The organism is Amycolatopsis sp. CA-126428, from assembly GCF_002904335.1.
In the GTDB taxonomy this organism is placed as follows: Bacteria; Actinomycetota; Actinomycetes; order Mycobacteriales; family Pseudonocardiaceae; genus Amycolatopsis.
The window spans coordinates 1-54,869 of record NZ_PPHF01000118.1 but is presented as its reverse complement, the minus strand read 5'-3'; the positions used below and the strand labels follow the sequence as shown (position 1 = coordinate 54,869).

The 54,869-nt window shown below is 73.3% G+C and carries 57 protein-coding genes, 1 tRNA gene and 1 pseudogene (1 of these 59 running past the window's edge); 25 read left to right on the top strand and 34 right to left on the bottom strand.

All coding sequences use genetic code 11. The features are described from left to right. Positions 1-1,442: the final stretch of a family 78 glycoside hydrolase catalytic domain gene (locus C2L58_RS28350; RefSeq protein WP_103340724.1), read on the top strand. The gene continues 2,203 nt to the left of window position 1, outside the view; 1,442 of the gene's 3,645 nt are visible here — the last part of the coding sequence; its start codon lies beyond the left edge, outside the window; its stop codon occupies positions 1,440-1,442. Positions 1,443-1,484: 42 nt separating this feature from the next. On the opposite strand, the gene C2L58_RS28345 is transcribed toward C2L58_RS28350, so the two are convergent. Together C2L58_RS28345 and C2L58_RS28340 are read right to left on the bottom strand one after the other, a co-directional pair. Further along, positions 1,485-2,783, bottom strand: a complete 1,299-nt coding sequence (locus C2L58_RS28345) for a cytochrome P450 (RefSeq protein WP_103340723.1) — start codon at positions 2,781-2,783, stop codon at positions 1,485-1,487. 38 nt (positions 2,784-2,821) lie between these two features. Further along, entirely contained in the window at positions 2,822-3,157 is a 336-nt protein-coding gene (locus C2L58_RS28340; protein WP_233225993.1) for a hypothetical protein, read from the bottom strand. Positions 3,158-3,347: 190 nt separating this feature from the next. Between C2L58_RS28340 and C2L58_RS28335 the strand changes: the two genes are divergently transcribed. Both C2L58_RS28335 and C2L58_RS28330 read left to right on the top strand, forming a co-directional pair. After that, positions 3,348-4,613, top strand: coding sequence for a cation:proton antiporter domain-containing protein (locus C2L58_RS28335; RefSeq protein ID WP_103340721.1), 1,266 nt, complete (start codon positions 3,348-3,350; stop codon positions 4,611-4,613). 88 nt (positions 4,614-4,701) lie between these two features. After that, positions 4,702-4,884 carry a CsbD family protein gene (locus C2L58_RS28330; RefSeq protein ID WP_103340720.1) on the top strand — a complete coding sequence of 61 codons (183 nt, stop codon included), beginning with the start codon at positions 4,702-4,704 and terminating at the stop codon, positions 4,882-4,884. An 82-nt stretch (positions 4,885-4,966) separates the two neighbouring features. Here C2L58_RS28330 and C2L58_RS28325 read toward each other — a convergent pair whose 3' ends face one another. Beyond that, positions 4,967-5,740 (bottom strand): SDR family NAD(P)-dependent oxidoreductase, encoded by a 774-nt coding sequence (locus tag C2L58_RS28325; RefSeq protein WP_103340719.1) that lies wholly within the window; start codon positions 5,738-5,740, stop codon positions 4,967-4,969. A gap of 126 nt (positions 5,741-5,866) precedes the next feature. Here C2L58_RS28325 and C2L58_RS28320 point away from each other — a divergent pair, with 126 nt between their 5' ends. From C2L58_RS28320 to C2L58_RS28310, 3 genes are all read left to right on the top strand, one after another. After that, a complete protein-coding gene (locus C2L58_RS28320) occupies positions 5,867-6,703 on the top strand; it encodes a helix-turn-helix transcriptional regulator (protein ID WP_103340718.1) in 837 nt (278 codons plus the stop codon). Between the two features lie 111 nt (positions 6,704-6,814). Continuing rightward, positions 6,815-7,618, top strand: a complete 804-nt coding sequence (locus tag C2L58_RS28315; RefSeq protein WP_103340717.1) for an SDR family oxidoreductase — start codon at positions 6,815-6,817, stop codon at positions 7,616-7,618. An 81-nt stretch (positions 7,619-7,699) separates the two neighbouring features. Next, the gene (locus C2L58_RS28310; RefSeq protein WP_103340716.1) at positions 7,700-8,626 is read left to right on the top strand and encodes a helix-turn-helix transcriptional regulator; all 927 of its coding nucleotides are present in this window, start codon (positions 7,700-7,702) and stop codon (positions 8,624-8,626) included. A 25-nt stretch (positions 8,627-8,651) separates the two neighbouring features. Here the strand turns inward: C2L58_RS28310 and C2L58_RS28305 are convergent, their stop codons facing one another. From C2L58_RS28305 to C2L58_RS28295, 3 genes are all read right to left on the bottom strand, one after another. Then, positions 8,652-10,376 carry a SelB domain-containing protein gene (locus C2L58_RS28305; RefSeq protein WP_103340715.1) on the bottom strand — a complete coding sequence of 575 codons (1,725 nt, stop codon included), beginning with the start codon at positions 10,374-10,376 and terminating at the stop codon, positions 8,652-8,654. Continuing rightward, the gene (gene selA / locus C2L58_RS28300; protein WP_103340714.1) at positions 10,367-11,650 is read right to left on the bottom strand and encodes an L-seryl-tRNA(Sec) selenium transferase; all 1,284 of its coding nucleotides are present in this window, start codon (positions 11,648-11,650) and stop codon (positions 10,367-10,369) included. The genes C2L58_RS28305 and selA overlap by 10 nt, the downstream gene beginning before the upstream one ends. Beyond that, a tRNA-Sec gene (locus tag C2L58_RS28295) sits at positions 11,650-11,744 on the bottom strand. Before C2L58_RS28295 ends, selA begins: the two co-directional genes overlap by 1 nt. 54 nt (positions 11,745-11,798) lie before the next feature. On the opposite strand from C2L58_RS28295, the gene selD reads away from it, so the two are divergent. Together selD and C2L58_RS28285 are read left to right on the top strand one after the other, a co-directional pair. Next, entirely contained in the window at positions 11,799-12,791 is a 993-nt protein-coding gene (gene selD, locus C2L58_RS28290) for a selenide, water dikinase SelD (RefSeq protein WP_103340713.1), read from the top strand. Positions 12,792-12,849: 58 nt separating this feature from the next. Next, positions 12,850-13,065: a DUF2795 domain-containing protein gene (locus C2L58_RS28285; RefSeq protein WP_103340712.1), complete on the top strand. Its 216-nt coding sequence runs from the start codon at positions 12,850-12,852 to the stop codon at positions 13,063-13,065. Here the strand turns inward: C2L58_RS28285 and C2L58_RS28280 are convergent. Beyond that, positions 13,058-13,348 carry a hypothetical protein gene (locus C2L58_RS28280; RefSeq protein ID WP_103340711.1) on the bottom strand — a complete coding sequence of 97 codons (291 nt, stop codon included), beginning with the start codon at positions 13,346-13,348 and terminating at the stop codon, positions 13,058-13,060. The genes C2L58_RS28285 and C2L58_RS28280 overlap by 8 nt on opposite strands. Before the next feature lie 53 nt (positions 13,349-13,401). On the opposite strand from C2L58_RS28280, the gene C2L58_RS28275 reads away from it, so the two are divergent. Further along, a complete protein-coding gene (locus C2L58_RS28275) occupies positions 13,402-13,968 on the top strand; it encodes a cysteine hydrolase family protein (RefSeq protein ID WP_103340710.1) in 567 nt (188 codons plus the stop codon). A gap of 443 nt (positions 13,969-14,411) precedes the next feature. Here C2L58_RS28275 and C2L58_RS28270 read toward each other — a convergent pair whose 3' ends face one another. Next, positions 14,412-15,311: a serine hydrolase gene (locus tag C2L58_RS28270; protein ID WP_103340709.1), complete on the bottom strand. Its 900-nt coding sequence runs from the start codon at positions 15,309-15,311 to the stop codon at positions 14,412-14,414. Beyond that, on the bottom strand, positions 15,308-16,177 hold the full coding sequence (locus C2L58_RS28265; RefSeq protein WP_103340708.1) for a LysR family transcriptional regulator: 870 nt from the start codon (positions 16,175-16,177) through the stop codon (positions 15,308-15,310). The genes C2L58_RS28270 and C2L58_RS28265 overlap by 4 nt, the downstream gene beginning before the upstream one ends. A 111-nt stretch (positions 16,178-16,288) precedes the next feature. On the opposite strand from C2L58_RS28265, the gene bla reads away from it, so the two are divergent. Further along, a complete protein-coding gene (gene bla / locus C2L58_RS28260) occupies positions 16,289-17,206 on the top strand; it encodes a class A beta-lactamase (protein WP_103340707.1) in 918 nt (305 codons plus the stop codon). Here bla and C2L58_RS28255 read toward each other — a convergent pair. The 6 genes from C2L58_RS28255 to C2L58_RS28230 form a co-directional block, all read right to left on the bottom strand. Beyond that, on the bottom strand, positions 17,203-17,826 hold the full coding sequence (locus C2L58_RS28255) for an NAD(P)H-dependent oxidoreductase (protein ID WP_103340706.1): 624 nt from the start codon (positions 17,824-17,826) through the stop codon (positions 17,203-17,205). The two genes, bla and C2L58_RS28255, sit on opposite strands and share 4 nt — an antisense overlap. 48 nt (positions 17,827-17,874) lie before the next feature. Then, on the bottom strand, positions 17,875-18,105 hold the full coding sequence (locus C2L58_RS28250; RefSeq protein WP_199191481.1) for a hypothetical protein: 231 nt from the start codon (positions 18,103-18,105) through the stop codon (positions 17,875-17,877). 104 nt (positions 18,106-18,209) lie between these two features. Further along, positions 18,210-19,475, bottom strand: coding sequence for a PucR family transcriptional regulator (locus C2L58_RS28245; RefSeq protein WP_103340705.1), 1,266 nt, complete (start codon positions 19,473-19,475; stop codon positions 18,210-18,212). 29 nt (positions 19,476-19,504) lie between these two features. Next, positions 19,505-20,167 (bottom strand): alpha/beta fold hydrolase, encoded by a 663-nt coding sequence (locus C2L58_RS28240; protein WP_103340704.1) that lies wholly within the window; start codon positions 20,165-20,167, stop codon positions 19,505-19,507. Between the two features lie 26 nt (positions 20,168-20,193). Then, positions 20,194-21,297, bottom strand: a complete 1,104-nt coding sequence (locus tag C2L58_RS28235; RefSeq protein ID WP_103340703.1) for an FAD-dependent oxidoreductase — start codon at positions 21,295-21,297, stop codon at positions 20,194-20,196. Beyond that, entirely contained in the window at positions 21,294-21,983 is a 690-nt protein-coding gene (locus tag C2L58_RS28230; RefSeq protein WP_103340702.1) for a TetR/AcrR family transcriptional regulator, read from the bottom strand. The genes C2L58_RS28235 and C2L58_RS28230 overlap by 4 nt, the downstream gene beginning before the upstream one ends. A 429-nt stretch (positions 21,984-22,412) precedes the next feature. Here C2L58_RS28230 and C2L58_RS28225 point away from each other — a divergent pair, with 429 nt between their 5' ends. Then, complete coding sequence (locus tag C2L58_RS28225; RefSeq protein ID WP_103340701.1) at positions 22,413-22,856, top strand: DoxX family protein; 444 nt, start codon at positions 22,413-22,415, stop codon at positions 22,854-22,856. Here C2L58_RS28225 and C2L58_RS28220 read toward each other — a convergent pair. After that, positions 22,853-23,371 (bottom strand): VOC family protein, encoded by a 519-nt coding sequence (locus C2L58_RS28220; RefSeq protein ID WP_103340700.1) that lies wholly within the window; start codon positions 23,369-23,371, stop codon positions 22,853-22,855. The two genes, C2L58_RS28225 and C2L58_RS28220, sit on opposite strands and share 4 nt — an antisense overlap. A gap of 68 nt (positions 23,372-23,439) precedes the next feature. Next, on the bottom strand, positions 23,440-24,096 hold the full coding sequence (locus tag C2L58_RS28215) for a TetR/AcrR family transcriptional regulator (RefSeq protein WP_103340756.1): 657 nt from the start codon (positions 24,094-24,096) through the stop codon (positions 23,440-23,442). A gap of 52 nt (positions 24,097-24,148) precedes the next feature. Here C2L58_RS28215 and C2L58_RS28210 point away from each other — a divergent pair, with 52 nt between their 5' ends. From C2L58_RS28210 to C2L58_RS28200, 3 genes are all read left to right on the top strand, one after another. Further along, on the top strand, positions 24,149-24,475 hold the full coding sequence (locus C2L58_RS28210) for a YybH family protein (RefSeq protein WP_233225985.1): 327 nt from the start codon (positions 24,149-24,151) through the stop codon (positions 24,473-24,475). A 286-nt stretch (positions 24,476-24,761) separates the two neighbouring features. Further along, positions 24,762-25,631: an alpha/beta fold hydrolase gene (locus tag C2L58_RS28205; RefSeq protein WP_103340699.1), complete on the top strand. Its 870-nt coding sequence runs from the start codon at positions 24,762-24,764 to the stop codon at positions 25,629-25,631. A gap of 4 nt (positions 25,632-25,635) precedes the next feature. Continuing rightward, positions 25,636-26,226, top strand: coding sequence for a TetR/AcrR family transcriptional regulator (locus C2L58_RS28200; protein ID WP_103340698.1), 591 nt, complete (start codon positions 25,636-25,638; stop codon positions 26,224-26,226). Here the strand turns inward: C2L58_RS28200 and C2L58_RS28195 are convergent. From C2L58_RS28195 to C2L58_RS28185, 3 genes are all read right to left on the bottom strand, one after another. Then, positions 26,223-26,765, bottom strand: a complete 543-nt coding sequence (locus C2L58_RS28195; protein ID WP_103340697.1) for a dihydrofolate reductase family protein — start codon at positions 26,763-26,765, stop codon at positions 26,223-26,225. The two genes, C2L58_RS28200 and C2L58_RS28195, sit on opposite strands and share 4 nt — an antisense overlap. A 101-nt stretch (positions 26,766-26,866) precedes the next feature. Then, the gene (locus C2L58_RS28190; protein WP_103340696.1) at positions 26,867-27,994 is read right to left on the bottom strand and encodes a S1 family peptidase; all 1,128 of its coding nucleotides are present in this window, start codon (positions 27,992-27,994) and stop codon (positions 26,867-26,869) included. A 665-nt stretch (positions 27,995-28,659) separates the two neighbouring features. Then, positions 28,660-30,369: a sulfatase-like hydrolase/transferase gene (locus tag C2L58_RS28185; protein WP_103340754.1), complete on the bottom strand. Its 1,710-nt coding sequence runs from the start codon at positions 30,367-30,369 to the stop codon at positions 28,660-28,662. Positions 30,370-30,690: 321 nt separating this feature from the next. On the opposite strand from C2L58_RS28185, the gene C2L58_RS28180 reads away from it, so the two are divergent. The 6 genes from C2L58_RS28180 to C2L58_RS28155 all read left to right on the top strand — a co-directional run bounded on the left by C2L58_RS28180 (position 30,691) and on the right by C2L58_RS28155 (position 35,877). Continuing rightward, on the top strand, positions 30,691-30,885 hold the full coding sequence (locus tag C2L58_RS28180) for an antitoxin (protein ID WP_103340695.1): 195 nt from the start codon (positions 30,691-30,693) through the stop codon (positions 30,883-30,885). A 75-nt stretch (positions 30,886-30,960) separates the two neighbouring features. Next, the gene (locus tag C2L58_RS28175) at positions 30,961-32,124 is read left to right on the top strand and encodes a VanZ family protein (RefSeq protein ID WP_103340694.1); all 1,164 of its coding nucleotides are present in this window, start codon (positions 30,961-30,963) and stop codon (positions 32,122-32,124) included. 316 nt (positions 32,125-32,440) lie between these two features. After that, positions 32,441-32,839 carry an ATP-binding protein gene (locus C2L58_RS28170; protein WP_103340753.1) on the top strand — a complete coding sequence of 133 codons (399 nt, stop codon included), beginning with the start codon at positions 32,441-32,443 and terminating at the stop codon, positions 32,837-32,839. Beyond that, a complete protein-coding gene (locus C2L58_RS28165; RefSeq protein WP_103340693.1) occupies positions 32,826-34,460 on the top strand; it encodes a PP2C family protein-serine/threonine phosphatase in 1,635 nt (544 codons plus the stop codon). Before C2L58_RS28170 ends, C2L58_RS28165 begins: the two co-directional genes overlap by 14 nt. Next, on the top strand, positions 34,457-35,527 hold the full coding sequence (locus C2L58_RS28160; RefSeq protein WP_103340692.1) for a cobalamin B12-binding domain-containing protein: 1,071 nt from the start codon (positions 34,457-34,459) through the stop codon (positions 35,525-35,527). Before C2L58_RS28165 ends, C2L58_RS28160 begins: the two co-directional genes overlap by 4 nt. Further along, entirely contained in the window at positions 35,524-35,877 is a 354-nt protein-coding gene (locus C2L58_RS28155; protein WP_103340691.1) for an STAS domain-containing protein, read from the top strand. Before C2L58_RS28160 ends, C2L58_RS28155 begins: the two co-directional genes overlap by 4 nt. A gap of 14 nt (positions 35,878-35,891) precedes the next feature. On the opposite strand, the pseudogene C2L58_RS28150 reads toward C2L58_RS28155, so the two are convergent. Both C2L58_RS28150 and C2L58_RS28145 read right to left on the bottom strand, forming a co-directional pair. After that, positions 35,892-36,228: pseudogene (locus C2L58_RS28150) on the bottom strand (SDR family oxidoreductase); the annotation flags it as partial. A 13-nt stretch (positions 36,229-36,241) separates the two neighbouring features. Continuing rightward, entirely contained in the window at positions 36,242-38,305 is a 2,064-nt protein-coding gene (locus C2L58_RS28145; RefSeq protein ID WP_103340690.1) for an MMPL family transporter, read from the bottom strand. A 74-nt stretch (positions 38,306-38,379) separates the two neighbouring features. Here C2L58_RS28145 and C2L58_RS28140 point away from each other — a divergent pair, with 74 nt between their 5' ends. Together C2L58_RS28140 and C2L58_RS28135 are read left to right on the top strand one after the other, a co-directional pair. Beyond that, positions 38,380-38,814, top strand: coding sequence for a MarR family winged helix-turn-helix transcriptional regulator (locus tag C2L58_RS28140; RefSeq protein WP_199191480.1), 435 nt, complete (start codon positions 38,380-38,382; stop codon positions 38,812-38,814). A 272-nt stretch (positions 38,815-39,086) separates the two neighbouring features. Next, positions 39,087-39,392: a hypothetical protein gene (locus C2L58_RS28135; protein ID WP_199191479.1), complete on the top strand. Its 306-nt coding sequence runs from the start codon at positions 39,087-39,089 to the stop codon at positions 39,390-39,392. A gap of 88 nt (positions 39,393-39,480) precedes the next feature. On the opposite strand, the gene C2L58_RS28130 is transcribed toward C2L58_RS28135, so the two are convergent. From C2L58_RS28130 to C2L58_RS28090, 9 genes are all read right to left on the bottom strand, one after another. Next, positions 39,481-40,107, bottom strand: a complete 627-nt coding sequence (locus C2L58_RS28130; RefSeq protein ID WP_103340689.1) for a DUF4360 domain-containing protein — start codon at positions 40,105-40,107, stop codon at positions 39,481-39,483. 184 nt (positions 40,108-40,291) lie between these two features. Further along, entirely contained in the window at positions 40,292-41,164 is an 873-nt protein-coding gene (locus tag C2L58_RS28125; RefSeq protein WP_103340688.1) for a spermidine synthase, read from the bottom strand. Continuing rightward, on the bottom strand, positions 41,164-41,523 hold the full coding sequence (gene speD, locus C2L58_RS28120; RefSeq protein ID WP_103340687.1) for an adenosylmethionine decarboxylase: 360 nt from the start codon (positions 41,521-41,523) through the stop codon (positions 41,164-41,166). The genes C2L58_RS28125 and speD overlap by 1 nt, the downstream gene beginning before the upstream one ends. After that, positions 41,516-42,664: a type III PLP-dependent enzyme gene (locus C2L58_RS28115; RefSeq protein ID WP_103340686.1), complete on the bottom strand. Its 1,149-nt coding sequence runs from the start codon at positions 42,662-42,664 to the stop codon at positions 41,516-41,518. The genes speD and C2L58_RS28115 overlap by 8 nt, the downstream gene beginning before the upstream one ends. A gap of 22 nt (positions 42,665-42,686) precedes the next feature. Beyond that, the gene (locus C2L58_RS28110) at positions 42,687-45,221 is read right to left on the bottom strand and encodes a glutaminase domain-containing protein (protein WP_103340685.1); all 2,535 of its coding nucleotides are present in this window, start codon (positions 45,219-45,221) and stop codon (positions 42,687-42,689) included. 341 nt (positions 45,222-45,562) lie between these two features. Continuing rightward, on the bottom strand, positions 45,563-46,039 hold the full coding sequence (locus C2L58_RS28105; RefSeq protein ID WP_103340751.1) for an MSMEG_6728 family protein: 477 nt from the start codon (positions 46,037-46,039) through the stop codon (positions 45,563-45,565). 98 nt (positions 46,040-46,137) lie between these two features. Further along, positions 46,138-46,431 carry a DUF1883 domain-containing protein gene (locus C2L58_RS28100; protein ID WP_233225984.1) on the bottom strand — a complete coding sequence of 98 codons (294 nt, stop codon included), beginning with the start codon at positions 46,429-46,431 and terminating at the stop codon, positions 46,138-46,140. A gap of 113 nt (positions 46,432-46,544) precedes the next feature. After that, the gene (locus C2L58_RS28095; RefSeq protein ID WP_146073701.1) at positions 46,545-47,264 is read right to left on the bottom strand and encodes a hypothetical protein; all 720 of its coding nucleotides are present in this window, start codon (positions 47,262-47,264) and stop codon (positions 46,545-46,547) included. Positions 47,265-48,009: 745 nt separating this feature from the next. After that, complete coding sequence (locus tag C2L58_RS28090) at positions 48,010-48,498, bottom strand: MarR family winged helix-turn-helix transcriptional regulator (protein ID WP_103340682.1); 489 nt, start codon at positions 48,496-48,498, stop codon at positions 48,010-48,012. A gap of 28 nt (positions 48,499-48,526) precedes the next feature. On the opposite strand from C2L58_RS28090, the gene C2L58_RS28085 reads away from it, so the two are divergent. Together C2L58_RS28085 and C2L58_RS28080 are read left to right on the top strand one after the other, a co-directional pair. Beyond that, positions 48,527-49,972 (top strand): phenylacetate--CoA ligase family protein, encoded by a 1,446-nt coding sequence (locus tag C2L58_RS28085; RefSeq protein WP_233225983.1) that lies wholly within the window; start codon positions 48,527-48,529, stop codon positions 49,970-49,972. 119 nt (positions 49,973-50,091) lie between these two features. Further along, positions 50,092-50,304, top strand: a complete 213-nt coding sequence (locus tag C2L58_RS28080; RefSeq protein ID WP_103340681.1) for a hypothetical protein — start codon at positions 50,092-50,094, stop codon at positions 50,302-50,304. On the opposite strand, the gene C2L58_RS28075 is transcribed toward C2L58_RS28080, so the two are convergent. After that, entirely contained in the window at positions 50,301-52,871 is a 2,571-nt protein-coding gene (locus C2L58_RS28075; protein WP_233225982.1) for a tetratricopeptide repeat protein, read from the bottom strand. The genes C2L58_RS28080 and C2L58_RS28075 overlap by 4 nt on opposite strands. A 311-nt stretch (positions 52,872-53,182) precedes the next feature. Between C2L58_RS28075 and C2L58_RS28070 the strand changes: the two genes are divergently transcribed. Continuing rightward, positions 53,183-53,572: an STAS domain-containing protein gene (locus C2L58_RS28070; RefSeq protein ID WP_103340679.1), complete on the top strand. Its 390-nt coding sequence runs from the start codon at positions 53,183-53,185 to the stop codon at positions 53,570-53,572. Between the two features lie 4 nt (positions 53,573-53,576). Here C2L58_RS28070 and C2L58_RS28065 read toward each other — a convergent pair whose 3' ends face one another. Then, a complete protein-coding gene (locus tag C2L58_RS28065) occupies positions 53,577-53,957 on the bottom strand; it encodes a response regulator (RefSeq protein WP_103340678.1) in 381 nt (126 codons plus the stop codon). Further along, a partial coding sequence (locus C2L58_RS28060; RefSeq protein WP_146073700.1) for a PAS domain-containing sensor histidine kinase occupies positions 53,954-54,869 on the bottom strand: 916 nt, incomplete at its 5' end. The genes C2L58_RS28065 and C2L58_RS28060, both read right to left, overlap by 4 nt.

Sequence of the window (54,869 nt, the reverse complement as noted above, 5' to 3'; positions counted from 1 at the left end):
TCGCGGGCACCGGCGGCGCCGAGACGTACGAACCGCGGTTCACCGTGCACGGCTACCGGTACGTCGAGCTGACCGGCCTGCCGTCCGCGCCGACGACGTCGACCTTGACCGGCCGGGCGATGTGGACCACCGGCGCGCAGACCGGCACGTTCACGACGTCGAACCCGCTGGTGAACCAGCTGCAGCACAACATCCTGTGGGGCGAGCGCTCCAACATGCTGTCGGTGCCGAGCGACTGCCCGCAGCGCGACGAGCGGCTCGGCTGGACCGGCGACATCGGGATCTTCGCCGGGACGTCGACGTTCAACCTCGACGTCGCGAACTTCCTCGGCAAGTTCAGCGACGACCTCGTCGACGCGCAGCACGACGACGGGTCGTTCACCGACGTCGCGCCGGGCGTGCTCGGCGGCTCGGGCACGGCCGGCTGGGGCGACGCGGGCGTCATCGTGCCCTACACCCTGTGGCAGCGTTACGGCGACACCGGCGTGATCCAGGAGCACTTCGCGGCGATGGTCCGGTGGGTCGAGTACCTGCGCTCGACGTCGGGCGCGGACCTGATCCGCGACCACCAGACCTACGGGGACTGGCTGAACGTCAACGACAACACCGCGCAGGACCTGATCTCGACGGCGTTCTTCGCGTGGTCGTCGCGGCTGGTGTCCCGGATGGCCGCGGCCACCGGGCACACCGCGGAAGCGGCGAAGTACGGGACGCTCGCCGATCAGGTCGGCGCCGCGTTCACGAACCGGTTCGTGGCGGCGGACGGCACGGTCGGGTCGAACACGCAGACCGGGTACGTCCTGGCGCTGGCCTTCGGGCTGCTGCCGGCCGACCGCGTCCAGCCGGCGGCGGACAAGCTGGCGGCGCGCGTCACGGCGGCCGGTGGGCACCTCAGCGTCGGGTTCCTCGGGGTGGAGAACCTGTTACCGGTGCTGGCGGCGCACGGCCACGCCGACGTCGCCTACCGGGTGCTGCTGCAGCCCGACTTCCCCGGCTGGGGCTACATGATCGGCCACGGCGCGACGACGATCTGGGAGCGCTGGGACGGCATCAAGCCGGACGGCTCGTTCAACGACCCCGGGATGAACTCGTTCAACCACTACGGTCTCGGCTCGGTCGGCGACTTCCTGTACCGCTCGGTGGGCGGGCTGGCCCCGGCGTCCCCGGGCTACTCGGCGCTGCGGATCGCGCCCGTCCCGGGTGGCGGCTTGACCTCGGCGAAGTCGGCGTACGAGACGCCGTACGGCGGCGCGGTCAGCGACTGGTCGATCGTGAACGGAAAGCTGACGCTGCGGGTGACGGTCCCGGCCGGTTCCTCGGCGACGGTGGTGGTGCCGACGTCTCGGCCCGCGGAGATCACCGCGCCGCCCGAGGCGGTGCCGTCGGCCGCGGGGACGTACTTCGTGCCGTCGGGCTCGTACGTTTTCACGGCTCCGGCGTGACCGGCGAGCCGGTGCCGCCGCGGACACGGCGGCGGCACCGGCTCAGCCGATCAGGTTGAGCTTCAGGTGGAAGTTGTCCAGCGTCGCCGGCAGCGGACGGTCCGGGGACAGGACCGGTCCCGACGCCTGCTCGAACCGGTGGTGGCGCAGCAGGTTCGCCAGCATCGTGCTCGCGCAGAACAGCACCAGGTCGCGGCCCGGGCAGATCGCCGGGCCGGCGCTGAACGGGACCAGGGCCGGGTTCTCCGCCGCACGGCCGTCGAGCCAGAGGTCCGGCTCGAACCGGTCGGCGTAGGGCAGGTCCGGATCGCGGTGGAAGAACGGCGTGAAGATCAGCACCGTCGTGCCCGCCGGACCCCAGGACGTCTCCTCCGTCGTCTCGCGCAGGATCATCGGCGTGGTCGGCCACAGCCGGACCGCGTCCAGCACGCACGCGCGCAGGTAGCTCAGCTGAGCCGGCTCGGTGTCCCCGATGTCCGTGCGGGCCCGCTCCTGCTCCGCCGGGTGGCTCGCCAGCAGGGCCAGCGTCCGGTACGTCGCCATCCCCGCCGCGTCGAACGCGAACAGCCAGTGCGCCACCTGATCGGGTGCGGTGTCTTCGCCGACCTCGGCGATCACGGCGGCGAGGCTGCCCGGCTCGGCGCGGTTCAGGTGCTCTGTGAGGCGCCGCCGGAACTCTTCGCGCAGTTGCCGGCGCTTCGGGTGCAGGTACGCCCAGTTCGCGTCGAGCCGCAGGCGTTCGAGCTGGTCGGTCAGCGTCGTGTCGTCGCGGGCACCCGACCCCAGCACGACGCGCCGGACCAGCCGCCACCAGGCGACGTTGAACGTGTCCCAGTCGAGGGAACCCGCCCTCGGCAGGAAGGCCGCCTCTTCGGCGATCGCGTGGGCGAACGGCGTCGCGAGCTCGTGCAGCGGACGGCCGGGTTCGAGCGCGGCCTCGGTGAACCGGCGGCGGCCGGGCCGGTCGGCCGCGTCCGAAATGAGGACGCCGTGCGGCTGGAAGTGCCCCAGCGCGGCCCGCTTCTCCACTGTGGACGGACTGAACGGCGTCGGCGTGCCGGCCAGCAGCCGCTTCACGTCCGCGCCGGACAGGGCCAGTTCCACCGACCGGCCGGGGACACGCAGCTTCAGTGGACGGCCGTAGTGGCGGTCGCGCAGGCGGCGAAGCAGCCGCACGCCGGCGCGGTCGAACTGCAGTTTCCCGGCCACCGCCATCGCCGCGGGACGGCGCTTGATCACCCCGCCGGCCAGCGTGGGCAACGCCACCTCGACCGCGACACGCAGGGTCTCGGCCACCGAAGCGGTCTCCGGTCGCGTGCGGGGTTCCCGAGTGGACGTCATGGCGCCCGGCTACCCGCGGTGGCCGCGCCGAAACGCCCTCAGCCGCGCAGGGCGACGTTCAGCACGTCGCCGGCGTGGTCCAGGCAGTCCACGCAGATCACCGAGTCCCGGGCCGCGCAGTCCACGCGCAGCAGCGGACGCCGGAGCCCGAGGAACGTCCGGCGCTCGCGACGGCCGCAGAAGTCGCAGACCGCGGCCAGCGGCGACGTCACCGCGGCCAGCACGTCACCCGCGCCGCTCTCCCGGTCCGCACCGTCGCGCACCACGCGCAGGCCGGCGCGGACGCAGTCCACGCAGATCGGCCCGTTCCGGCCGGGCACCCGGGGGTCGCGCCGCCTGCCGCAGAACCGGCACGGACTGCCCGCCCCGTTCATCGCCGTCACGCGGCCTCCTCGGTTTCGCCGCTCGCACGCCGGGAATCCGGGTCGCGGCGCGCCTCTTCCCGCCACGCTACCCGGCTCCCGGGAGCCTGGCCGATCGCGGTGCGTCCCGGTGGAACCCGGCATCACGCTCGACCGGGTCTCCTGGCCGCGGCGGTGCGGGACGAGCGGCAGGAGGAGACCTTTGGCGTCGTTGACGGTGTTGTTCGGAGTGGCGGGCCTGCTCGCGCTCGCGGCGGCGATCGTGCCCAAGCTGGTTGCCGACCGGCCGTTCTCGGTGCCGCTGGTGATGCTCCTGGCCGGGATCGTGCTCGGGCTGCTCCCGCTGCCCGCCCCCTACGGCGACGGCTGGGGCGACCCGGCCGCCCACCTGGACGGCGTCGAATCCTTCGCCCAGCTGGGCATCCTCGTCGCGCTCGCCGGGGCGGGACTGTCGGTCGACCGGCCGTTCGGCCTGCGCCGGTGGGGGTCCACGTGGCGGCTGCTCGCGATCACCATGCCGGTGTCGATCCTCGCGATCGCCGTGCTCGGGTACTGGTGGCTCGCGCTCGCTCCCGGCGTCGCGCTCCTGCTGGCCGCCGCGCTGGCCCCGACCGACCCGGTGCTGGCCGGCGACATCGGCGTCCCGCACCCCGACGTCGAGCCGGAACTGGCCAGGAACAACGAAATCCGCTTCACGCTGACGACGGAAGCGGGGCTCAACGACGGCCTCACCATGCCGTTCGTCGTCCTCGGCCTGGCCCTGGCGAGCGGCGAGCCGCGCCTGGACCTGTCCTGGGTGCTGGGGGACCTGCTGCTGCCCCTGGTCGTCGGCGTCGTGGCCGGCCTGGTCACCGGGCGGCTGCTCGGCTGGGCGATCTTCCGCACGCCGTCGGACCGGCTGCGGCTGGCCGAGTACGCCGACGGGCTGGTCCTGCTCGCGCTGGCGTTCGTGCCCTACGCGCTGGCGGAAGCCGCCCACGGCAACGGGTTCGTCGCCGTGTTCGTCGCGGCGGTCGCGGTGCGCACGCAGGAGCGCGAGCACGAGTACCACGGCGTCCTGCACGCCTTCGGCCACCAGCTGGAACGGCTGTTCGTCCCGCTCGCCCTGCTGGGCTTGGGCCTGGCGATCGGCGACGGCCTGCTGCGCGGGCTGCAGCCCCTGGAAGTGGTGATCGCCGTCGTCGCCGTGCTGGTGGTGCGGCCCCTGGTGGGGTGGCTTTCCCTGCTCGGCGCGCGGTCACCGGGACGGCCCGCCACCGCGGCGATCGCGTTCTTCGGCGTGCGCGGCATCGGCACGCTCTACTACCTGGCCTACACGCTCAACCGGCTCCCCGTGCCGCAGCAGGACGTGCTGTGGCGCGTAGGCGCGCTCGCCGTCGCGGTGTCGGTGATCGTGCACGGCGTCCTCGCGGAGCCGGCGATCCAGCGGATCGAGCGGATGGGCGGGCATCTGCCTGCCGATGTGTAGCCGCGCGGAGAGTGGGTATCAGTCTGTCAAGGCCCTTTTGGCGACTGGCCGATCCGGAAATGTCGCCCGCGACGGAAGGTGCACCCAGATGAACGACAAGATCGAAAACAAGGGCGAAGAGCTCAAGGGCCGCGCCAAGGAAGCCGTCGGTGACGCCACCGGCAACGAGCAGTGGCAGGCCGAAGGCAAGTCCGAGCAGGCCAAGGGCTCGCTCAAGCAGGCCGGCGAGAAGATCAAGGACGCCGTGAAGGGTGTCACAGACAAGAAGTGACGCGGTTCTCCGCTGCCGCGCCCCGGACTCCGGGGTGCGGCAGCGGGCTTGTGTCCGGGGCCGGTGAGTTCTCCGGCGGCGTTCACCGGTAGCGGGAGGCGAGTTCCGGCCCCTGCCCGCCGAAGGCCGCGAGATCGGCTCGAAAGACGGCGTCGAGCAGCCCGGCGTCCTCGACACCCGGCGCGGTGACGACCTCGCCGAGTTCGAAGCCGCGCAAGGACGCGGTGACGACGTCGGCGGCGGACATCCGCGGCACCGCGCTCAGGTCGAGCCCCTGGCGCTCGTGGAACTCGGTGGCGACGACACCCGGGCACAGCACCTGCACGCCGACACCGGTGCCCTCCAACTCGGCGCTCAGCGTCTGGGACAGGGCGACGAGGTAGGCCAGGGACCCGGCGTAGACCGCGCGGCGGGGCATGACCGAGGAGTCGGCCGGACCGCTGAAGGCGATCATCCCGGCCACGTTGACGATCCGCCCCGCACCGCGTTCCTGCATGCCCGCGACCGCGGCGCGGGTGAGCATGGTGGGCGCGGCGACCTTGACGTGGACCAGCTCGGCGGCCTTGTCGGCGGGCAGCTGCGCCAGCGGCATGTAGTGCGCGACACCGGCGTTGTTCACGAGCATGGTCAGCGGCTCGGCGGCGCAGAGGGCGGCGACGGTGGCGACGCCGTCGTCGGTGGACAGGTCGGCGGCCACCGTGCGCACCTTGACTTCCGGGTGGGCGGCGGCGAACTCGGCGAGGCGGTCCTCGCGGCGGCCGGTGACGATCAGGTCGTAGCCGTCGGCGGCGAGGCGTTCGGCGAAGGCCCGGCCGATGCCGGAGGTGGCGCCGGTCACGAGGGCGAGCTGGTTCATGGGTTCCGTTCCTTCCTGACGTGCTGCCACCAGGATCGGCCCGGACCGCGGGCGCAGGAAGTGGTCCGGTTTTCCTGGGACCGGCGATACCAGGACAAGCGGCCGGCCGGCTTGCACAATCGACCTATGGCGAACACCGGACTCGGCACGGCCCTGCGCCACTGGCGCGACCGCGTCTCACCCCAGGCCACCGGCCTGCCCGCGGGCAGCCGCCGCCGCGCCGCCGGGCTGCGCCGCGAGGAACTGGCGCAGCTGGCCGGCATCTCCGCCGACTACGTCATCCGGCTCGAGCAGGGCCGCGCCACCAGCCCCTCGGCCCAGGTCGTCGAGGCTCTCGCCCGGGCCCTGCGCCTCACCCAGGACGAACGCACGCACCTGTTCCGGCTGGCCGGCCTCGCGCCCCCGAGCCCCGGCACGGTCCCGCGGCACATCACACCCGGCGTCCACCGCATGCTGGACCGGCTCGCCGGCACCCCCGTCGCCGTCTTCGACGCGGCCTGGAACCAGCTGCTCGCCAACCCGCTCCACACGGCCCTGATGGGCGAACGCCGCGGCAGCGACCTCAACGGCGTCCGGCGCACCTTCCTCAGCCCGAACACCCGGGTGCGCGACACCCCGGAGGCACGGGACGCGCTGCAGGCGGCCCTGGTCGCCGACCTGCGCCGCACCGCCGGCCGCTACCCCGACGACCCGGACCTCCGCTCGCTCATCGCCGACCTCCGGCGGCACAGCCCGCGGTTCGCCGCCCTGTGGGAGTCGGGTGCCGTCGGGCAGCACGAGTCCGCCCGCAAGACCATCGACCACCCGGACGTCGGCGCGCTGACCCTGGATTGCGACATCCTCAGCGTCGCGGGCAGCGACCTGCGGCTCATGGTCTACTCGGCCGAACCGGGCACCGAAGCGGCCGACCGGCTGGCGCTGCTGGGCGTCATCGGCACGCAGTCGCTGGTCGAGGAACGCTGATCGACCCCGGCAAGGGGGTCTCGCAGTACCTGGAACGCCAGGGTCTCCCGCACGTCCTGGACGCCTGTCAACGTGGCAGCACAGGCTCCACGACAAAAGGAACGAAACCCCATGGCGGACAGCCGATTCACCACCCACGCGGACCTTTTCGACCTGCGGGGGAAGAACGCCCTCGTCACCGGCGGCACCAAGGGCATCGGGTTGATGATCGCGCGCGGCCTCCTGCAGGCGGGTGCCCGCGTGATCATCAGCTCGCGCAAGGCGGACACGTGCGCGGAGGCCCAGCGGCTCCTGTCCGAATTCGGTGACGTCCAAGCCGTTCCCGCCGATCTGTCCACTCACGACGAGTGCCGGCGCCTCGCCGAGCTCGTCCAAGCCGGCTCGGATCGCCTGGACATCCTCGTCAACAACGCGGGAGCGATGTGGCGCGAGCCGCTGGAGACGTTCCCGGACGGGGCCTGGGACACCGTGCTCGACCTCAACCTCAAGTCGCCGTTCTGGCTGGTGCAGGCGCTGCTCCCGGCCCTTCGCCGGGCGGGCACCGCCGAGGATCCCGCGCGGGTCATCAACATCGGCAGCATCGCCGCCATCCACGTGGCCGAGTCGCCCAACTATTCGTACGCCAGCAGCAAAGCGGGACTGCACCAGCTCACCCGGGTGCTGGCCCGGGAACTGGGCCCCCAGCACGTCACGGTGAACGCGGTGGCCCCCGGACCGTTCCCGTCGCAGATGATGGCGGCCACGCTCGAGGCCGTCGGCGACGCGATCGCGGCGAAGGCCCCGCTGCGCCGGCTCGGCCGCGACGACGACATGGCCGGCGTCGCCGTGTTCCTCGCCGGCCGGGCCGGCGCGTACCTCACGGGCACCGTCATCCCGGTCGACGGCGGTATCGCCACGACCGCAACGGGTACCTAAGCGGCGTGCGAGGGGTGCGCAGCCGTCGGGGGGTACCAGCAGAACCTGCCTCCGCCCGCGAACAGGGCTTACGGTGAAGGGGTGACCAAGATCGATCTGCGCACCGAGATCAAGGAGTTCCTGAGCTCGCGTCGCGCGCGGATCCCGCCCGAGCGGGCCGGGCTGCCCGCCTACGGCGGCAACCGCCGGGTCAAGGGTCTGCGCCGCGAAGAGGTGGCTCTGCTGGCCGGGATCTCGGTCGACTACTACGTGCGGATGGAGCGCGGCAGCCTCACCGGCGCCTCCGACGGGGTGCTCGACGCGGTGGCCTCCGCCTTGCACCTCGACGAAGCCGAGCGCGATCACCTGTTCCACCTCGCGCGGCAGTCCCGGGCGCCCGGCGGTCCCCGCCGCCGGCGCCCCGCCGTGACGGTGCGTCCGGCGCTTCGGCAGGTGCTCGACGCCATCACCGACGCGCCGGCTTGGATTTGCCACGGCCGGTACGACGTCCTGGCCATGAATCCCCTGGCCCGCGCGCTGTATTCACCGCTGCTGGCCGACCCGCGACGGCCGGCGAACACCGCGCGGTTCGTGTACCTGGAGCCCGAAGCGGCGAAAACGTTCTTCGTCGACTACGACCGGATCGTCGGCGATGTGGCCGCGAAGCTGCGCATGGAAGCCGGCCGCAATCCGCACGACCAGGAACTGATCGCCCTGGTCGGTGAACTGTCGACACGCAGTGAACTGTTCCGGCAGCGCTGGGCGTCCCAGGACGTCCGGTTCCACCGGTCCGGACGCAAGCGCCTGCACCATCCGGTGGTGGGCCGGCTCGACCTGGACGTCGAGTCGATGGAGCTGCCCGCCGACCCCGGCCTGCTCCTCAACGTCTACACCGCGCCCGCCGGCACGGCGGCCGCGGACGGTCTGGCCCTGCTGGCGTCGTGGGCGGCCGGCCAGGAGACGCCGGCGACCGAGGTCCAGGAGATGCCGGCCGGGCCCCCGCAGCCGGGGCGCGGGCAAACCCGGTGACCGACGGCCGTTCGCCGTTGCGGTGCTAGTCCCTCGTGCGGCGGGTGCCGTCGCCGAGGGGCTCGGTCCGCCCGGCGGCGTCGAGGCGTTCCAGCAGCGGGATCATCACCCGGCGGGTGCTGTCGAGGGCCTTGCGCGCCTCGGAAACCGTGAACGGCTGGGGCACCCGGCGCAGCTCCTCCACCGCCCGCTCCGCCACGTCCGGGCCGAGCACGACCCCCTCGGCGAGCGCGGTCAACCGGCCGAGGCGGACCGCCGCCGCCAGCTCGCGCCGGCCGAGGCCCAGTGCGCGCAGCTCGTCCGCCTCGGGCGCGCGGAAGGGGTGCTCGGCGAGCCGTTTCGCCACCGTTTCCAGGGCCTTCTCGACGGCGGGGGCGAGCCCGGCGCCGGGCCGGCGGACCAGGCCGCCCGCCACCTCGAAGCCGGTGCCCCGCACCACGGGGACGACCAGCTCCGGGGCGGGCAGCCCGAGCCGCTGCCGCAACGCCTCCACCGGAACGCCCGCGGCCGTGCTGTCCCACGCGCCGACGACTTCGGCCGCCTGCGTGCGCGACGCCGCGAGCCGATCGTCGTCCGCGTACCACTCGCCCAGCCGCTCCCCCGTCGCGGGCAGGCCCATCGCCGTGAAGTCCGCCGCACGCACGAAACCCTTGCGGCGCAGGTAAACCCGGGCGAGGTCGGGTTCGGCCAGCTCGCGGCCGCGGGCCCGCGCCGCGCCGCGGCGGGACAGGGCGGGCGGGTCGACGTCGAGGACGTCGAACCCGGCGGCGATCCGGTGCTCGCCGGGATCGCGCACCAGGCCGCGGTCGCCGGTGCGCAACGGCAGCGCGGTGGCCGTGGTGAGCCGCGCGGTGTCCGTCCCGAGTGGACGGACCCGGACCGGCACGGCCGCCGTGCCCAGGTGCAGCACCAGTTCGCGGTGCAGGTCCGCGGCGGCCGCGCCGCGCAGCCGGACGTCGAACTCGGCCGTGGTGCGCCACCGGCCCGGGGTGAGCAGGACGTCGCCGCGGCGGACGTCACCGCGCGGGGTGCCGCGCAGGTTCACCGCGACCCGGGCCACCGCGCCGACCCGGTCGCGGGGTTCGCCGAGAGCCTGCAGGGCGCGGATCTTCACCCGCGCCGAACCCAGCAGGAACTCGTCGCCGGCGGCGATCGTGCCGGCGGCCAGCGTGCCCGTGACGACCGTGCCGGCCCCCGAAACCGTGAAGGCCCGGTCGATCCACAGCCGCACGTCGGCGTCCGGATCGGGCGCCGGCAGCCCGGCGGTGAGCTCCCCGATCGCCGTGCGCAGGCCGGCCAGGCCCGCGCCCGTGGTGCCGCTGACGGCGACGCTCGGGACGGCCCCGAGCGAGGTCGCGGCGATCTCCCCCAGCGCGACGGCCGTCGCGGCGGCCGGGTCGGCGCGGTCGGCCTTGGTGACGACCAGCAGCCCGCGGCGGACGCCGAACGCGTCCAAGGCCGCGAGGTGTTCGGCCGACTGCGGCATCCAGCCCTCGTCCGCGGCGACGACGAACAGCACCGCCGGGGCCGGCCCGGCGCCGGCGAGCATGTTCGGCACGAACCGCTCGTGGCCCGGCACGTCCACGAACGCGACGTCCTCGGCGCCGATCCGGGTCCACGCGAAGCCGAGGTCGATGGTGAGGCCGCGGCGGCGTTCCTCGGCCCACCGGTCCGGTTCCATCCCGGTCAGCCGCCGCACCAGCGTGGACTTCCCGTGGTCGACGTGCCCGGCGGTGACGATCACCCGCATCGGCGGACGGCTTCCCGCAGCCGGTCGTCCTCTTCCGGCCGCACGGTCCGCAGGTCGAGCAGGCAGCGGTCCTTGACGACCCGGCCGGCGACGGCGGGTTCGCCCGTGCGCAGCGCGGCCGCGTACCGGGCGGGCAGGCTCACCGCGGCGCTGGGCAGTTCGACGCCCGGCGCTCCCCCGCCGCCGACGGCCGCCACCGACGCGACCACCTCGGCATCGGCGTTCTCGAGGGACTTGACCAGCGCTTCGGCGCGTTCGGTCAAGCTCGCGACGGACACGTCGAGCGCGGCCCGCACCGGGGGTTGCGGCCCACGCAGCGTCGCTTCGAGGGCGGCGAGGGTGAGCTTGTCGACGCGCAGGGCCCGCGCGGCCGGGTGCCGCCGCAGCCGTTCGACGACGTCCGCGTCGCCGAGCAGCAGGCCGGCCTGCGGACCGCCGAGCAGCTTGTCCCCGCTCGCGGTGACGATCGTGGCGCCCGCCCGCAGCGCGCTCGCCGCGTCCGGTTCGGCCGGCAGGAGCGGGTGCGGAGCCAGCAGGCCGGAGCCGATGTCGGCGACCAGCGGCACGCCGAGCCCGGCCAGCTCGCCCAGCGCCGCTTCCGCGGTGAACCCGGTGACGCGGTAGTTCGACGGGTGCACCTTGAGCACGAACCCGGTGTCCGGGCCGATCGCCGCGGCGTAGTCCCGCGCCGACGTCCGGTTCGTGGTCCCGACCTCGCGCAGCCGCGCGCCGGCCGATTCCAGCAGGTCCGGGATCCGGAAGCCGTCGCCGATCTCGACCAGCTCGCCCCGGCTGACGACGATCTCCCGGCCCGGGGCCAGCGCGAGCGCGCAGAGCAGCAGGGCGGCCGCGTTGTTGTTGACCACGTGCACCGCACCGGCGTCCGGCACGGCCGCCCGCAGCGCCGCGAGGGCGCCGCGGCCGCGGCGGGCCCGCTCGCCGGTCGCGAGGTCGAATTCGACGTCGGTGGCGCCGGCGGCCGCGACGACGGCGTCGCGCGCGGCCGCCGAAAGCGGGGCGCGGCCGAGGTTGGTGTGCACGACGACGCCGGTCGCGTTGATCACCGGCCGCAGCGAGGAGGCGCCCGCCGGGAGCCGGGCCAGCACGGTGTCGACGACGTCGGCGGGGGCGATCTCCCCCGCCCGCACCGCCTGCTGGACGTCGTTGACCACCGCTTTGACCAGGTCCCGGCCGAGCGTCCCGGCGGCCTTGGCGATCCGGGGCTCGGCCAGGACCGCGTCGGTCCGCGGGACCGCGCGGCGCGGGTCAGGCATGGCGGAGGCGGACGGGAATCGAACCCGCCAGCGGCAGAACCTGCCGTTCGACGGTTTTGAAGACCGCGCCGGTCACCAGGCCGGATACGCCTCCCTGCACCATGGGGGTCATCCTGCCAAGTTCGCGCCCGGCGGGCACGATGAACCGGTGGGTTACCGACTGACGCAGTACGCGCACGGCGGCGGGTGCGCGTGCAAGATCCCGCCCGGCGAGCTGGAAGCGGCCGTGGCCGGCCTGACCGGCGCCGTGCCCGTCGATCCCCCGGGCGAGCTGCTCGTCGGCCTGGACACCGGCGACGACGCGGCCGCGGTCCGGATCTCCGGCGGCACCGCGCTGATCGCCACCACGGACTTCTTCACCCCGGTCGTCGACGACGCCTACTACTGGGGCCGGATCGCGGCCGCCAACGCGCTGTCCGACGTCTACGCCATGGGCGGCACGCCGGTGGTGGCGGTGAACCTGCTCGGCTGGCCGCGGGAGACGCTGCCGTTCGAGCTGGCCGCCGAGGTCCTGCGCGGCGGCCTCGACGTCTGCGCCGAGGCGGGGTGCCACCTGGCCGGCGGGCACAGCATCGACGACCCGGAGCCGAAGTACGGGCTCGCGGTGACCGGCATCGCGGACCCCGCGCGGCTGCTGCGCAACGACGCGGGCCGGGCGGGCGTGCCGTTGACGCTGACCAAACCGCTCGGCATCGGCGTGCTCAACTCGCGGCACAAGGCCACCGGCGAACGGTTCCCGCAGGCCATCGATGCGATGACGAAGCTGAACGCGGGCGCGAGCCGGGCCGCGCTGGCCGCCGGGGCCGTGTGCGCCACCGACGTGACGGGGTTCGGCCTGCTGGGCCACCTGCACAAGCTGGCGCGCGCGAGCGGCGTGACGGCCCGGCTGGACCCGGCGGCGGTGCCGTACCTCGAGGGTGCGCGGGAGGCGTTGCGCGACGGGTACGTCAGCGGCGGCACCCGGCGGAACCTCGACTGGGTCCGCCCGCACGCCGAGCTGTCCCGCATCTCGGCCGACGAGGCGCTGCTGCTGGCCGACGCGCAGACGTCCGGTGGCCTGCTGGTCGCCGGGGAGCTGCCGGGTCACCCGGTGATCGGGTCCCTGGAGCCGCGGTCGGAACACACGATCGTCGTCGGCTGAGTTTCCCTGCCGGGCTGCCCGGGTACGCGGGGCAGGAGAAACGATCAGGAGGTGTTCCATGCCCGCTCCGGACCGGACCAGCCTCGAGCAGCACCTGTCCGAGACCGAGTACCCCTGCGGCCGCGACGAGCTCCTGCGCCGCGCAGCCGCGGCGGGCGGCGGCGATTCGGTGCTGGGGTCGCTCGGCGGGTTGCCGGACAGCGACCGGTACGACGACTTCGACGCGGTGTGGGAAGCGGTGTCGGCCAAGCACATCGGCGGGGCACCTAGATGAGCCGCTCCACGGCGTCCCGGGCCTCCTTGAGGTCGGCGCCGGTGCGCTCGCGGTAGGCCTTGATCGCCTGGATCTTCTTGCCCTGCCGCAGCAACGCGCTCACCTCGGCGAGTTCCGGCTCCTCGGTGGACACGCCGAGCCGATCGGCGATCGCGTCGAGCTTCCGCTCCACCCGCGCGAGCCGCCGGTCGACCCGCCCGAGCTTGCGCTCCGTCGAGGACGACGCCAGCTCGACGACGGCGACCAGCACGACGACACCGAACAAGAGCATCCCGTAGTCCATGCCGGGCATGCTACTTCGCGGAAATTGTCGGTACCGGTGGCTAGGGTGGCGTCATGACCACACTGACCGGCCGTCGGAACACTGCCCTGCTCGTCATCGACGTGCAGAACGGCGTGATGGAGACGGCACACGAACGCGAAACCGTCCTGGCCAACATCGTCACGCTGGTGGACCGCGCCCGCGCCGCCGGCACCGAGGTGGTGTGGGTGCAGCACACCAGCGGCGAGCTGCCGCGCGGGAGCCAGACTTGGGAGTACGTACCGGAGCTGGTGCGCGCGGAGAAGGAACCCCTGGTGCACAAGGAGTACGGCGACTCCTTCGAGGACACGGACCTCGAGGAGGTGCTGGCGGACCGCGGCGTGGGATCCCTGGTGGTGGCCGGCGCGCAGACGGACGCCTGCATCCGCTCGACGTTGCATGGCGCACTTGCCCGGGGTTATGACGTGACGCTGGTGGCGGACGCACACTCGACGGAGGACCTGACGGCTTATGGGGCCCCGCCGCCCGGGCAGGTCATCGCGCACACGAACCTGTATTGGAAGTACCAGACCGCACCGGGCCGGACGGCCGGGACAGTGGAGACGGCCGAGGTGGAGTTCGGGGTGAAGGCACCAGCCTGAGCGGCGGATTCCGGTTGGCGGGTTTCGGGGCGCGGCTGGTCGGCGAGGGTGCTCCCGGGCCGGGCGGTCGGCAGCTTCAGGGCGCGCGGCCGGGGCGGCAAGGTTGCTCCCGGGCCGGATGGTCGGCGGCATGGGAGCGCGGCCGGGACAGCTGGGCGGCGCCCGGACCGAGTCGATGGCTTCGGAGCGCGGCAGGGCGGCAAAGCTGCTCCCAGGCCGGGTGATCGGCGCCTTCGGAGCGCGGCCGGGCGGCGAAGTTGCGCCCAAGCCGGGCGGTCAGCGCCGTCGCAGCCCGGCCGGAGCAGCGAAGCTGCGCCCAAGCCGGGTGCTCGGCGGGTGAAGGTGCGTCAGGCCCAGCCATGGCGGGGCTGGGCGGTGCGCTCGCGAGCGTCCGCCGGGCGGCCCGGCGGTCGGCTCGAAGCCGCGCTCACCCCGGACCTTCCTCAGCCGCCGCGCAACTCGTCGCGCAAGGCGCGCGCCACCCGGGTCATCAGGACCTCCGCCTCCGGCTGGACCGCCGCCGGCACCCTCGACTCCGTCAGCGCCACCACCGCGAACACCCCGCCGTCCGCGTGCTCGACCACGCCCATCTCGTGGCGCAAGTTCAGCAACGTCCCCGTCTTCGACGACCACCGGGCCGCGTCGGAAGCGAACTCGGGGGTCAGCCGGTGGCGGATCACGTTGTTCGCCATCAGCTCGCGCACGCCCGCGGCCACCGCCGGGTCGATCTTCGACGGGGTCCACAGCGCCTCCAGCAGTGAGAGCAGCGCCCGGGCCGACGCCGAGTTCGCGCGTGTCACGTCGAGCTGCGGGAGGCGGTGGCCCTGGCCCGCCGTCGACGCGCCGATGGCCAGCGCGTGGGCCAAGTCCGCCTCGGCCGCGTCGAACCGCTCGGCCGGGGTCTGCACCAGGTCGCGCATGAGGTGGCGCACCGCGATCCCGGGAAGGCCCCACTCCACCAGCATCCGCGTGATCTCCGGCGGCGGCGTCAGTCCGAACAGGACGTCCGCGGCCGTCCCGTCGCTCAGGGACGTGCTCAGATACACCAAGTCGCCGACAGCCACGCGCGCCGGGTGGCGGAAGCGGGTCAGGCCGGTCGGGCCCGGTGTCGTGACGCCGCCGGGTGGGACCTCCAGCTGGGTGGCCGCGTCGAGCTCGCCCCGGCGGATGCGGTCCAGGGTGACCGCCGCCAGGGGGACCTTGACCAGGGAGGCGATCGGGTACTCGCGGTCCGGGTCGATGCCGAGCTCGGCGCCCGAGCGCAGGTCGCGGACCAGGAACGAGCCGCGCAGGCCGCCCTCGTCCAGGGCCGCGCGCAGGTCGCGGAGCAGCGAGGCGGTCACCGGCCGGCTCCGAGGCACCGGCCGACCGCCGCGCGCAACGTCGTCCGGAGGCGGTCCGCGTCCTCGGCCAGTGCCGCCGTGACGGCGAAGCCGCGGGCCGGCGCCAGCTCGCCGATCGGGCGCCAGGACAGCCCCAGCTCCTCCGCCTGGGCCACCGAGCACAGCAGCAGGTCCTCGGACGCGAACACCTCCGCGGCCGCCGACGTCAGTGAATCGGCCACCGCCACCTGGGCCGGGGACAGCCCCACCGCGTCCCGCACCCGCAGCACCCGGTCGCGGACGTGCGGGACGTCGTCCTCCGGCTGGATCCAGACCCGGCGCCGCACGCCGGTGGACCGGCCCACCCGCAGCGTCTCCAGGTGCACGACCCGGCCCGGCAAGGGCGCCACGCCGGCGACCCCCAGCGGCACCGACCACACGGCTTCCTCGGCCGGGACCGCCGTGAGCGCGGCCCGCACCTCGTTCGTGCGGACGAGCTCGGCCCGCTCCCCCGGCCCCGCCGCGCGGAACTCGAGGTGGATTTCCTGTGCCCGGGCTTCGGCGGCGAGCGCGGCGAGCTCCCGCACCCCGCACGTCGCCGGCACGGCCACCCGCACCGGCCGCAGCCGGGCCCGCTTCGCGTCGTGCTCCATCGCCTCGGCCAGCTGCACCAGCCGGCGGGCCGAGGGCAGCACGTCCCGGCCGAACGGTGTGAGCCGCGCCCGGCGGGTCGAGCGGTCGAAGAGCCGCTCGCCGAAGTGGCGTTCGAGCGCGGCGATGCGCCGGCTGGCGACCGGCTGCGGGATCCGCGCGAGCGCCGCGCCGGCCGTGAAACTCCCCGTCTCGCTCACGCTCACGAACGCCCTGCAGCCGCCGACCAGGTCCACGACCTCATCTTATGCCGGTTCGGCATCAAACCGCACAGTTCCGTCTTGGACAGCATGAACGAACGTCGTGAGACTGCGGAGGACGATCAAGAAGACCGGAAGGAAGCCCTCGTGCCGTTCCCCCGAGCCCGGCGGGCCGCGCTCGCCGCGCTGCTCCTCGTTCCGCTGGCCGCCTGCACCGCGGAAGCACCCAAGCCGGCACCGCCACCGGCACCGGCGACGGCACCGGCGACGGAAGTGGCAGCAGCACCGCAGCCGGATTTCGCCCCGCTCGAACGCAACTTCGACGCCCGCCTCGGCGTGTACGCCCTCGACACCGGCTCCGGCCGCGAGATCGCCCACCGCGCCGACGAGCGCTTCGGCTACGCCTCGACGCACAAGGCGTTCTCCGCCGGGGCCGTCCTCCAGCGCACCGGCCTCGACGGGCTCGCGAAGAAGCTGACCTACACCCGCGCCGACCTGCAGCCGAACTCCCCCGTCACCGAGAAGCACGTCACCACCGGCCTGTCGCTGCGCGAGGCGATCGACGCCGCCCTGCGCTACAGCGACAACACGGCCGCGAACCTGCTGTTCCGCGAGCTCGGCGGCCCGGCCGGGCTCGCGGCCGCACTGCGCGGGGTCGGCGACACGACCACCCACGTCGACCGGATCGAACCGGGCCTCAACGATCTCGCGCCGGGCGACGTCCGGGACACGAGCACCCCGCGCGCGATGGCCGGCAGCCTGCGTGCCTTCGCCCTCGGCCCGGCGCTGCCGCCGGAGAAGCAGACCGTGCTCACGGACATGATGCGCGCCAACACGACCGGCGCGGCCCTGATCCGGGCGGGCGCGCCGGCCGGCTGGGCGGTCGCCGACAAGACCGGGACCGGCAGTTACGCCACGCGCAACGACATCGCGGTCGTCTGGCCGCCGGAGCGGGCGGCGATCGTGCTGATCGTCATGTCCAGCCGCCAGGCCGAGAAGGCCGACCACGACGACCGGCTCATCGCGCAGGCCGCGAAGCTGGCCCTCGACGCCTTCCGGAGCTAACCGAAGAGGCGCCGCACCTCCGAGGAGACGTCGTCGAGCCACGCGGCCCGCTGCGCCGCGCCGGCGTCGGCCACCACCCGCAGCACCAGCCGGTGCACCTCCGGCTCCCCCAGGTAGGGCGCGAGGCAGCGCCGCCAGATCGCGTCCAGCGGGTCGCCGAACAGCGTCCGCTCCCGCTCCTCCGGGGTGTCCGACGTGTTGACCACCAGCACCCGCCGCAGGGACAGCAGCGACTCGGGCGCGCCGCCGGCGTCGTCGAGCCGGTAGGCCACGCCGGGGACGAGGATCCGGTCGAGCCAGCCGCTGAGGATCGCCGGCGGCTTGCCCCACCAGTTCGGGTGGATCGCGACGAGCCCGCCCGCGGTCCCCAGTTCTTCCCGGTGCCGCCGCACCAGCGGGTCCGGTTCGGCGGCGAGGAACTCCTCCGCCCGGGTCCCGCTGGTGTAGGCCTCTTCCGCGGTCAGGACCGGGTCGAAGCCTTCGGCGTACAGGTCGTGGAACCGCACCGGCACCCCGGCCCGGTCCAGCGCGGCGACCACTCGCGAGGCGAGCGCGTGGTTGAAGCTGCCGGGTCGCGGGTGGGCGAGCAGCACCACCACCGGCTTGTCGTCGATCCCCATGATCGCGCCATCCTGCCACGGCGGCCCGCGGCCGAGCCCGCGAACACCTCAGCCCGCGTTGGCCAGGAAGCCCTGTCCCGAAGGGGCGCTGCGCACCAGGCACGCGTGGCACGGCATGCCGCACAGCCCGTCGAGCACCTCGGCTTCGCCCGGGAAGATCGCCTCGCCGCACAAAGCCGTCAAGTGCTCCGGCACCGGGCCGGCGGGCACCGGGATCAGGTGGCAGACGCGTCTGCTTTCGCCGACGACGCCTCGGCGTAGCCGCACCAACGCGAGCATTCCACCGTTCTCACCCATAGCCGGAAAACTAGGCCAAAAGGCGGATCAAGGCTTCGTGCCCGCGACCCAACGATCTTGGGCACCGGTGGTCCGGGACACCAAAGTCACGCCGGGGAAAGCACCGCCGAGCCCAGCCGGCGGCACAGGGCGAGCGCCAGCTCGACGTCCAGCCGGTCCTCCCCGAGGCCGCGCGGCAGCAGCTCCTGCGCCTTGCGGACGCGGTACTGCACCGAGTTCTTGTGCATCGTCAGCTCCGCGGCCGCCGCCGTGTAGCTGCCGCCGGTCGTCAGGAACACCCGCAGCGTCTCGCGCAACCGGCTGCCGTTCTCGTCGTCGGCGGCCAGCGGCCCGAGCGTGCTCGCGACCCACAGGCGGGCCGCGTTCAGGTCGCTCGTCATCAGCGCCACCGTGCCGACCTCCCGGAAGGTCAGCACGCGGTCGCAGTGCTCCCCGGCGGCCAGCGCCAGCGCGTGCACCCGGCGGGCCTGCTGGTGGGTGTCGCGGAAGCCGGCGACCCCGGTGCCCGGGTCGCCGACGGTCACCCGCACGCCGGCTTCGGCTTCGGCGAGCGCCGCGTCGAGGGGGGCCCGGCCGATCGTCGCGCCCGGCGCGAGCGGCAGCCACACCCACGCGCTGGCCTCGTCACGCGGCACGAACAGCGGACGGCCCTGCCCGTGGACGCGTTCGAACACCGCGCCCGCGACCGACTCCAGCAACGACAGCGCGTCGTCGACGAAGGCCTCCGAGGCGTGCCAGACGATCATGCCCACGTGCGTGCCGCGCAGGCGGTAGCCGATCACCGCCTCCGCGGCGTCGACGTCGGGCGGCTCGCCGTTCCCGTCGAGCAGGTCCGCCACCTTCGCCGCCCGCGCGGCACTGCGGTTGAGCAGCCAGCGGTCGCGTTCGTCCTGGTAGATGCCGACGAGCTGGCGGACGACCCGGGTGATGAACTCGTAGGCGACCCGCAGCAGCCGGCGCATCATGGCGCCGAGCAGGGCCGCGTCGTCGACCAGCCGGATGCACTCCTGGAACCCGAAGTCGAGCATCGCGGCCTGCCCGAGGTCGTACGCCCGGATCAGGTCGAACACCGGGGTGCCGCGCTGCGCCAGCCGGCGCGCGTACTCGACCGCCGCGGCCGGCGGCTCGACGCCGGCCGGGTCGATGCCGTGCCGGAAGATCTGCAGCGCGGTCTCGATGTTCTGGTACACGCTCGCCGACAGCAGGCTCACCATGCGCTCGTCGTCGTTGACCAGCTGCGGCAGATCGGTGGCGTACAGCTGGACCAGCTCGCCGGTGAGTTCGCCCGCGCGGCCCTCGAGGGTGGCGGCGATCTGCCGGATGCGCTCCGAGACGGCTTCTTCGTCCACCATGGAGCCACCTTAGGGGGTGACACCTCAAGCTAGGCGAGGAACTCGTCGATCAAGTCGAACGTCCTTTCCGGAGCCTGCAGCGCCGGCTGGTGCCCGGCGCCCGCCACCACCTCGAACCGCGCGTCGGCGAACGCGGCCGCGTACGCCTTGCCGAACGCCGGCGGGACGACGACGTCGTCTTCGCCCCAGATCAGCAGGGCCGGGAGCCGGACCCGGGCGAGGCGGCGCAGCAGCTTCGGGTCGGCGAGGTCCGGACCGGCGTAGGTCCGCATCGCGGCCAGATCGGCCGGGTCCGGGCCCGGCGCCCCGGGCGGCGGCTGCGGCAGCCGCACCGGCCGGCCCGCGATCTCCGGGCCGATGGCGTCGAGCAGGACGAGCCGGCCGAGGCGGCGGCCGCGGTCCCGCACCGCCAGTTCGGCCGCGACCCAGCCGCCGAACGAACTGCCCACCACGACGACGTCCGCCAGGTCTTCGTCGTCGAGGAGGTCGAGGTAGGCCAGGGCGAGGTCGTCGACGCCGGTGAACGCGGCCGGGCGCGGGGTGCCCGACCAGCCCGGGTGCGTCGGCGCCAGCACCCGGGCGCGCGGCGCGAAGTGCTCGACGATCGAGGTGACGCTGCGGGGTCCGGCGCCACCGTGGAGGACCAGCACGGCGCGGTCGCCGCCGCCGGTGTCCAGGAGGTCGAAATCCATGGGCTTTCCTTCCGTCAGTCCTGTCATTACCGCGTGGCGAAGCGCGTCATCTGCTCGACCATCGCGTCGGGCGCGCCGGCGGCGAAGCACGCTTCGAGGTTGTCCGCGGAGTCCCGGGCGGCTGCTTCCGCCCGGGGGAACATGGCGGTTTCGTAGGCCGAGAGAGCGCTTTCGACGTCGTCGTGGTCCGCCAGCGCGAGGGCCAGCTCGGTGGCGTCGAGCATGGCGAGGTTCGCGCCCTCGCCGGCGAAGGGCGACATGACGTGCGCGGCGTCGCCGAGCAGCGTCACCCCCGGCACCCGCGCCCAGCGGTGCCCGACCGGCAGGGCGTGGATCGGCCGCGGGAGCAGGGGACCCTCGCTGTCCGCGACGAGCGCCCGCAGGCCGGGGGCGAAGCCGGCGAAGGCGTCGAGCAGCCGGTCCCGCTCGGCCAGCCCGGTGACGGCATCGGCGTCCTCCGTGCGGACCGCGGCGTACACCCGGATCCGGCCGCCGCCGGTGCGCTGGGCGATCAGCCCCTTCCCTTCGGCGAGCGCGAACATCGAACCCGGCCCGACCAGCGCGGCCACCGCCGGGTGCCGGACGTCCACGTCGGACAGCCGGGCCTCCACGAAGGACAGCCCGGAGTAGCGCGGCACGGCGCCGGACAGCACCGGCCGCACCTTCGACCAGGCGCCGTCCGCGCCGACCACCAGGTCCGCTTCCAGGACGTCGCCGGTGGCCAAGGTGACCTTCCCCGGCGACACGGCGGTCACCTTGGCGCCCCAGCGGACCACGCCCTCCGGGAGCGACCCGGCCAGGATCCGCTTGAGCTCGCCGCGGTCGACCTCCGGCCGCGTCCCGCCGCCCTCGCCCGCGCCATCTTCGAACCGGACGGCACCGTGGCGGTCGAGGATGCGCAGCGCCTCGCCCTCTTCGCGGACGACGGCGCGGAACTCCGCCGTCAGCCCGGCTTCGGCGAGCGCCCGCTGACCGGATTCCTCGTGGAGGTCGAGCGTGCCGCCCTGGTCTCGGGCGGCCGGCCCGGTTTCGAGTTCGCAGACGGCCGCCGGGATCCCGCGCGTGTGCAGGATCCGGGCCAGCGTGAGGCCGCCCAGCCCACCGCCGACGATCGTGACGGAGGGGCTCATCGGGTCTCCCCGGGTCCGGGGCGCGGGGTGGCGAGCGCACCGTTCAGCAGCGCGTCGAACGCCCACCTCGCGCGGGCGGGGCCGGGCCCGGACACCAGATCGGGGCCGAGCGCGGCGATGTGCGGGTGGGTCCGCGGCGAAACACCCGCCAGGGACTCGGTCATCTCCTCGTGTTCACGGGCGGCGCCGGGTTTCTCCCGGCGGGTGCCGTGTTCGACGGCCGTCGCCGTCGCGGTCAGCAGCAGGACGTCGACCGCCCACGCGGCCTGCCCCGGCGCCACGCCGCCCTCGTCGAGCAGCGCGAGCACGGCCTCGACGAGCGCGAGGTAGTGCGGGCCGCTCAGCCGGGTCACCAGCGCGACCCTGGCCAGGGTGGGGTGCGCGAACAGCACCGCGCGGTAGGAGTCCAGCACCGCCCACAGGCGTTCGCGCCAGTCGCCCTCGCCGGCCGGGCCGACCTCGGCGAGCAGCTCGTCGAGCACCGCGGCGTGCAGTTCCTCGGTGTCCTTGACGTAGACGTAGAGCGACGCCGGCCCGGTGTCGAGCTCCTTGGCCAGCCGGCGCATGGTGACGCGCTCGACGCCTTCGGCGCGCATCACCGCGACCGCGGTCGCCACGATGCCCTCGCGCGTCAACGCGGGTTTCGCCGGGCGCTCCCGGCGGTTGTAGGTGCTTCCCGGAGTCATGCCCTCACCGTAACGAACATGTTCGTTACGAGCAAGTTCGTCGCGAACGCGTTCGTCCGACTCGGCATCCCGGGAATCAACACATCATTCGGGTGCGTGGCATACGACATTCGGATCCACCATTTTGTTAAGTCGACTGTTAAGCAGCCACATCGAAAGACTCGAAAATAATCCCGAAAGAGCGCGCCGGATTATTCCGCGGTCCAGACCACTGGGGAAAGATCACCCGTACGGCGGCTTTCCGTTGCGCCACAAGGCAGCGGTACCGCGACGACCAGCGAGTTAACATTTTTGAAACGCGCTTACACGACATTTGGCGCTTGTGGCAACTCTCCACGACCGGTATATCTGGGTGACCGGAATTCGACCGCGGCCGGCCGCACCACCGGCCGGTTCGCCGCTGCTCTCTCCCCGCTCCCCGGAGGCACCATGCACCGCCTGGACCCGGCCCGCGAACACGTCCTCGGGCTCTACCGCATCATCGTCGGCTTCCTCTTCGCCTGCCACGGCCTCAAGACGCTCTTCGGCCTGTTCGGCGCGAAGTCCGCCGCCGCCGTCGGGTCCTGGCCCGGCTGGTGGGCCGCGGTCATCCAGCTCGTGTGCGGCGTACTCGTCTGCGTCGGGCTCGGCACCCGGGTCGCCGCGGTGATCGGCTCCGGCTCGATGGCCTACGCGTACTTCGTCGTCCACCTGCCGACCGGCCTGTTCCCGATCCAGAACGGCGGCGAAGCGGCCGTGCTGTTCTGCTGGTCGCTGCTGCTCATCGCGTTCGTCGGCGCGGGCCGCTTCGCGCTCGGCAACCTTTCGGTCCGGCAGCGGTCTTCCGAGCCGGCACCGGAGCGCGCCACGGTCCAGAAGGTCCAGAACGTCTAGGAGGTGCGGGAGATCCCGACGCCGCTGCGCGCGTCGGGACCGTACTTCGCCAGTTCCCGCGCGAGGTCCAGGTGCCCGGTCGACGCGCCCTTCGCGCGGTCTTCGTCGGTCAGCAGCTCGCGGGGGATGATCCAGACGACCTCGAACTCCAGCCCACTGGGATCCTTGGCGTACAAGGATTTCGTGGTTCCGTGGTCGGCCGAGCCGACCAGCGCGCCCGCTTCGGTGAGCCGGGCGGCGAGCCGCTCGAGGTCCCCGAGGGTGTCGGCCTCCCAGGCGAGGTGGTAGAGCCCCACCGACGTCCGCCCGGCCCCGGAATCCGCCGCGGCCGCGCCGATCTCGAAGAGGCCGAGGTCGTGGTCGTTGGCCGACCCGGGTGCCCGCAGGAACGCCGCACCCCGGTGCGCGTCGCCGCCGTCGATGTACCCGAAGCCGAGCACGTCCCGGTAGAACGCCACGCTTTCGGCCAGGTCCCGGACGTAGAGCACGGCGTGGTTCAGGCGGAAGATCGACATCGGGGCTCCGTGCTGCGCGCAGTTCGATTGAAGTTTCAACTTAATGTTAAGCGCGTGTTCAGCACGGGTCAACCCACCAGGACCGCGCCCCACAGCCGGCCGAGCCAAGCCGCGTAGCGCTCGTCGGACCACTCACGCCGCTCGACGAACTGGTGCCACAGCGTGCCGTCCGTCGTGGACCACAGCACGTCCCGGCATTCGGCTTCGGACACCCCCAGCCGCCCGGTGCCCGCGGCGGCCCTGGCGTGCTCGGCCATCGCCGCCAGCCGCTGCCGGTCGATCTCCTCGAGCATCACCGCCGCCGCGGGTTCACTCGCCGCCGCGCCGCGCACGGCCAGGTGCAGCTTCGCGGTCCGCCGCATCACCGCCGTGTTGAAGACGGCGAACGCGGCGAACCGGGTCCGCAGGTCGGGCTCGGCGAAGACGGCCCGCAGTTCGGGGCGCTCCAGCAGCGGCACGTCCTGGTCGTCCCCGCCCACGGCCACGTCCCACGCGCGGTGCAGCAGCGCGGGCTTGTTCTTGAACGCCGAGTAGACCGTCTCCGGGGCGACCCCGGCCTCCGCGGCGACGTCGGCGATGGTCGTCCGGCCGTAACCGCGCGTGACGAACAGGGCGTGGGCCGCGTCCAGGATCCGCCGCCGGTTCTCTTTCGCCTGCTCCCGGCGCCGGCTCGACGCGTTCCTCGCCGACGTGCTGCCGCGGCAGACCGCCGCCGAACGGGCCATCCACGAGGGTGAACAGGAACCGCGCGCCACCCTGTGGTCACAGGCTGACCCGGTGAGCCTGTTCGGGGCCTGGCTGCCGATCCGCACCGGCTGGGCCGACGTCAGCGCGGCCTTCAAGCGCGTCGCGGCCCAGTTCTCCGACTCGCGCGAATACCGCTTCGAGGTCATCGCGGCCGGCGCGAGCGGCGACCTCGCCTACACCATCGGCTTCGAGCACAACACGGTGTCGCTCAACGGCACGCCGACGACGTACACCCTGCGCGCCACCCACGTGTACCGGCGCGAGAACGGCGAGTGGAAGATCGTCCACCGCCACGCCGACCGGCCCCCGGACGAGCCCGCGCCCGAAGCGGGGTTCACCGGGACCCACTCTCGGTAGGCCCGCCGACCGACCGGGCGACAAACCTTCGACACCGCATCGAGGCCCTGGTCAGGGCCCCGGGCGGTTCGTAAGGTGAGTCCACCGCAGGACACCGTGTCAGCTGTCCCGCGGACGGTGGTGCCCCCGGATCCGACCTTTCCCCGAAGCCAAGTCCCGGGGCACCACCGCTTCACTCAGCGGATCGTGCCGCTCTCCCACCACCAGCTCTCTGCTAGCCGTGTTCCGGCTTCCCATGAATCGCTGTCACATTTACATACATACGCCATGTATGTAACCTGGCCGCATGACGAGGCGCAGTGAGTCTCTCGGTCAGGAGCACCGCGTCCGGCTGCCCGCCGGCGAGGTGCGGTACTGCGAGCGGGGCACGGGAGCGCCGGTGGTGTTCGTGCACGGGGTGCTGACGAACGCCGAGCTGTGGCGGAAGGTCGTTCCCGACGTCGCCGCGGCCGGGTTCCGGTGCCTGGCGCCGGATCTGCCGCTCGGCTCGCACGAGCTCCCGATGCACCCCGGCGCCGACCTCTCCCCCACCGGCAACGCCGAACTCATCGCGGACTTCCTCGACGCGCTCGACCTGCGGGACGTCACGCTCGTCGCGAACGACACCGGCGGCGCGTTGACGCAGATCCTGCTCAGCCGCCGTCCCGAGCGGGTCGGGCGGGTCGTGCTCACGCCGTCCGACTGCTTCGAATACTTCTTCCCGCCGATCTTCAAGGCGCTGCCGCCGCTCGCCCGGATCCCCGGGTCGATGGCGGTGCTCGGGCAGCTGCTGCGGATCCGCGCGCTGTACCCGCTGCCGATCCTCTTCGGCCGGGTCGTCAAGCGGCCACTGCCGGACGCGGTCGCGCAGGCTTACCTCTCGCCGCTGCGGAAGTCCGCCGGGGTGCGGCGCGACCTGCGCAAGCTGCTGCGGGAGGTGCACCCGCGGCACACGCTGGCCGCCGCCGAAGCCCTGCGGACGTTCGACCGGCCGGTGCTGCTCGCGTGGGCACCGGAGGACAAGCTGTTCCCGATCCGGCTGGCCCACCGGCTCGCCGCGCTGCTGCCGGACGCGAAACTCGTCGAGGTGCCGGACTCCTACACCTTCCTGTCCGAGGACCAGCCCGCGGTGCTGGCCCGCCACGTCGTCGAGTTCGCGGGCGCCATGGCAGATTAGGCGGGTGCGACGTACCCAGCAGGACCGTTCCGCCGGCACGAAGGCCGCCTTGGTCGCCGCCGCGCGCGAACTGTTCGCCGCCCGCGGCTACCAGGCCGTGCCGGCCGACGAGATCACCCGCGCCGCCGGCGTGACCCGCGGCGCGCTGTACCACCACTACGCCGACAAGCAGGGCTTGTTCCGCGCCGTGGTCGAGGACCTGGAACGCGAGCTGACCGAAGAGGTGCGGACGGCGTTCGCCGCCTGCCCGGACCCGCTCGCCGGCATGCTGCAGGGTCTCGGGGTTTTCCTCGACGCCTGCCTGCGCGAGGAGGTCCGCCGGATTTCGCTCACCGACGCGCCCGCCGTGCTCGGCTGGGACGTCTGGCGCGAGATCGAGGCGGAGTACGGCCTCGGCCTGCTCGTCGCCGTGCTGACGCAGGCCAGGGCGGACGGGCAAATCGTCGACATGCCCGTCCACGCCCTGGCACAGCTGGTGCTCAGCGCGGTCATGGAGGCGGCCCGCATGATCGCCGCGGCCGACGACCCGGCGCGGACGCGCGCCGAAGTCCAGCAGGTCCTCGGCGGGTGGCTCGGGAGCCTCCTGCGGACCTAGCGCGTCCGGTAGGTGCTCAGGTTCGCGGGCCCCACCTGGGTGGTGGAGACCAGTTCGAAGTGCACGACGTCGTCGAAGAGCCGCCGGCCCGCGCCCGCCACGCTCGGGAAGACGAGCAGGCGGTACTCGTCGACGAGCCCGTGCCGGGCGAGCTGCTTCGCCACCTCGACCGAACCGATGACGATCACGTCCCGTTCTTCCCGCTCGACCGCGTCGGCGAGTTCTCCTTGCAGCAGCGCGGAGTTCTGCCACGCAGACACCTCGTGGAAGGTCCGCGACGCGACCAGCTTCGCCGCGGCGTTGAGCCGGTCGGCGAACTCGCCCGTGCGGCCGGGCCAGAGCTTCGCGAACAGCTCCCACGTGGTCCGGCCGAACAGGAGGACGCCGGTGTCGAGCAGGGCGCCGAGCCGGAACTTGTCCCCGGACACCGCCTCCCGCCCGTGCCGGAACGCCCAGCCGCCGGCGGGTGTGCCGCCGGAGCCGTCCGGGTCCTCGACGACGCCGTCCAGGGTGATGAACTCGACGACGATCACGCTCATGGTTGCTCCCGGTGCCTGGTCGCCGCGCCCCGGTGGCGCGGCCGCACCGGTACCTACCGGCGGCGGCCGCCGGATTCATCGGCCGCCGCCGGAGGAACTTCCTACGCCGTCACGAGCGACACGCCGTAGGTCTGCAGGATCTCGTTGACCGGCTGGAACCACGTCTCGCCACCGGAACCGCAGTTGCCCCAGCCCCCGGAGGTGACGCCCTGGGCCTGGTCACCGGTGATGAACGAGCCGCCGGAGTCGCCGGGCTCGGCGCAGACGTTGGTGCGGGTCATCTGGTAGACCGCGCCCTGGGCGTAGTTGACGGTCTCGTTCTGGCCCAGCACCGTGCCGCAGTGCCAGTGCGTGGTCGAGCCCGAGCGGCACACCGACGTGCCGACCGGCGCGACCCAGGACCCGCGGACGAGCGCGTCGCTCACCGTGCCCCAGCCGAGCACGACCGGCGCGGTCCACCAGCCGCCGCCGATGCGGATGAACGAATAGTCGTTGCCCGGGAAGGAGGAGCCGGCGAAGGTGCCCATCCACGAGCCGTCCCAGCCGACGACCGAGCTGCCCGCGCCACCGCAGTGCCCGGCGCTGACGAAGCCGCCCTGCACGGAGAAGCCGATCGAGCAGCGGGTGTTGCCGTTGATGTAGTACGGGTCGCCGCCGACGGTGCCGGCCGAGAAGGGCTCGGCGGCCGGCGCGGTCGCCACCGTGACCGGGCCGGCCTGGGCCGCCCGGACCAGGAAGGCGTCGACGTCGGCGCCGCGCGCGCCCGGTCGCACGGTGACCACGACGCTGCCCGCGCGCGGGTCGGCGCGCCAGCCGCTGACCGCGGCCGGGGCGGGTGCCGCCTTGGCCGAGGCGTCGATCGCGGCCTTCGCGGCGTCGAGCTTCGCCGCGCTGGTCGAGGCGGCCACGGGTTCGGCCCCGGCCTGCCGGACGGCGGCGGCCGCGCCCGGGTCGGTCACCCCGACGACCAGCTTGCCCCGGGCGGGGTCGAACCAGGCACCGCCGAACGCGGCGCCGGCGGCCCGTTGCGCACCGGGCAGCACCCGGGTGGCCGTCATTTCCTGGGTGAGCCGGGCCGACGCCTGGGCGGCGGTGAGCCCGAAGTCCCGCTGCATGGCGGCGATCAGGCCGGGCGAGGCCTGGGCGGCCGCGGGGGTGAGGGAGGCGGAGGCGAGTGACGCGGTGAGGACGGCGGCGCCGCCGAGAGCCAGGGCGATTCTTCGACGCATGGGAACTCCTCCAAGGCCGGGGGAAAGAAACACACCGTCCGCCGAGTGTGCGGTCGCGACCCGCGCCGGGTCCAGATTTGTCCGGTCTTCTGTCCGGAACTCCGCGCGATCCCTCCACTATGGACTTTGTAGACTGCTTGTCACGCAAGGCTTTCGACGCGCACGACCGAGGCGCGGACCGGCCGACAGGCCCGCCCGCGCCGTCTCACCACCCCTTCTTCGCGGCGTTGCAAAAAGGTCTGAACCAAGTAGAACACGGCTTCGAGGCCACGAGCCCAGACGGGAGTCTGCCGGGCACCGGACGTGCCCGGCAGACTCCCGTCCGGCGCACCGCAGCGGTGGAAAGCGACGCCGGAATCCGGGCACGACGCCGCCCGGCCATCGGGAAACGACGGCCGGGTGGTTCCGCAGGGCACCGGAAGACCGGCCGCCGGCCCGGCCCGGCCGACAGACCGAACAGGGACAACACCGCGATCGCGAAAACCGCGCATTTCCTTCGCACGACCATTCCTCACCCGTCGAGAACCCGACATCCCGAGGGCAGAAGTGCGCGAGAACTACCGGCAATTCATCGGGCCAGTGAATTCCCGCAGCGGAAAGTCACCCCACTGCTCCATCCGGGCCGGCCTCACCCCGCGCGCACCGGGAGCGTCCGAAGAGGACGGTCAGCGGGCGAAGGCGTTGAGGAAGCGGTCGCGGAAGGAGTCCATCTTCCAGATCGGCGCCTGCGCACCCGGGTGGAGGCCGTCCTGCCAGCCCCAGCCGGCGATCCGGTCGAGGACCTTCGGGTCCTTGGCCACGATGGTGATCGGCACGTCGTGGACCGCGCCCTGCGGGGTGACCACCGGCGGCTGGTGGTCACCGAGGAACACCAGGACCGTGTTTTCGTCGCCGTACTGCTTGACGAACGAGATCACCGTCTTCAGGGAGTAGTCGGTCGCGTCGCGGTAGGCCTCGCGGATCTTCTCCGGGTCCTTCCAGACCGACTCCGGCGCTTCGCCCGCCGCGGGCTGGGGGTTGAAGACCGAGCCGTCGCCGACCTGGTTCCAGTCGACCAGCCAGGGCCGCGGCGACCAGGGCGCGTGGCTGGAGACGAGGTCGACCTCCGCCATCACCGGCTGCTTCGCCGCGTTCGCGAGCTCCTTGCGCTGCAGCATCGAAAGCGAGAACTGGTCGGGCATGGTGGCGTAGGCGTAGCCCGGCCCGTGGTACCCGATGGAACGGGCGTCGTAGTAGGCGTCCGGGTGGTAGAACTTCTGCCCTTCCGGCCAGTCCTTCGTGTGCGCGGGCACGTCCCAGACCGTCCGCCAGCCCGCCCGCTGGAACGCCCCGCCGAGGGTCAGCCGGTCGCTGGCGAGGAGGTCGTTGTACCGCTGCTGGTTGTCGATCCACATCCCCGACTGCACGGTCGAGTGCGCCAGCCAGCTGCCGCCGCCGAACGTCGAGGACGACAGGAACGCGCTCTTCGCGCCGATGCCCGCCGCGCGCAGCTCGGCGGTGCCCGCGTCGAGCGTCGGGCCGATCTTCGCCCCGATGACCGGGTCGTCGAGCGCGACCCGCCCGTAGCTCTCCACGAAGGTCAGCACGACGTTCTTGCCGCGCAGCCCGTTCAGCAGCTGCGCGCCCGGGGTGGCCCGGAACGCGTCGTCGGCGGCCACCTCCCCGAACGGCCGCTGGTCCCGCAGGTCGGCGCCGACCTGGCGCAGATCGCCGTAGGCCAGCGCGGCGGCGCTCTGCGCGGCGACCGGCTGTCCCGGCGCGAGCTCGACACCGAACACCGAGGCGACGATCCAGACCACGGCGAGGACGGCCACCACCCGGGTCGCGCCGGTCCGCCGTCCGGCGGCGACGCGGCTCAGCCGCAGCATCGCGAGGACCATGAGCACCATGACCGCCACGGCGAGCAGGCCGGCGGCGATCAGCGCGGCGATCGTGGCCGCGTCCCCGATCTGCCCGGCCAGGAACTCGACGCCGGCGTGGAAGAAGCTCCAGTCGTAGATCGGGTCGAACGGCTTCTCGAGGGTGGCGTAGAAGCCGGTGTCGAGGGCCTTCATCAGCGTGAGCAGCCCGAGCCCCAGCCCGGCGAGCACGGCGGCGACGCGCCGCGGCCGCGGCGGCAGGACCAGCAGGAACGCCCCGATGACGAGCCCCTCGACGGGCACGCGCACGAGCGCCGCGGCGGAGAACGAGCTGAGGTCGTCCGGGGCGAGGAGCCCGAACAGCACGAGCAGCGCGGCCAGCACGGTGAGCACCCGGCTCGCGACGACGTGGCGCCGCCGTCCGGGCCGGGGCAGCCCGAAGTCGGGCAGGGCCACCCCCGGGACCGGGGTGCGGCGGGCGCGCCGCCCCGGCGGCAGACCGATGTTTCCAACCATGGCGAGCCTCACGTCGTGGTACACGGTGACCGCCGGCCCGTGCGGCGGGGCGGCGATCGTCACCGGTTATACGAGCCGGGGCGGCGCGCGGTTCACGCGCCCCGGTCTCCTCACACCGCCGGCGGCCGGAGGTACTCCTTCGGCGCCGCTCGCGAAAAGGATCGCCGTTACCCGCGCCCGGAGGCCGCAAACCCCCGCACACCGTCTTTCACCCGCGGAAACGCCCGGAATCCCCAGGACGAGGGAAGGAGCGTTGCGGGCCCGCGCCGCCGGTGTTCTCCTCGGGGAGTCCGAAGATCGGCTTACCGATGGAGGCCCACGATGAATCTGTTCGACAAGGCGAAGGACGCGCTCGGGAAGCACCCCGACCAGGCCGACCAGGGCGTCGACAAGGCCGCCGAGGCGGCCAAGCAGCGCTTCGGCGACCACGCCGACAAGATCGACCAGGGCTCGGACAAGGTGAAGGACTACCTGCACAACCAGGGCGGCGGGCAGCAGGAGGCGCCTCCGCAGTAAGCCCGGCCCGGTGCGCGCCCAGTCGTCCGGGGGAAGCACGCTTCGCTTCCCCCGCGGCTGGGTACCACCGGCTCCGTGGTCGCCACCTATCTCGTCCCCGTCCGGACTGCCCTGCTCCTCTTCCCGCTCCTCGTGCTGGCCGTCATGCTCCCGGCCGCCTTCGTCAGCTACCGCCGCCGCGGCCGCGCCGGCGGGTGGCCGACGTTCGTCTTCTACACGTTCCTGTACTACCTGCTGGCGATCGCGACGCAGACGGTGCTGCCGCTGCCGGCCGACCCGGCGTACTGCGCGGGGCACACCTACGCGAGTTCTCCGCAGTTGCGGCCGTTCTACTTCGTCGAGGTGATCTCCCAGCGGGCCCGCGGCCACTGGAGCCCCGGGGCGCTGCTGCACAACCCGGCGGTCTGGACCACCGCGCTCAACGTCGTGATGCTGGCGCCGCTGGGGTTCTACGTCCGGTACGCCCAGCGCATGCGGCTGGTGCCCGCCACCCTGATCGGCTTCGGCCTGTCGCTGTTCTTCGAACTGACGCAGCTGACCGGCCTGTGGTTCCTCTACCCGTGCCCGTACCGGCTCTTCAGCGTCGACGACCTGATCCTCAACACCGCGGGTGTGGTCGTCGGCTGGCTGCTGGCCGGCCCGCTCGGCCGCCTGCTGCCCTCGGCCGAACCCGAGCACGACCGGCGCTACGCCGCCCGGGTCACCTTCACCCGGCGGCTGTTCGCGCTGGCCACCGACCTGCTCGGGTTCGCCGCGCTGCTCGGGTTCCTCTTCGGCCTGCTGACGCTGTTCGGCGAGGACCTGCGCCACCGTGACACGCCGATCGTCATCCTCGCCCTCGTGTGGTTCGTGGTGCTCCCCGCCGTGACCGGGTCGACGCCCGGGAAGCGGGCGATGCTCCTGCGGGTGACGCGCCGCGGCGGCCGCCGGGCCGGACCGATCGCGCTGCTGGTCCGCAACGGCGTCCTGCTCTCGCCGCTGTGGCTCACCTGGCTGCTGCTGGAGCTGGACCACTGGGACCTGGGCCACCACCCGGAGCGGCTGCTCCTGCCGGTCGCGCTGGCCGCGTCGGTGTTCGTCGTCGGGGTCTGGACGCCGCTGGCGGTGCTGCTGGACAGCGAGCACCGGGCGCCCTACGAGCGGCTGACCCGCACCGTGAACGTCGCCGTCGTGCCGCCGGCCGCCGCGGAGCCGGTCCCGGCGCCCGCACCACCGCAGGAAGTCCTTAAAGGACGGTGAGGGGACACCGTGCTGCCCGGGGCCGGCAGCGCTGGTAGATTGCCTCCGGACGGGGTTGAACCGCCAGCCCGGATCCCGGTTTCCCCATCCTGGAGTTGTTCATGACCAGCGACGCAGCGCGGCCCCGGCGGCGTCCTCCGGCTGACGGCTGGTCGCTCGAACCGCGCGAACCGGCGGGCGTCCCCGCCGGCGAAGCGGTCGAAACCTCCCAAGGTGCGACATGACGACCTCGGACACGCGTGTCGGCGAGGCCGGTTTCGGGCATGAAGAAGGGGAGAGCCTCCCCGCGGAGGCCGGCACGGCGAAGGAGGCCGACGTGAAACTCCGATTTACCCGGCACGAACTCGGCATCTCCCCCGAGCTGTCCGAACTGGCGCGGGTCCGCCACTGGGTCCGCACGGTCCTGCGCGGCTTCCCGGCCCACGTCGTCGGCACGGCGGTCATGGTGGTGGACGAACTGACGTCGAACGCGCTGCGCCACGGCCGCGCGCCCTACCACGTCCGCCTGCTGCCCGGCGCCGCCAAGCTCCGGATCGAGGTCGACGACAGCGGGGGCGAGCCCGCTCGCCGCCGGGCGCCGTCCGACCACGGCGGGCGGGGGCTCCTGCTGGTCGAACGCTGCGCCGCGGCTTGGGGCCAGCTGCGCCGGCCCAGCGGCAAGACCCTGTGGGCGGAACTGCCCACCGACCCGGATCCGGCGGGTGCCTGTGGCTGATCCGGCGCGCACCGCGCCCGCCGTCGCGGTCGACGCCGCCGGGGGCTGGGCGGCCGCGCCGGCCGCGGCCGTGGTGATCGACCGTTCCGGCACGATCCGCGCGCTCAACGAGGCCGCCTGCCTGCTGTTCCCCGCCGCCGGTGCCGGCTGCCCCGCCTCGGGCGCGGTCGCGGACTGGCTGGCCGACGCCCACGACCGCGGCTCGGCCGAGGTCGTCCGCGGCGAGGTCGGTGAGCGTGCCTTCGCCGCGCACCCGGTCCCGCACGGCGAGGCGGTGACCTGGTGGCTCGTCGACGAGACCGACGCCCGCTCGGCGCGTGAGGCGCTGGCCCGCGAGCGGGAGCGCACCACGTTCCTCAGCGACGCCTCCGCCGCGCTGCTGGGCTCGCTCAACCTGGACCGCTGCATGGAGGTCGCCGCCCGGCTGGCCGCGCAGCACCTCGCCGACGCCGCGCTCGTCCTGGCGCCCGCGGCGGGCGTCAGCTTCCCGGCCGTCTCCTGCGTGCGCGGCGGCGAGCCGGCCCGGGCCCGGCTGGTCATCGACCCGGACGAGCTGCCCGGCCTCGGCGAAGCACTGCAGGGTTTCCCGCCGGTGCCGTCGCGCTGGCTCGACCCGGCCTCGGCGCCGTCCTGGGTGCTGCCGGACGGCTTCGGGCCGGTCGGCTCGATCGTCGTGACGCCGCTGCCCGGCCACGGCGTCCCCGCCGGCGCCCTGGTCCTGCTGCGCCGCGGCGACCGGGCGTCGTTCACCGAACAGGAAGAACTCTTCGCCCGGCTGTTCGCGGCGCGGGCCGGGGCGGCCATGTCGGCGGCGCGGATGTTCGCACTGCAGGCGTCGATCACCGACACGCTGATGCGCGAACTGCTCCCGCCGGCCCTCGAGCAGCTCGGCGGCGTGGAGTTCGCCGGCCGCTACCGCCCCGCCCGCGACGGCGAGCGGATCGGCGGGGACTTCTACGACGTCCACTCGGCGATCACCGTCGAGGGCGAGGAGTCCCTCGCCGTGCTCGGCGACGTCTGCGGCAAGGGCCTCGACGCGGCGGTGCTGACCGGCAAGATCCGTACCACGCTGCGGGCGCTGCTGCCGATGGCCGGCGATCACCACCGGCTGCTCCGCCTGCTGAACCGCACCCTCGGCGGCAACGCCGACGCCCGGTACGTCACCCTCGTGCTGGCCTCCGCGCGGCGCGAAGGCGCCACCGTCCGGCTGCGGGTGACCTGCGCGGGCCACCCGCCGCCGCTGATCGTGCGGGCCGACGGCCGGGTCGAGGAGGCCGACACCCGGGGCAGCCTGATCGGGGTGCTGCCCGAGATCGAGTCGGTGAGCGCGGACGTCACGCTGGCGCCCGGGGAGACCTGCCTGCTCTACACCGACGGGATCATCGAGGCGAAGGGCGGCCCGCTCGGGGACGCCATGTTCGGCGAAGACCGGCTCAAGCAGGCCATGGCCGAGTGCGTGAGCATGCCGGCCGACGCCGTCGTCGAGCGCGTGCAGATGCTCGCCTCGCAGTGGGTCGGGCGCGGCACCCACGACGACATGGCCGTGCTGGCGATCACCGCGCCGCGCGGCCAGCACCTCGCCGCGGTGGGCGGCCACGGGCGCGGGAGGTACACCGCATGAGCACCGCGACCCGCGGCACCGGGGTGGCCGAGCACGCCGAACGGCTCTGGGACGCCGTCACGACCGGCGACGAACACGCGGCGGGCGACACCGTGGTCCGGGCGCTCGGCGACGGGACCGACCCGGAGAGCGTGCTGCTCGACGTGATCGCCGCGGTGCAGCGGCGGGTCGGCCGGGAGTGGGCGGCGAACCGCCTCACCGTCGCCCAGGAGCACGCGGCGACCGCGATCAACGAGCGCGTCATCGCCACCTTCGGCTACCTGGTGAGCCGTCCGGAGCCGCACCTCGGCCGGATCACCGTCGCCTGCGTCGACGGGGAGTGGCACGCGATGCCGGCCCGGCTGCTGGCCGAAGTGCTGCGGCTGCGCGGGTTCGGCGTCGACTACCTCGGCGCGCAGGTGCCGGCCCCGCACCTGGTCGCCCACCTGCACCGGACCGGCCCGGACGCGGTGGCGCTGTCCGGTTCGCTCGCGACCCGGCTGCCGGCCGCGCACGCGACGATCACGGCGTGCCAGGCGACCGCGACCCCGGTCATCGCGGGCGGCGCCGCGTTCGGGCCCGACGGCCGGTACGCCCGGCTGCTGGGTGCCGAAGCGTGGGCGCCGGACGCGCGGGCGGCCGCCGACCGGCTGGCCGAGCCGCTCCCCCGGCCGCAGATCGCCCCCCAGCCGCTCGACGTCCTGCCGCACCTGGCCGACCAGGAGTACACGCTGGTCACCCGCGGCTCGGGCCGGCTCGTGAAGACCGTGCTGGCCGGCCTGGTGGAGCGGATCCCGGCCGTCCGGGCCTACACCGACCTGCAGCGCCAGTACGCGGCCGAGGACCTCGCGCACATCGTCGAGTACCTGGCCACCGCCCTCTACGTCGGCGACGGCGAGCTGTTCACCGGGTTCCTGAGCTGGACGGCCGGGATCCTCACCGCGCGCGGTGTCCCGGCGGCCTCGCTCGGGCCGGCCCTCGAACTGCTCGAAGCGGAGTTGCGCGACTTCCCGCGGGCCACCGGCTTGCTCCGCATCGCACGAACGCACCTGGCGGAGCCGGCCGCCGGATCGGAGCGACCGGCATGACCACCGGCCTGACCTGCACGTGGACCACCCCGAAGGAGGGCACGGCCCACGTGACGATCACGGGCGACCTCGAGTTCGCGACGACCGGCACGCTCCTGCGGCTGGTCACCGAGCGGCTGCCCGGCCACCCCGGCGTCCGCGAAGTGCGCCTGGACTGCGGCGCACTCCGCTTCTGCGACTCGTCCGGGCTGTCGGAGCTGATCAAGGTTCTCGTCGTCGTCGCCGACGCGGGGGCCCGGCTGCACCTGGACAACCGGCAGGCCGCCCTGGAGCGGCTGCTCACCCGCACCGGCACGGCCGCGTACCTCACCGGCGACGCCCTGGACTCCCGGGCCCGCCGCGACTCCTGAGCCGGTCCGGCGCCTCAGCGGTAAGGGCCCTGGCCGACCGGGCGGACGAGGATTTCGTTGACGTCCACCGTGGCCGACCGCGTAGAGGACCGCGCGAGCCACGTCGGCGGGGTCGAGCTCGGGGTCCTGGGAGCGTTCGGGCGGAATGCCGCCGGTGTCCACCAGGCCGGGCTGCACCAGGGTGCCCCGGACGCCGGTGCCCACGCATTCGGCGCGGATGGAGTGGGCCGGCCCGGTGACCGCCCACTTCGTGGCCGAACACAGGTTGCCCGGCCGCACCCCGCGGCCCGCGGCCGAGCCGGTCAGGACCAGGTGACCGCCGGACTCGACCAGCGCCGGGAGGGCGGCACGCCGCCGGCGCGTCCTACGCTTCTTCGCGCGCCAGCTTCGACGGCCACCAGATGCGCCGCCCGACGTCGACGGTCAGCGCCGGCACCAGCAGCGACCGCACCAGCAGGGTGTCCAGGAGCACGCCGAACGCGACGATGAACGCGATCTGGGCCAGGAACAGGATCGGGATCACCGCGAGCGCCGAAAACGTCGCCGCCAGCACCACGCCGGCCGACGTGATCACGCCGCCCGTCAGCGACAGCCCGCGCAACGTCCCGGCCCGCGTTCCCCGGGTCAGGGCCTCCTCCCGCACCCGGGTCATCAGGAAGATGTTGTAGTCGATCCCCAGCGCCACCAGGAACACGAACCCGAACAGCGGCACCACCGGGTCCGCGCCCGGGAAGCCGAAGATGTGGTTGAACACCAGCGCCGACACGCCCATCGTCGCCGCGAACGACAGCACGACCGTGGCGATGAGCAGCAGGGGCGCCAGCAACGACCGCAACAGCAGGGCCAGGACCAGGAAGATCACCAGCAGCACGATCGGGATGATCAGCGCGCGGTCGCGCTTCGACGTCTGCTGCGTGTCCAGCTGGATTGCCGTCGGGCCGCCCACCTCGGCGTTCGCCTCCGGGACCGCGTGCACCGCGTCGCGCAGGCGGCCGACGGTGGCGACCGCCGCTTCCGAGTCCGCCGGGTCCTTCAGCACCGAAAGGATCTGGACGCGGCCGCCGACCTCCTTGGGGCGGCCTCCGGGGCCCGGCAACGGAAAAGACTGTGCCACTCCGTCTATTGTGGACGCCTTCAGGACCGCGGGCAGCGCGCCGGCGTCGGCGATGGTGATCGCGGGTGCGCCGAGCCCGCCCGGGAAGTGGCGGCCGAGGATCTCCTGGCCCGTCCCCGATTCCACCTCGGTCAGGAAGACGTCCGACTGCGCGGTGCCGGACGCCTTGAGCTGCGGCACGAACGCGACGCCGATCCCCAGCACCAGGGCCGTCACGACCCAGACCGTGCGCGGCCGGCGGCCGACCAGGCGTGCCACCCGGCCCCAGATCCCGGCCGTTTCCGGGTGCGGCGAGCCCAGCGCCGGCTTGAACGGCCAGAACGCGCCGCGGCCGCACAGGGCCAGCGCGGCCGGCAGGAACGTGGTGGACGCCAGCAGTGCGGCGCCGATGCCGATCGCCGCGACCGGGCCGAGGCCCTTGTTGGAGTTGAGGTTGCTGAACAGCAGGCACAGCACGCCGAGCACGACGGTGCCCGCCGAAGCCGTGATCGGTTCGAGCGTGGCGCGCCAGGCGAGCTTCACGGCGTCGAACCGGCTCGGCGTGTCGCGCAGCTGCTCGCGGAACCGCGCCACCAGCAGGAGCGCGTAGTCGGTCGCCGCCCCGAAGACGAGGATCGAGAGGATGCCCTGGCTCTGGCCGTTGAGCGCGAGGACGTCGTGCTCCGCCAGCAGGTAGACGACGAGGCTGGCGAGGCCGAGCGCGAACACGGCCGACAGCAGCACCAGGAACGGCAGCAGCGGACTGCGGTAGACCGCGACGAGGATCAGGGCGACCACGCCGCCGGCGACGAGCAGCAGGATGCCGTCGATGCCGCCGAAGGCCTTGACCAGGTCGGCGATCTGCCCGGCCGGCCCGGTGACGAGCACGGTCAGGCCGTCCGGAGCGCCGCCGAGGCGCGCCCGGACTTCCTTGACGACGTCGGCGGGGTTGCCGTCGGCGAAGATCGGCACGGCGAGCTGCGCGGCCTGGTCGTCCCGCGGCGCCTGCTCCGGTTTGCCGAGCGGACCGGCCACGCCGGGTACGCGCCCCAGCTCCTGCGCCTTGACGTCGAGGAACTGCCGGTCCGCGGCGGTCAGGCCGCTCGTGCGCTCGGCGACGACGGTCGCGGGCAGCACCTGGCGCGGGGTGAACGCCTTCTGCTCGTCGGCGACCTCCGTGGCCTCGGCCGAGCGCGGCAGGAAGGCGGCGTTGTCGTTCTTCGCGACTTCGCTGAGCTTGCCGGCGAACGGCCCGCCGAACCCGCCCAGGCCGAGCCAGGCGATCACCAGCAGGGCCGGGATCAGCCAGCGGAGGCGGCGCGGGTTCTCGTTCATGGTCGCTAAGGTCCTTTCAGGCGCGAACACGCCCAATTGTTCAGCAAGCTGAACATTTTGCACGACGACCCGGAGTGACGGTGAGCACAACCCCCGAACCCGACCTCGGCACCTGGCCGACCGGCCGGCTGCTGGCGGTGGCCGCGCGGCTGGTGGAACAACGCTGGGTGGCCGTGCTCGACGGCATGGGCCTCACCCACGCGGGTCTCATCGCGCTGCACACCCTGCGTGACGGCCCGCTCCCCCAGCGGACGCTGGCCCAGCGCTGCCAGGTCACCGACCAGACGATGAGCCGCACCCTCGACCGCCTGGCCAAGGCCGGCTTCGTCAGCCGGGCGGCGGACCCGGCCGACGGCCGCCGCCAGCTGACGCGGCTGACCGCGCCGGGCCGGGCCGTGCACGAGCGGGCCGTGCGGGCCGAACCCGCCCTGCTCGGCGGCCTCGGCGACGACGACGCGTTCCGCGCCGGCCTGCTGGATCTGATCACCCGGCTGTCCACGGGCGATTGAGAGCACGCGGGGCTGGGTAGCTATTCCTCCATGTGGATCGCGGTGAGCACCCCAGTGGCCGTCCTGATCGCCACCGTTCTGATGGAACGGTTCGAACGCCGGTTCCGCTTGGCGCCGAGCGCCGAGACCGAACGCGGTGCGGCCCCGAGCTGACCGGGCACGCTCTCGCGTGATCCGCGTCTCACTCTCCGCCGGAGAGAACCTCGCGTGCCCCTCCGCCGACTGACCGGGTAGCTCCGGTTCGCGGAGAACCGGGCGCGAGGGAGGCAGCGATGACGCACGAAAACCAGCCGCCGAAGGGCGCGCGAGCCACGGTGCAGGTGAGCCCGAACCCCACCACGCACCGGGGCCAGGAAGTGACGATCACCGGGACCTGCGGTGGGGGCACCGGACTGAAGTCCGTGCTCGGCGGGTTTCCCGACCGGCCCGCCCTGGAAAACGTCCGGATCCTCGAGTCCGGGCCCGACCGGTTCGTGGCCACGGCGAACGTGGCCGGGCACATCGGCAACGGAGTGGGGCCCGTGTTCGTCGACTGCGGCGGCGAGGCGGGCGTGACGTTACTGGTCACCCACGTCTGAGAAAACAGCAAAAGGGGTACGGCAAACCCGCTCACCGGCTCAAAGCCTTCAGTCGGCGAGCGGGCACCTCGGCCATGACCGCCGTAATTCAGCAGGTCTTCCACGCGAAGTGGTAAATCGTGTCCACGCTCGCGTGTTCGGAATCCATTTCGATGTAACTGCCGCCGGCCGAGGAACCGGCGTCCGCCCGCAGTTCCGCATTGATGTTCAGGTTGCGGCTCTCCCCGCACGGGGCGAACACCAGCTCGGCCACGTCGGTGGTGTCGGTGGCCCGCCACACGCCGTGGAACGGGCCGGGGAAGGTGTGCCGCACCCGGGCGGTCGGCGACGTCCCGGTGAAGTAGTAGTTGGCTTGCTCGAGCGCGCTCGCCCCGCTCTCGATGTGCGCGAAGCCGCGGTACTCCACCTCGGCGATCGCGTACGTGAATCCTTGCGGCACGTGGACGAGCACGTTGATCTGGCAGTTCTTCCGGCCTTCGAGCGCGGACACGCCGCCGCCCGCCTTCGCGGTGAAGTTCGTGTAGCGCACCGTGAACGAGGTGTTGTCGGACGCGACGTCGGCCGACGCGGTGGCCGTACCCGCCGGGCAGCCGGAGCCGTTGATCGTCTTGATGTCGAGCGTGATCTTTTCGCTCGGGGCCGAATCCGCCGTGGCATCGACGGGAGCGGCGAGGGTGGACAGAATCAATGCGCCTACGACCGACATACCGAGCATGACGCTCCTCCAAATGGGCCACGGTGCCTGGTGGTGATGATGATCGCGCGCGGAGAGGATCGTAGCGCGATCGCAACCTTTTCGACGGCCACTGAATGGAGTAACACGAACACGCAGCGAGCGCGGGAAATCCATTTCCCGCTAATTCACGTTTCCCGGGGCTCGATATTCGGAGAATCGAAGGTCAAGACGCCTGGTTCAGACCACCGACGCGGAGGGACCGCGGCGGGGTGCACCCGCCGAGCAGCGCTTCGGCGTCCAGCGTCGCCGCCCCGCTCCCCCGCTCCGCGAACCGCCGCGCCACCAGGGCGCCCGGGTCCTCGACCGGGTCCGCGCGACCGGACAGGAACGCCCACTCGTGTTCGTCGGAACCGAAGTACAGCACCGCGCCGAACACCTCCCGGAACCGCCGCCAGGACGCCCGCAGCGTCTCGTTGCGCCACAGCGTCGGGCAGCCCGCCTGGCAGGTCACCACCCCGCCCGGCGCCAGCAGGCGCGCGCAGCGGGCGAGGAAGTCCGTGCCGTACAAGCGATTGTGCTGGGCCTCCGGATCGGTGTTCTCGTCCGGCAGGTCGATGACGATCACGTCGTAGTGCTCGCCCCGGCTCTCGGCCGCGGCGAGGAAGGCCCAGCCGTCCGCATAGGACACCCGGACCGGCCCGTCGCCGCGTTCGGCCCGCGCCAGCTCCGCGGTGGTGTAGCCGTAGGGCAGGTGCTCGGCGCACGCGCGGACGGCGTCCGCGTCGATGTCCACGTGGTCGACCAGCGAAGCGCCGGCGGCGACCGCGAGCCGGCACGCGACCCCTTCGCTCGAGCCGACGACGAGCACCCGCCGCACCCGCTCGGCCAGCAGCAGCGCGGGCACCATCAGGGCTTCGTGGTACACGAGCTGGCTGGCTTCGGTGCTCTGGCGCTCGCCGTCGCAGAACAGCGAAACCCCTTGCGCCGTCGTCCCGATCAGCACCTCCTGGTACGGCGTGCGCTCGTGGAACCGCACGTCACCGACCTCCCAGACGCGGGTGAGGCCGTCGCCGACCGGTTCGTGGATCAGGGGCATCAGCGTTCTCCCCGGTGGAGGACCGACAGGTGGACCGAAGCGGCGTGCAGCGAGGTCGCCAGCAGCCGCAGAGCGTGCTCGGGATCGGCGCGTTCCCCGCAGGTGAACACGTCGGCGAAGAGCGACCCGTGCTCCGGGTAGGTGTGGACGGACGCGTGCGACTCGGCCAGCAGCGCGATCACCGTGGCGCCCTGCGGCGCGAACCGCTGCGCCACGACGTCGAGGACCGTCGCGCCCGCTTCCGTCACCGCGGCCCGCAGCAGCTCCCCGAGGCGCTCCGGGTCGTCGAGCAGGCCCGGGTCGACGCCGTGCAGCTCGGCGAGCACGTGGCGCCCGGTGAACCGGCCGATGTCAGGCATCTCCCCACCGCCCGACGCAGTACGTGCGCAGCGGCTCGATCCCGTTGAACCCCACCGACGCGTAGCTCGCGGTGTAGGCCCCGGTGCCCGGCAGGTCGAGCCGGTCACCGGTCCGCAGCGAGCGGGGCAGTTCGTACCGCGTCCGCTGGTAGAGCACGTCGTCGCCGTCGCAGGTGGGGCCGGCGAGCACCACCGGCCCGCTCGGGCCGTCGTGCCCGTCCACCGGCTCGAACCGGTAGGCGATCGCTTCGTTCTCGGCCTCGGCCAGGCCGTTGTAGCGGCCGATGTCGAGGTACACCCAGCGCCGGCCGTCCCGGTCGGCGACCAGCACGACCTCGGTCCGCAGCAGGCCGGCGTCCGCGACGAGGACGCGCCCGGGCTCGAGCAGCAATTCCGGGCGCCCGGCCGGGAAGGCCGAGTCCAGCGCCGCCCCGATCGTCGCCGCGTACGCGGCCAAGGGCGGGACGGCGGTGCGGTGGGCGGTGGCGAAGCCGCCACCGAGGTTGAGCCGCGTCATCTCGACGCCGTGCGCCGCGGCTTCGGCGAACAGCTTGGCCGCCGTGGCGACCCCGATCTCCCAGGCGGTGACGTCCGGTTGCTGCGAGCCGACGTGGAAGGCGATCCCGGGCCGCAGCCCCAGCGCGGCCGCGCGCAGCACCAGGTCGAGGGCCTCGGCCGGGGCGCAGCCGAACTTCCGGCCGAACGGCGTCGCCGAGTCCGGCGCGTCGAGCACGACGCGGATCGACACCGCCGCGCCCGGCGCGTACCGGCCCAGGTGGTCGACGTCGGCGGGCGCGTCCGAAGTGAACTCCCGGACGCCGCGTCCGAACGCGAAGGCGATGTCCCGCGGTTTCTTGATCGGGTTGCCGTAGGCGATCTCCCCCGGGCGGGCGCCGCGGCCGAGGCACAGCTCGAGCTCCGCCGGCCCGGCCACGTCGAAGCCGATCCCGGCCGCCACCAGCGCGTCGAGCACCGGCGGCGCCGGGTTGGCCTTGACCGCGTACCGGATCAGGGCGCCGGGGAACGCCGCGCCGAACTCCGCCGCCCGGGCCGCGACGGTGTCGGTGTCGACGACCAGGCACGGCGTCGGCGGGTCGCGCTCCTCGAGGAAGCCGCGGATCCGGGTGAAGTCGGCGCACACGGCGCCAGTGTCGCAAACGGCGTCAGACGAACCGCCAGAGGTGGTCCGGCGACCCGTTGTCGTCCCACTGCGTGACCTGCGCGCCGTCCGCCGTGGACTGCTGGTCGACCGCCATCACCTTGCCGCTGCGGACGTTGACGAGCTTCGACCAGCCGTCGCCCACGTCGACGATCCGCCAGTTGTGGTCGGGGGTGCCGTTGTCCTGGTACTGCTGGACGTGGGCGCCGTTGTCGAGGCTCTGGTCGTGCACGGCGAGGACCTTGCCGCTGTTGCGGTTGACGATCCGGACCGTGCCGTCGCCGCTGTCCACGACGGCCCAGAGGTGGTCGGCGGTGCCGTTGTCCGACCACTGCGTCACCTCGACGATGTCGCCCAAGGACATGTTCGAGACGGCCAGGACCTTGCCCGACCGCTGGTTCTGCAGCTTCCGCCACACGGTCGTCGACGCGGCCGGGCGGGTCAGCAGCGCCAGGTAGCCGCCGGCGACCGGGCGGGCCTGGAAGCCGCGCTGGGTGGCGTCGGCGACGACGTACCAGTCGCTGAACGGCACGCGCTGGGGCGTGGTGTTCGCGTAGCTGTAGACGCCCTCGACGAGGGTGGTGCGGATGTTCGGCTGGTCGGTCAGCCACGCCGCGGTCCACAGCTCCCAGTCGGCCTTCGTGTAGTTGTTGCGCGGGTCGAGCACGACGCCGTGGGCGCCCGCGCGGGCCTGGTACCAGGCGGCCTCCTGCGCCGCGACGCCGGCCGGGACCAGGTCGAGGCCGAGCACGCGGTCGGCGAAGCCGTTGTACTTCAGGCTCCAGGTACCCGGCTGGTCGTAGGCGAGACGCAGGTGCTGGCCGTCCTCGGCGAGCGTCACCCACTGGCTGACGTAGCTGCGGGAGATCGACCGGTACCGCTGCACGTCGGCCGCGTTGCCGGTCGCGGCGGCGAGCACCCCCATCGCCCCGACGCCGATGATCCCCTTGAGCGCGAGGTTCGCGCTGTGGGCGATGAACCCGGTGAAGTCGTCGGTCTGGTTCTGGAAGCCGGGGTCGAGGGTGTTGGCGACCAGGTACTCCGCCCACTGCCGGAGGATCCGGTAGTGGGCGGTGACGAACGCGCTCGCCTCCGCCGAGGGCAGCCGCTGCACCAGCGCGGCCGCCATGATCAGCAGGTTCGCCGACTCCTCGACCGGCATGCTCTCCTCGTTGCCGTCGTTGTGCCCGGTCGCGTCCGGGTAGTGCGTGCCGAGGTCGTGTTCGGCGAACGCCATCGGCCAGCCGCCGCGCTCGGCGTAGTCGAGCAGGGGCTCCAGCAGCAGCCGCAGGTAGGTGGGCGAGAGGTAGAGGTAGGCGGGGAACGCCGGATAGGTGACGTCCACTGTGGACATGTTGCCGTTGGAGGAGATCTCCTTGAGGAACGCCCAAGGCGCGCCGCCCCGGTCGACCAGCTCCGTGCCGCCGAACGCCTGGCGCAGGGCGAGCGCGCAGATCCCGGCGTAGTGCTCGCCGGTACCGCCGCCCCCGGCCGCGGCGACGGCGTCGTCGTGCAGCCGCTGGTCGATCGCGGTGGCCGCCGACAGCGCGGCGGCGTAGTCGTTCGCGAACCACACCGCCATGTCCTGCCAGCTGCCCCAGTAGTGCGTCCACCAGGGGCGCAGCTCGGTGCCGAGGTAGCGGACGGCGGGGGTGCGGACGTGCCCGATCGCGAGGGTGAACGGGGTCGCCGTGCCGCCGGCCGGGATCGTGCCGAGGTTCTTGTTGAAGGCCAGCACCGGCCAGCGGTCGTTGATCGCGCGCGGCTGCGCGGTGTCGCTGGTGTTGCCCAAGGCGCCCTGGCCCGCCGACGCGGCCCGCACGACGGTGTCCGGCCCGATCTGCCAGCTGACGCCGGCCGCCGGCGCGGCCAGGACGAGCGAGCCCCAGCTCGCCTGGTCGCCGTTTTCCTGCAGCACGCCCGGGCTCGCCGGGGTGCAGCTGAGCAGGGTGTAGCCGGATGCTTGCTGCAGCTGCCAGGTGACCGGGGTGGCGGAGTTGCCGTGCACCCACTCGGCGGAGGTGTCGAAGTGCAGGTCGACGGTGTGCGCGCGGCCGTCGGCGCTCGCGGCCTGGATCGTGACGTACCCGAACGGGACGCACTGGCGTTGCAGGTCGGCCGGGTCGACCGGGGAGAAGAACGTGACGGTGAGGTTCACGCCGCCGCCGGTGAGGACGTAGCTCGAGCGGGTACCGGTGACCTGCAGGCTCACCTGCGTCATCGGGGTCAGGGCCGGCCCGGACGGCAGGGCGGGCGCGCCGGCGAAGACGTAGGCGGCGCCGTCGATGCGCGCGAGGCCGCACAGCGCGGTGGTGTGCCCGGTCCAGAAGCTAGACCAGGTGCCGGGGAGGGTGTCGGCGGGCTGCCAGGTCGAGAGGTAGGGCGAGCGGACGATCAGCGGGGTCGCGGGCGGCCGGATCGGGCTGAAGGTCCCGGCGGCAGCGGCGGTCCCGGGCAGCCAGAGAGCGGCGGCAGCGGTGCCCCCGGCGAGCCGGAGCAGATCGCGGCGGGTGAGGTGATCGCGTTCTCGGGAGGACATCGGTGGCCCCTTCCAACGGCGGGCGAGCCGGGCAGAGACTTTTTTACATCGTTGGTACAACGTTGTAAATCCGCCGAAGGGTCGGCGGGTCGCGGGGTGCGGACCAGCGGAGCCACAGGTCCGGTGCGGTTTTGATGCCGCTCGCGGGTGGTGGCGGCCGAGCAGGCCGGACTCGGGCCGCGCGGGCCGCCCCGATGCAAGCACCCCGAGCGGCTTCAGGCACCGGCTCGGTCTCGATGCCGCTCGCGGACGGCAGCGGCCGAGCAGGCCGGACTCGGGCCGCGCGGGCCGCTCCGATGCAAGCACCCCGAGCGGCTTCAGGCACCGGCCGCCGCGTCGGCTCAGGCCGTCCGGCTGGGGCGGTCCGAGGGCGGCCACACGTACGGCAAGTCCGGCGGCACCCCCGGGAACCGCGTGCCGTAGTGGTCGGGGTCCTTCCGCACCAGCGCCGACTGGTGGCTGCGGTGGAGCGCTTCGTCGCCCAGCCACGGCGGCACCTCACCCGCCGCCGTGAGCTCGGCCTGCGTGCGGATCTCGCGACTGCCCACCGACCGGGTGAACTCCTCCCCCAGCTTCCCCGCGCACGTGTCCGCCGCGCCCAGCTCGCACCACACCGCGCAGACCTCGAGGCCGTAGCGCGTCAACGCCTCCTCGTACCCGGTCCACATCTTCGCCGCCGGGTGGTGGCGCCAGCCGTAGCCGGGCACGACGAGCGCGCGCAGCACCTGGAGCGCCTCCACGCGCTGCTTGCCGAGCCGGCGGCGGTCGAGCGTGCGGGCGCTGGCGGTGAAGTCGGCGCACGGCAGGAACGTCTGCATGCGGGCCGGGTACCCCGGCGCCCGCTCACCGACGCGGGAAAGATCCGCCCGCGCCGGCCGCGGCCCCGACCGCGGGTTCGGGGCCGCGAAGGCGACGATCACCGGGGGCCGCCGGCCCCCCGGGTCGTGACGGCCGCTTCCGGTTCGACGCTCACCCGCGGGCGCAGGGGCCGGGCTTCGAGGCCCTCGACGTCGATCACCAGGAACCAGTGGGCGTTGGCCGGAATGTGGATCTTGAACATCGGTGCGGTGGCCACCCCGCCGTGCATCCGGTAGTACTGCCGGCGCCGGTAGGCCTGGAAGTTGACCGCGGTCAGCAGCCTGACGTTGGCCATCGCGTCCAGGCGGACGGTGACCACCGCGTCTCTTCGCACCTTTCCCAGGTCGAACACGCTCGCTTCCATTTCGTCCCTCTTCCACGCGTGGTTGTTCGATTCGAGTACGACGGTCGCGGGCAGCGCGGATCGCGCCGCGGAGCACACGACGGCGGAAGATCGGAACGCGACTAACCGGGCCCGGTGCCCGGTTCGGAGGGCCGCCACAGCGGCACGAAGTCCCCGTGCGTCCAGGGGGACGCCCGGAAGTGGTGCGGAGTGTGGCTTGCGGTCAGGAAGGCGGGCGGGAAGCTCGAGCCGCCGCCGGAGACGACGTCGGAGGAGGACACGGGCGCGCCGGGATGCACCGGGGCCGGCCCGGGACGGTGGCCGCCGAGCCGGGATGCGGCGTGGTGAACCGCACCTCGGCGCGGACCGGCTTCGGCGGTGGCGGTGGTCGCGGTTGTCCGGGCGCAGGCGGGACCGATCGCGTGTGCCTGCGCGTCGGCGGCCGCGGGGCCGCCGGCCACCGTGGGAACGAGCTGCTGGTCCGCCGGCGGGCCGGTCACCACCCGGGCGAGCGGGAGCACGGCCTGCACGGCGAAGCCGGCCTCGGGCGCCGCGGCGACCTCGGCCACGGGACCCCCGTCGGCGCCGGGGGTGAGGACGTCGGTCAGGACGGGTGCAGCGGTGCCGAGCACGGGCCGGGCGACGGGCGCCACGACGCTGCCCAGGGCGTCGCCGAGCCCGGTCACGGGCGCGGCGACAACGGCAACGACCGGTTCCACGAGCGCGGCGGCGGTCTTGGCCAGCGGGGAGAGCAGCGCCTTCGCGGCGCTCGAGACGGGCGCGACCACCGGCACGGCCGAGCGCACCACGGGCCCGGAAACGGCACCGGCGGTCGCGCTCACCGGAGCGATCACAGCCCCCACGGCTCGAGTCACGGGCTCGGCGGCACGTGCGGCTCCCGTCACTGGCGCCAGAACAGCGGCGGTGGTCTCACGCAACGGCGAGGCAACCACCCCCGCAGCGCGCGCCACCGGCGCAGCCGAACCTCCAAGCCTTGCCACCGGCGCAGCAGCCACCCCAGCGGCGCGCGTCACCGGCCGAGCGGCAGAACCGCTCGCCGTTCCGGCGGGCACCGCCACCTTCCCCGCGCGCGAATCCGCCCGCGCAGCCGCACCGACCGCCACCGGCCCCACCGCATCAGCGACCGGTCGAGCGAGCTGAGTGGCCACCCGTTGCCCACCCCGGGGCACAGCAGCGACCTTCGCCTGGGGGGCATGGTCCGGCGGGGCCAACACACCCACCACGGCCCCGATCGGATCGACGGCCCCAGGCACGCCCGAGGGCGCCGCGTCGGCGTTGCCGGACGTCAGCCATGACACCAGCCAGAAGCCCGCCACGGCTCCCGCCAGTACCAGCAGCCGGCGAGCGGCGACGGACGCGCCGCCCACCTCGCGAGCCCGGGTCACGTCGGCGAACCTCCACGATGAGAACAGGCCTGGGACGTACCCTCCAACGCCGCCGGTCACACCCCTGCTACGGGCCGTCCGGCGCGACCACTCTTCCGGCCTAGTCGTGAAACCGAATCGAGACTCCAGTCGGGTGAGGTCGATGGACCGGGTGACCGCTCGGCGATACCTCCGCCGCATTTCAGGCTTCCTGCGCCCGCCGCTGTCCCGAAAGCGCGCCGAGTGCCGTGACGCCGTGCTGCAGGCCTTCGCGGAACGTCGCGCGCTGGCCCGGGCTCAGGTCGGCCAGGAGCGCGTTTTCCAGCTCCGCGACCGCCGGCGCGCACCCCGCGAGCAACTCGCGGCCGGCGTCGGTGAGGCCGGCCAGCAGGACCCGCTTGTTGCCCGCTTTGGGAGTCCGCGCGATCAGGCCGCGCTTTTCCAGCGTCAGCACCATTTCGTGCATCGTCTGCGGCCGCAGGAACGACCGGCGCGCCAGCTGCGCCGAGGACAGCGCGCCGCTGGCTTCGAGCACGGTCAGCGCCGTGTACTGCAGCGTGGTGAGCCCGAGCGGCCGCAGGGCGTCGTCGAGCAGGGCCCTGATCACCAGCTCGAGCCGCTTGACCAGGTAAAGGGTCAACGGCGCGCCGGCGGGGTGCTCCTGGGCGGAGGTGCTCACGGCGCCCATCATGACACGCGGCCGCCGCTATGCTCCGATCATGGACCTCGGTCGGCAGACGCGCGTGCGGCAGGCGTTCGACACCTTCTTCGGAGCCGCGGAACCGCCGTCCGGCGACCACGTCCTCGAACTCTTCCACCGCACCGCGGAAACCGTGCCCGCGTACCGGAAGTTCCTGCGGGACCACGGGATCGAGCCGCAGGCCGTGACCACGATGGCCGACTTCGCGCGGCTGCCCCTGACCGACAAGGCCGGCTACCACCGGAAGTACCCGCTGCCCGAACTGTGCCGCGGCGGCACGTTCGACGAGCTCGACATGATCGCCGTCTCCTCGGGCTCCAGCGGCCACCCGACCGTCTGGCCGCGAGCGCTCGAAGACGAACTGCACGTCGCCCGCCGCTTCGAGCAGGTGCTGATCGACGCCTTCGGCGCCGATCGGCGCCGCACCCTCGCCGTCGTCTGCTTCCCGCTCGGCACCTGGGTCGGCGGCCTGTTCACCACGGCGTGCGTGCGGCACCTGGCCGCCAAGGGCGCCCCGATCACCGTCGTGGCGCCCGGCAACAACAAAGCGGAAATCCTGCGGGTGCTGCCCGAGCTCGCGCCGCACTTCGACCAGGTGGTGCTGCTGGGTTATCCGCCGTTCGTCAAGGACGTCGTCGACACCGGGCCGGCCGAAGGCGTCGACTGGCCCGCGTACGCGATCAAGCTGGTACTGGCGGGCGAGGTGTTCAGCGAGCAGTGGCGCGAGCTGGTGGCCAAGCGGGCCGGGATCGCCGACCCGGTCCGCGACATCGCGTCGCTGTACGGCACGGCCGACGCGGGGGTGCTCGGCACCGAAACCCCGCTGTCGGCGAGCATCCGGCGGTTCTTCGCCGGCCACCCGGAGCCGGCCCGCGAAGTCTTCGGCGACGCGCGCCTGCCGACGCTGGTGCAGTACGACCCGGCGAGCCGGTTCTTCGAGGCGCACGAGGGCACCCTCGTCTTCACGGCGGACGGCGGCATCCCGCTGATCCGCTACCACATCGCCGACGACGGCGGGGTCCTATCGCACGCCGAGCTGCTCGCCCACTGCGCCCGGCACGGCTTCACCCCGCCGCCGGGCCCGGAGCTGCCGTTCGTGTACGTGTTCGGCCGCTCGCTGTTCACGGTGTCGTTCTTCGGCGCGAACGTCTACCCGGAGAACGTCACCGTCGGCCTGGAGCAGCCCGGCATCAGCGACACGGTAACGGGCAAGTTCGTCATCGAGTCGGTCGAGGACGCCGACCGCGACCGCCGCCTGCGCATCACCGTCGAGACGGCACCGGGCGCCACCGCCGACGCCGGCCGGATCGCGGCGGCCGTGCGGGCCCAGCTGGTCCGGCTGAACAGCGAGTTCGCGCACTACGTCCCGGCGGAGCGGCAGCTGCCGGACGTCGTCCTGCGCCCGGCGGGTGACCCTGAGTATTTCCCGATCGGCGTGAAGCACCGCTACACACGGCCGTCCTAAGGGGGCGGCTTCATTCCGAGCGTCGAGGAAAACCACCGCCGCTGGGCGAACTACGAATGGTCCGGCCCGGGCGCGCACACCCTGGAGATCGCGCCCGGGTTCGGCCGCGCGCGACGAGTATGTCGGCCGCCAAGTTCCAGCGGTTCTCGGCGGCGGCCGGCCTGCGGTGCGTCGCCCAGAAGCTGATCCCGTGGGGCGGCACCGACTTCACCGACCGCATCTCGGTGTTCCGGCGTGCGGCCGGGCGCTCCCGCACCACCCAGATCCGCTCTACCGCGCCGCCGCCTGACCGGCCGCCCGGGTCCGGGCCGCCGGAAGCCGAGGCTCGCTAAGGACGCGCGAGCTTGCGGAACCGTTCGCGGCGCTCGTCGGCCGACGAGCCGTCGGCGATGTCGTCGTCGAACCACGAACACAGCGCCGCCCACAGCTCCGCGCGGGCCGCGAAGTCGTCCGCCGCCCCCGGGGTCTGCTCGAGTTCCGCCACGTCCGCCACCAGGTGGTCCAGGCGGCGGTCGCAGAGGCGGACGTACTCGCGCACGACGATGTTCGCGTCGAGGCCCGTTTTCGCGCGCGGGCCCGCCGCGCCGCGCAGCTGGGCGTGCAGGCTTTCCTCGCAGTACCGCGGGAAGCCGGAGATCGAGCCCGGGTAGCCGCAGTCGGCCGCCCACTCGCGGAACGCGCAGATCGCCTGGTAGCGCGTGTACCAGTCCTGTTTCCCGGCCGCCAGGTTCGCCAGCTTCCGCCAGGCGTCGCGGTCGGCCGAGCGCCAGCGGTCGAGGGTGCGGCCGTCCGGCCGCGGGCCCTCGTCGAGCGCCCGGAGGCGCCAGAAGTGCGCCCGGCAGCCCGCGATCTCGGCGACGAGCCGGCGGACGTACCCGACCTGTTCCCAGACGTGGGCGCGCTGCGGCCGCAGCGGTGCCGCGCGGTCCGGGGAGAACGTCACCATCTCGAACACCCGGAACAGCTCGTGCCCGCGCAGGGCCGCCAGGTCGGGGTCCTCCCCCATCACCCAGGAACGGCGCTCCGGCAGCCGCCCGCTGTGGCTGATCGTCGCCGCGTGGTAGAGCTCGCGGACCGCGCGGCGGGCCACCTCGTCCCGCGATTCGCCGAGCAGGCGCGGGTTGCGCGCGCGGTCGCGCAGGTCGCGTTCGCCACGCGGGCCGACTTCGAGCATCGCGACCGCGTACACGCTCGCCGCGTTGTAGCACTCTTCCCACGAGCGGCGGGGTCCGGCGGCTTCGACGGTGGCGTCGAGCGCGCCCGGGTCCGGCGGCCAGCGCCGGTCCGGGCAGACGTCGGCCAGCCGGACGCGGCTGCCGGGGTAGGCGGGCTGGGGCTCGGGCACCGCGCCGGTGGTCGGCTCGACGTCCGCCATCGCGCGCCGCACCACCGACCAGACCAGGGACAGGTCGAGCGCGCGGTTCGTCAGCTGCTGCCAGCTGCGGCGCCAGCGGCGGCCGAAGCGCCGGTAGTCCTCGATGAGCCGCTCGATCTCGTACTGCGACAGCGCGCCGAAGTACGACCGCATCTCCGCGGCGCGCTGGTTGTACTCGGCCAGCTGCGCCGGGGTCGCGTCGCTGACCAGGAGTTCGTCGACCGGCACGCGCAGCACGCGCCGGTGCAGCTCAAGCCGCTTCTCCCGCGGGATCGCGTACGGCCGCGTCCGGACGTCGAGGTCGACGTACCGGCGGAAGCGCAGCTCGATCGCCGCCCGCAGCTCGGCGCGGCGCTGCGCCCGCGCGTCGCCGGGGGCGCCCGCGGTGGTGCGGCGGACCCACCAGGACCCGGCCACGGAGTCGCCGTGGCCGAGCACGAGGGCGTGCCGGTAGCGGGCGATGAGCAGGGCGACGTCGCGGTCGCGCCCGGCGTGGCGGGGCTGGCGCGCGAAGTCGGGGCCGATCCACCAGCGGGCCAGCCGCGGGTGTCCCCGGCTGCAGACGGTGATCACGTCGTCGTAGGTGGCGAGGGCGTCGAGGTGCAGGTCGAGCTGTTCCTGCAGGGCGGCGATTTCGAGCCGGATGTAGACGTTGGCCGGGTCGAGGCTGACCGCGCGGTAGTACTCGGCGAGGGCCTCGTCGTAGCGGCGGTAGGCGATGAAGTGGTTGGCGCGCTGGTAGGCGTCGAACAGCTCACACGGGATCTTCGCGCCGCGCCAGGCGGCCCAGTGGATGTTCGTGCGGACGTAGGCGCTGCGCGGGATGACCAGCGCGGCCACGGAGTTGGCGGCGCGGTGCAGCACGCGCGCCCAGTTCGCGTCCTCGATCACCAGCGGGCTCGCGGCGAAGCGCGGGACGCGCACGAGTTCCAGGATGAGCTGGTGGCGGCCGGGGGTGTTGCCGGGCCGGACGGTGCCGGTGACGGTGAACGCGGCCGGGGGCTGGGCGAGCCGGATCAGCTTGGTGACGGCCTTCCACCAGCCCTCCGCGGCATCGCCGGCGTGCTCGACGATCTGGAGGAAGTCGTAGGAGCTGCCGGCGCCCGGGACCGGCGTCGGGGTGTAGAGGCGGGAGTCGTTGAGGAACCGCTTGAAGGTGGCGGTGAGCTCGACGGCGGAGTCGATCTCGCGGTCGTGGCTGCCTTCGGGCCGCTCGTCGACGAACACCCGGATGTCGATCTGGTTGGCCCGGTAGGCGGCGGACTCCAGCCGCGCCTTGCCGATGAAGTAGAGCGTCAGGACGGCGGAGACGAGCACCACGGACGTCTGCAGGACGGTCCAGGTGATCACGGTGGCGACCTTCGGGTCGCGCACGAACGTCCAGGCCTGGAAGAACGGCAGGTACGGCACGACGGCGAAGCCGGCCGCGACGAGCCCGGCCGCCACCGCCGCCAGCCACCACCGGATCCGGTGCGCAGCGGGCAGTTCGGCCTGGTCGAAACCCCCGAGCCGACGCGCGTGCATCAGCGATCACCCCCTCGTGTCAGAGTACTCGCAGAGGGGGTGCGTTTCGTTACGGCCCGTTATCCGCGAATGCGGCGATCACCTGGGCGTGGCACCGGTGACGTCGTTCGTCCGTTTCCCACCGGGTAGCTCACCATCCGGTTACACCCGATGGTTCATCTAGTGCAGATGCACTATACTGAAGGCTCACGGTTGAGCCGTCAGCCGCTGCCGGACGTTCCGCGTCCGGGCCGGCAGGCTGCCGCACGTCCGGCATCCCCGGCCCGCACCGTCCGGTCCGCTCCCGCTGCCCGATGAAAGGGTGTGCCGCGATGGTTCCGGAACCACGCTCGGCCGACCACCAGCTCACCGCCGACTGGCTGACCGCCGGCGGCCACATGTCCGTGCGCCTGCGTTCCACCGGCACCCGCACCCTGCTCGTCGAGGTGAGCGGCGAGGTCGACCTCGGCACCGCCCGCCGCCTCGACGCGGTCCTGCAGGATCGGGTCGACGGCGATGTCGGGGAGCTCGTCATCGACCTCAGCGGCGTCACGTTCTTCTCCGTCGCCGGGCTGAACTCGCTGCTGCGCGCCCAGCTGCTCGCCGACTCGGCCGGAGCTCTCCTCACCGTGGACGCCGGGCGGTCCCGCGCGGTGCGGCGGCTGTTCACGCTGCTGCCGACCGACTTCGACAGCGTCGCGAACGTCCGCCCGGTCCCGTGACCACTCACCCGGCCGCCTGACGGCCCAGCCGCCGGACGGCTTCGACGATCGCCGCGTTCGGCACGCCCTTCACCAGGTACTCGGTGACGCCGGCCGCGGCGAGCCCGGCGATCGAGGCCCGGTCGGCGTAGGCGGAGAAGGCCAGGATGGCGGTGCCCGGGCTGCGCCGGGCGATCTCGCGGGCCGCCCGCGCCCCGCCGCCGCCCGGCATCCGGACGTCGAGGACGGCGACCGCGGGCCGGAGCCGCTCGGCGAGCCGGATCGCCTCGTCGGCGTCGCCGGCCACCGCGACCACGGCGATGTCGGCCTCGGAGTCCAGGACCTCCTTCAGGACGTCCCGGATCATCCCGTCGTCGTCGGAGATCAGCACGCTCAGCTCGGTCACGGTTCGAGCTCCGTCGCGTCGGGCAGCAAGGGGAGCCAGAACTCGACGACGGTGCCCACGCCGGGCCTGCTGTCCACGGAGAGCCAGCCGTGCGCGGCTTCGGCGCGCTCGTGCATCTCGACCAGCCCGAAGTGGCCGGCGCCGGCGTCGTCCCCGGCCGTGCCGACCCCGTCGTCGGTGATCCGCACCAGGGTGCCGTTGTCCACTGTGGACAATGTGACGCCGACCCGGGTGGCGCGCGCGTGCTTGTGGACGTTGCTGAGCGCCTCCTGGCAGATCCGGTACACGGTGATCGCCGCTTCGGGGGACGGCTCGGCCGTGAGCTCGTCCCGCACCTCGTGCGCCAGTCCCCAGCGGCGCGCGACGTCGTCGGTGTAGGCCGAGACCGCTTCGACCAGGCCTTGCTGGTCGAGTTCCGGCGGGCGCAACCGGGAGACCAGGCCGCGCAGCCGGGCGACCGCGGCGGTGACCGACTCGTCGAGGGTGCCGATGGCGCTCGCGTGCGGTTCCGGCAGCCGGGAGGCCAGCAGCTGCAGGCGCATGCCGACGGCGACCATGGACTGGATCGACTCGTCGTGGACGTCCCAGGCGATCCGGCGCCGCTCCACCTCCTGGGCCTCGACGAGGTGCCCGACCAGCCGGCGGCGTTCGCGCAGGGCCTGCTCGGCGTTGCGGCGTTCGGTCATGTCGCGGGTGACCTTCCCGAAGCCGTGCAACCGCCCCTGCTCGTCGTACAACGCCGTGATCACCACATTCGCCCAGAACCGCGTGCCGTCCTTGCGCAGCCGCCACCCCTCGTCCTCCAGCCGCCCCTCCGCGGCCGCGACCTCCAGCTCCCACGCGGGCTTCCCCGCCGCCACGTCCTCAGCCGGGTAGAACACCGAAAAGTGCTGCCCGATGATCTCCGCGGCC

Bases quoted from the DNA above. Each gene is read 5' to 3' on its own strand.
- C2L58_RS28345 (WP_103340723.1), bottom strand. From the start codon at position 2,783: ATGACGTCCACTCGGGAACCCCGCACGCGACCGGAGACCGCTTCGGTG.
- C2L58_RS28340 (WP_233225993.1), bottom strand. From the start codon at position 3,157: ATGAACGGGGCGGGCAGTCCGTGCCGGTTCTGCGGCAGGCGGCGCGAC.
- C2L58_RS28330 (WP_103340720.1), top strand. From the start codon at position 4,702: ATGAACGACAAGATCGAAAACAAGGGCGAAGAGCTCAAGGGCCGCGCC.
- C2L58_RS28325 (WP_103340719.1), bottom strand. From the start codon at position 5,740: ATGAACCAGCTCGCCCTCGTGACCGGCGCCACCTCCGGCATCGGCCGG.
- C2L58_RS28320 (WP_103340718.1), top strand. From the start codon at position 5,867: ATGGCGAACACCGGACTCGGCACGGCCCTGCGCCACTGGCGCGACCGC.
- C2L58_RS28315 (WP_103340717.1), top strand. From the start codon at position 6,815: ATGGCGGACAGCCGATTCACCACCCACGCGGACCTTTTCGACCTGCGG.
- C2L58_RS28305 (WP_103340715.1), bottom strand. From the start codon at position 10,376: ATGCGGGTGATCGTCACCGCCGGGCACGTCGACCACGGGAAGTCCACG.
- selA (WP_103340714.1), bottom strand. From the start codon at position 11,650: ATGCCTGACCCGCGCCGCGCGGTCCCGCGGACCGACGCGGTCCTGGCC.
- C2L58_RS28285 (WP_103340712.1), top strand. From the start codon at position 12,850: ATGCCCGCTCCGGACCGGACCAGCCTCGAGCAGCACCTGTCCGAGACC.
- C2L58_RS28280 (WP_103340711.1), bottom strand. From the start codon at position 13,348: ATGGACTACGGGATGCTCTTGTTCGGTGTCGTCGTGCTGGTCGCCGTC.
- C2L58_RS28275 (WP_103340710.1), top strand. From the start codon at position 13,402: ATGACCACACTGACCGGCCGTCGGAACACTGCCCTGCTCGTCATCGAC.
- C2L58_RS28255 (WP_103340706.1), bottom strand. From the start codon at position 17,826: ATGGGGATCGACGACAAGCCGGTGGTGGTGCTGCTCGCCCACCCGCGA.
- C2L58_RS28250 (WP_199191481.1), bottom strand. From the start codon at position 18,105: ATGCTCGCGTTGGTGCGGCTACGCCGAGGCGTCGTCGGCGAAAGCAGA.
- C2L58_RS28245 (WP_103340705.1), bottom strand. From the start codon at position 19,475: ATGGTGGACGAAGAAGCCGTCTCGGAGCGCATCCGGCAGATCGCCGCC.
- C2L58_RS28240 (WP_103340704.1), bottom strand. From the start codon at position 20,167: ATGGATTTCGACCTCCTGGACACCGGCGGCGGCGACCGCGCCGTGCTG.
- C2L58_RS28235 (WP_103340703.1), bottom strand. From the start codon at position 21,297: ATGAGCCCCTCCGTCACGATCGTCGGCGGTGGGCTGGGCGGCCTCACG.
- C2L58_RS28230 (WP_103340702.1), bottom strand. From the start codon at position 21,983: ATGACTCCGGGAAGCACCTACAACCGCCGGGAGCGCCCGGCGAAACCC.
- C2L58_RS28225 (WP_103340701.1), top strand. From the start codon at position 22,413: ATGCACCGCCTGGACCCGGCCCGCGAACACGTCCTCGGGCTCTACCGC.
- C2L58_RS28220 (WP_103340700.1), bottom strand. From the start codon at position 23,371: ATGTCGATCTTCCGCCTGAACCACGCCGTGCTCTACGTCCGGGACCTG.
- C2L58_RS28215 (WP_103340756.1), bottom strand. From the start codon at position 24,096: ATGGCCCGTTCGGCGGCGGTCTGCCGCGGCAGCACGTCGGCGAGGAAC.
- C2L58_RS28205 (WP_103340699.1), top strand. From the start codon at position 24,762: ATGACGAGGCGCAGTGAGTCTCTCGGTCAGGAGCACCGCGTCCGGCTG.
- C2L58_RS28195 (WP_103340697.1), bottom strand. From the start codon at position 26,765: ATGAGCGTGATCGTCGTCGAGTTCATCACCCTGGACGGCGTCGTCGAG.
- C2L58_RS28190 (WP_103340696.1), bottom strand. From the start codon at position 27,994: ATGCGTCGAAGAATCGCCCTGGCTCTCGGCGGCGCCGCCGTCCTCACC.
- C2L58_RS28185 (WP_103340754.1), bottom strand. From the start codon at position 30,369: ATGGTTGGAAACATCGGTCTGCCGCCGGGGCGGCGCGCCCGCCGCACC.
- C2L58_RS28180 (WP_103340695.1), top strand. From the start codon at position 30,691: ATGAATCTGTTCGACAAGGCGAAGGACGCGCTCGGGAAGCACCCCGAC.
- C2L58_RS28160 (WP_103340692.1), top strand. From the start codon at position 34,457: ATGAGCACCGCGACCCGCGGCACCGGGGTGGCCGAGCACGCCGAACGG.
- C2L58_RS28155 (WP_103340691.1), top strand. From the start codon at position 35,524: ATGACCACCGGCCTGACCTGCACGTGGACCACCCCGAAGGAGGGCACG.
- C2L58_RS28145 (WP_103340690.1), bottom strand. From the start codon at position 38,305: ATGAACGAGAACCCGCGCCGCCTCCGCTGGCTGATCCCGGCCCTGCTG.
- C2L58_RS28135 (WP_199191479.1), top strand. From the start codon at position 39,087: ATGACGCACGAAAACCAGCCGCCGAAGGGCGCGCGAGCCACGGTGCAG.
- C2L58_RS28130 (WP_103340689.1), bottom strand. From the start codon at position 40,107: ATGCTCGGTATGTCGGTCGTAGGCGCATTGATTCTGTCCACCCTCGCC.
- C2L58_RS28125 (WP_103340688.1), bottom strand. From the start codon at position 41,164: ATGCCCCTGATCCACGAACCGGTCGGCGACGGCCTCACCCGCGTCTGG.
- speD (WP_103340687.1), bottom strand. From the start codon at position 41,523: ATGCCTGACATCGGCCGGTTCACCGGGCGCCACGTGCTCGCCGAGCTG.
- C2L58_RS28110 (WP_103340685.1), bottom strand. From the start codon at position 45,221: ATGTCCTCCCGAGAACGCGATCACCTCACCCGCCGCGATCTGCTCCGG.
- C2L58_RS28105 (WP_103340751.1), bottom strand. From the start codon at position 46,039: ATGCAGACGTTCCTGCCGTGCGCCGACTTCACCGCCAGCGCCCGCACG.
- C2L58_RS28090 (WP_103340682.1), bottom strand. From the start codon at position 48,498: ATGATGGGCGCCGTGAGCACCTCCGCCCAGGAGCACCCCGCCGGCGCG.
- C2L58_RS28085 (WP_233225983.1), top strand. From the start codon at position 48,527: ATGGACCTCGGTCGGCAGACGCGCGTGCGGCAGGCGTTCGACACCTTC.
- C2L58_RS28080 (WP_103340681.1), top strand. From the start codon at position 50,092: ATGTCGGCCGCCAAGTTCCAGCGGTTCTCGGCGGCGGCCGGCCTGCGG.
- C2L58_RS28075 (WP_233225982.1), bottom strand. From the start codon at position 52,871: ATGCACGCGCGTCGGCTCGGGGGTTTCGACCAGGCCGAACTGCCCGCT.
- C2L58_RS28070 (WP_103340679.1), top strand. From the start codon at position 53,183: ATGGTTCCGGAACCACGCTCGGCCGACCACCAGCTCACCGCCGACTGG.